Source organism: Variovorax sp. SRS16 (assembly GCF_901827165.1).
Taxonomy (GTDB): Bacteria; Pseudomonadota; Gammaproteobacteria; order Burkholderiales; family Burkholderiaceae_C; genus Variovorax.
Map to the genome: position 1 here is coordinate 280,774 of NZ_LR594669.1, position 55,805 is coordinate 336,578.

General features: G+C 67.2%; 52 protein-coding genes (2 of these 52 only partly in view). 27 read left to right on the forward strand and 25 right to left on the reverse strand.

Annotated elements, in window-relative coordinates; all coding sequences use genetic code 11:
- The 5 genes in view from E5P2_RS36285 to E5P2_RS36305 are tightly spaced (at most 52 nt apart) and all read left to right on the forward strand, a layout consistent with a single transcriptional unit that may run on beyond the window.
- Positions 1–195: the 3' portion of an acetate--CoA ligase family protein gene (locus E5P2_RS36285; protein WP_232081053.1), read on the forward strand. 2,040 nt of this gene lie to the left of the window's left edge; the window shows 195 of its 2,235 coding nt (coding positions 2,041–2,235); its start codon lies off the left edge, out of view; it ends in the stop codon at positions 193–195.
- Positions 192–1,016, forward strand: coding sequence for an enoyl-CoA hydratase/isomerase family protein (locus E5P2_RS36290; RefSeq protein ID WP_162571904.1), 825 nt, complete (start codon positions 192–194; stop codon positions 1,014–1,016). The genes E5P2_RS36285 and E5P2_RS36290 overlap by 4 nt, the downstream gene beginning before the upstream one ends.
- An 8-nt stretch (positions 1,017–1,024) precedes the next feature.
- On the forward strand, positions 1,025–1,864 hold the full coding sequence (locus E5P2_RS36295; RefSeq protein WP_162571905.1) for an ABC transporter ATP-binding protein: 840 nt from the start codon (positions 1,025–1,027) through the stop codon (positions 1,862–1,864).
- On the forward strand, positions 1,861–2,712 hold the full coding sequence (locus tag E5P2_RS36300; RefSeq protein ID WP_232081054.1) for an ABC transporter permease: 852 nt from the start codon (positions 1,861–1,863) through the stop codon (positions 2,710–2,712). Before E5P2_RS36295 ends, E5P2_RS36300 begins: the two co-directional genes overlap by 4 nt.
- Positions 2,713–2,764: 52 nt before the next feature.
- Positions 2,765–3,868 (forward strand): ABC transporter substrate-binding protein, encoded by a 1,104-nt coding sequence (locus E5P2_RS36305; protein ID WP_232081055.1) that lies wholly within the window; start codon positions 2,765–2,767, stop codon positions 3,866–3,868.
- Positions 3,869–4,274: 406 nt separating this feature from the next.
- Here the strand turns inward: E5P2_RS36305 and E5P2_RS36315 are convergent, their stop codons facing one another.
- From E5P2_RS36315 to E5P2_RS36330, 4 genes are all read right to left on the reverse strand, one after another.
- On the reverse strand, positions 4,275–5,273 hold the full coding sequence (locus E5P2_RS36315) for an ABC transporter substrate-binding protein (RefSeq protein WP_162571907.1): 999 nt from the start codon (positions 5,271–5,273) through the stop codon (positions 4,275–4,277).
- 117 nt (positions 5,274–5,390) lie between these two features.
- Complete coding sequence (locus tag E5P2_RS36320; protein WP_162571908.1) at positions 5,391–7,751, reverse strand: xanthine dehydrogenase family protein molybdopterin-binding subunit; 2,361 nt, start codon at positions 7,749–7,751, stop codon at positions 5,391–5,393.
- Complete coding sequence (locus E5P2_RS36325) at positions 7,748–8,242, reverse strand: (2Fe-2S)-binding protein (protein ID WP_162571909.1); 495 nt, start codon at positions 8,240–8,242, stop codon at positions 7,748–7,750. Before E5P2_RS36325 ends, E5P2_RS36320 begins: the two co-directional genes overlap by 4 nt.
- The gene (locus tag E5P2_RS36330) at positions 8,235–9,119 is read right to left on the reverse strand and encodes an FAD binding domain-containing protein (protein ID WP_162571910.1); all 885 of its coding nucleotides are present in this window, start codon (positions 9,117–9,119) and stop codon (positions 8,235–8,237) included. Before E5P2_RS36330 ends, E5P2_RS36325 begins: the two co-directional genes overlap by 8 nt.
- Positions 9,120–9,224: 105 nt before the next feature.
- Between E5P2_RS36330 and E5P2_RS36335 the strand changes: the two genes are divergently transcribed.
- Entirely contained in the window at positions 9,225–10,052 is an 828-nt protein-coding gene (locus E5P2_RS36335; RefSeq protein WP_162571911.1) for an IclR family transcriptional regulator, read from the forward strand.
- 30 nt (positions 10,053–10,082) lie between these two features.
- Here E5P2_RS36335 and gdhA read toward each other — a convergent pair whose 3' ends face one another.
- Positions 10,083–11,426 (reverse strand): NADP-specific glutamate dehydrogenase, encoded by a 1,344-nt coding sequence (gene gdhA / locus E5P2_RS36340; protein WP_162571912.1) that lies wholly within the window; start codon positions 11,424–11,426, stop codon positions 10,083–10,085.
- Between the two features lie 117 nt (positions 11,427–11,543).
- Between gdhA and E5P2_RS36345 the strand changes: the two genes are divergently transcribed.
- The 6 genes from E5P2_RS36345 (at position 11,544) to E5P2_RS36370 (ending at position 19,964) form a co-directional block, all read left to right on the forward strand.
- Positions 11,544–12,404, forward strand: a complete 861-nt coding sequence (locus E5P2_RS36345) for an IclR family transcriptional regulator (RefSeq protein WP_162571913.1) — start codon at positions 11,544–11,546, stop codon at positions 12,402–12,404.
- 182 nt (positions 12,405–12,586) lie between these two features.
- Positions 12,587–14,185: an ABC transporter substrate-binding protein gene (locus tag E5P2_RS36350; RefSeq protein ID WP_162571914.1), complete on the forward strand. Its 1,599-nt coding sequence runs from the start codon at positions 12,587–12,589 to the stop codon at positions 14,183–14,185.
- Positions 14,182–16,254, forward strand: coding sequence for a hydantoinase/oxoprolinase family protein (locus tag E5P2_RS36355; RefSeq protein WP_162571915.1), 2,073 nt, complete (start codon positions 14,182–14,184; stop codon positions 16,252–16,254). Before E5P2_RS36350 ends, E5P2_RS36355 begins: the two co-directional genes overlap by 4 nt.
- A 5-nt stretch (positions 16,255–16,259) precedes the next feature.
- Positions 16,260–17,906: a hydantoinase B/oxoprolinase family protein gene (locus E5P2_RS36360; RefSeq protein ID WP_162571916.1), complete on the forward strand. Its 1,647-nt coding sequence runs from the start codon at positions 16,260–16,262 to the stop codon at positions 17,904–17,906.
- Positions 17,899–19,233, forward strand: a complete 1,335-nt coding sequence (locus tag E5P2_RS36365) for an NAD(P)/FAD-dependent oxidoreductase (protein ID WP_162571917.1) — start codon at positions 17,899–17,901, stop codon at positions 19,231–19,233. The genes E5P2_RS36360 and E5P2_RS36365 overlap by 8 nt, the downstream gene beginning before the upstream one ends.
- Positions 19,234–19,340: 107 nt before the next feature.
- Positions 19,341–19,964, forward strand: a complete 624-nt coding sequence (locus tag E5P2_RS36370; protein ID WP_232081056.1) for a DedA family protein — start codon at positions 19,341–19,343, stop codon at positions 19,962–19,964.
- Positions 19,965–20,001: 37 nt separating this feature from the next.
- On the opposite strand, the gene E5P2_RS36375 is transcribed toward E5P2_RS36370, so the two are convergent.
- Both E5P2_RS36375 and E5P2_RS36380 read right to left on the reverse strand, forming a co-directional pair.
- Positions 20,002–20,664, reverse strand: a complete 663-nt coding sequence (locus tag E5P2_RS36375; RefSeq protein ID WP_232077689.1) for a redoxin domain-containing protein — start codon at positions 20,662–20,664, stop codon at positions 20,002–20,004.
- Between the two features lie 23 nt (positions 20,665–20,687).
- Positions 20,688–23,999, reverse strand: a complete 3,312-nt coding sequence (locus tag E5P2_RS36380; RefSeq protein ID WP_162571918.1) for an ATP-binding protein — start codon at positions 23,997–23,999, stop codon at positions 20,688–20,690.
- Positions 24,000–24,147: 148 nt separating this feature from the next.
- Here E5P2_RS36380 and E5P2_RS36385 point away from each other — a divergent pair, with 148 nt between their 5' ends.
- Positions 24,148–24,858, forward strand: a complete 711-nt coding sequence (locus E5P2_RS36385; protein WP_162571919.1) for a Crp/Fnr family transcriptional regulator — start codon at positions 24,148–24,150, stop codon at positions 24,856–24,858.
- A gap of 57 nt (positions 24,859–24,915) precedes the next feature.
- Positions 24,916–25,815, forward strand: coding sequence for a hypothetical protein (locus tag E5P2_RS36390; protein ID WP_232081057.1), 900 nt, complete (start codon positions 24,916–24,918; stop codon positions 25,813–25,815).
- 76 nt (positions 25,816–25,891) lie between these two features.
- Here E5P2_RS36390 and E5P2_RS36395 read toward each other — a convergent pair whose 3' ends face one another.
- The 8 genes from E5P2_RS36395 to E5P2_RS36430 are packed head-to-tail and all read right to left on the reverse strand — an operon-like array spanning position 25,892 to position 33,416.
- Positions 25,892–27,268, reverse strand: a complete 1,377-nt coding sequence (locus E5P2_RS36395; RefSeq protein WP_162571920.1) for an amidase — start codon at positions 27,266–27,268, stop codon at positions 25,892–25,894.
- A gap of 31 nt (positions 27,269–27,299) precedes the next feature.
- A complete protein-coding gene (locus E5P2_RS36400) occupies positions 27,300–28,052 on the reverse strand; it encodes an SDR family NAD(P)-dependent oxidoreductase (protein WP_162571921.1) in 753 nt (250 codons plus the stop codon).
- A gap of 14 nt (positions 28,053–28,066) precedes the next feature.
- Complete coding sequence (locus E5P2_RS36405) at positions 28,067–28,825, reverse strand: SDR family NAD(P)-dependent oxidoreductase (RefSeq protein WP_162571922.1); 759 nt, start codon at positions 28,823–28,825, stop codon at positions 28,067–28,069.
- The gene (locus E5P2_RS36410) at positions 28,822–29,652 is read right to left on the reverse strand and encodes a polysaccharide deacetylase family protein (RefSeq protein WP_162571923.1); all 831 of its coding nucleotides are present in this window, start codon (positions 29,650–29,652) and stop codon (positions 28,822–28,824) included. The genes E5P2_RS36405 and E5P2_RS36410 overlap by 4 nt, the downstream gene beginning before the upstream one ends.
- Positions 29,653–29,669: 17 nt before the next feature.
- Entirely contained in the window at positions 29,670–30,464 is a 795-nt protein-coding gene (locus E5P2_RS36415; RefSeq protein WP_162571924.1) for an ABC transporter permease, read from the reverse strand.
- Entirely contained in the window at positions 30,461–31,312 is an 852-nt protein-coding gene (locus E5P2_RS36420; RefSeq protein WP_162571925.1) for an ABC transporter permease, read from the reverse strand. The genes E5P2_RS36415 and E5P2_RS36420 overlap by 4 nt, the downstream gene beginning before the upstream one ends.
- Positions 31,309–32,388 (reverse strand): ABC transporter ATP-binding protein, encoded by a 1,080-nt coding sequence (locus E5P2_RS36425; protein WP_162571926.1) that lies wholly within the window; start codon positions 32,386–32,388, stop codon positions 31,309–31,311. Before E5P2_RS36425 ends, E5P2_RS36420 begins: the two co-directional genes overlap by 4 nt.
- A gap of 2 nt (positions 32,389–32,390) precedes the next feature.
- Positions 32,391–33,416, reverse strand: coding sequence for an ABC transporter substrate-binding protein (locus E5P2_RS36430; RefSeq protein ID WP_162571927.1), 1,026 nt, complete (start codon positions 33,414–33,416; stop codon positions 32,391–32,393).
- Positions 33,417–33,534: 118 nt separating this feature from the next.
- On the opposite strand from E5P2_RS36430, the gene E5P2_RS36435 reads away from it, so the two are divergent.
- Positions 33,535–34,128, forward strand: coding sequence for a MarR family winged helix-turn-helix transcriptional regulator (locus E5P2_RS36435; RefSeq protein ID WP_162571928.1), 594 nt, complete (start codon positions 33,535–33,537; stop codon positions 34,126–34,128).
- Between the two features lie 19 nt (positions 34,129–34,147).
- Here the strand turns inward: E5P2_RS36435 and E5P2_RS36440 are convergent, their stop codons facing one another.
- Together E5P2_RS36440 and E5P2_RS36445 are read right to left on the reverse strand one after the other, a co-directional pair.
- On the reverse strand, positions 34,148–34,585 hold the full coding sequence (locus tag E5P2_RS36440) for a hypothetical protein (RefSeq protein ID WP_162571929.1): 438 nt from the start codon (positions 34,583–34,585) through the stop codon (positions 34,148–34,150).
- 35 nt (positions 34,586–34,620) lie between these two features.
- Complete coding sequence (locus tag E5P2_RS36445) at positions 34,621–35,571, reverse strand: alpha/beta fold hydrolase (RefSeq protein ID WP_162571930.1); 951 nt, start codon at positions 35,569–35,571, stop codon at positions 34,621–34,623.
- 402 nt (positions 35,572–35,973) lie between these two features.
- Between E5P2_RS36445 and E5P2_RS36450 the strand changes: the two genes are divergently transcribed.
- On the forward strand, positions 35,974–37,335 hold the full coding sequence (locus E5P2_RS36450) for an acetyl-CoA carboxylase biotin carboxylase subunit (RefSeq protein ID WP_162571931.1): 1,362 nt from the start codon (positions 35,974–35,976) through the stop codon (positions 37,333–37,335).
- Between the two features lie 17 nt (positions 37,336–37,352).
- Entirely contained in the window at positions 37,353–37,574 is a 222-nt protein-coding gene (locus E5P2_RS36455; protein WP_162571932.1) for an acetyl-CoA carboxylase biotin carboxyl carrier protein subunit, read from the forward strand.
- Between the two features lie 116 nt (positions 37,575–37,690).
- Here E5P2_RS36455 and E5P2_RS36460 read toward each other — a convergent pair whose 3' ends face one another.
- A complete protein-coding gene (locus E5P2_RS36460; protein ID WP_162571933.1) occupies positions 37,691–38,416 on the reverse strand; it encodes a GntR family transcriptional regulator in 726 nt (241 codons plus the stop codon).
- A 65-nt stretch (positions 38,417–38,481) separates the two neighbouring features.
- Positions 38,482–39,522, reverse strand: a complete 1,041-nt coding sequence (locus E5P2_RS36465) for a hydroxyacid dehydrogenase (RefSeq protein WP_162571934.1) — start codon at positions 39,520–39,522, stop codon at positions 38,482–38,484.
- Positions 39,523–39,668: 146 nt separating this feature from the next.
- On the opposite strand from E5P2_RS36465, the gene E5P2_RS36470 reads away from it, so the two are divergent.
- From E5P2_RS36470 to E5P2_RS36485, 4 genes are all read left to right on the forward strand, one after another.
- Positions 39,669–39,959, forward strand: a complete 291-nt coding sequence (locus E5P2_RS36470) for a UxaA family hydrolase (RefSeq protein ID WP_162571935.1) — start codon at positions 39,669–39,671, stop codon at positions 39,957–39,959.
- Positions 39,956–41,116 carry a UxaA family hydrolase gene (locus tag E5P2_RS36475; RefSeq protein ID WP_162571936.1) on the forward strand — a complete coding sequence of 387 codons (1,161 nt, stop codon included), beginning with the start codon at positions 39,956–39,958 and terminating at the stop codon, positions 41,114–41,116. The genes E5P2_RS36470 and E5P2_RS36475 overlap by 4 nt, the downstream gene beginning before the upstream one ends.
- A gap of 35 nt (positions 41,117–41,151) precedes the next feature.
- Positions 41,152–42,129, forward strand: a complete 978-nt coding sequence (locus tag E5P2_RS36480) for a Bug family tripartite tricarboxylate transporter substrate binding protein (RefSeq protein ID WP_162571937.1) — start codon at positions 41,152–41,154, stop codon at positions 42,127–42,129.
- Between the two features lie 82 nt (positions 42,130–42,211).
- Positions 42,212–43,243 (forward strand): Ldh family oxidoreductase, encoded by a 1,032-nt coding sequence (locus E5P2_RS36485; protein ID WP_232081058.1) that lies wholly within the window; start codon positions 42,212–42,214, stop codon positions 43,241–43,243.
- Positions 43,244–43,302: 59 nt separating this feature from the next.
- Here E5P2_RS36485 and E5P2_RS36490 read toward each other — a convergent pair whose 3' ends face one another.
- From E5P2_RS36490 to E5P2_RS36510, 5 genes are all read right to left on the reverse strand, one after another.
- Complete coding sequence (locus E5P2_RS36490; protein WP_162571939.1) at positions 43,303–44,895, reverse strand: acyl-CoA carboxylase subunit beta; 1,593 nt, start codon at positions 44,893–44,895, stop codon at positions 43,303–43,305.
- Positions 44,896–44,910: 15 nt separating this feature from the next.
- Positions 44,911–46,143, reverse strand: a complete 1,233-nt coding sequence (locus tag E5P2_RS36495; protein ID WP_162571940.1) for a CaiB/BaiF CoA transferase family protein — start codon at positions 46,141–46,143, stop codon at positions 44,911–44,913.
- On the reverse strand, positions 46,143–47,126 hold the full coding sequence (locus tag E5P2_RS36500) for a Bug family tripartite tricarboxylate transporter substrate binding protein (RefSeq protein WP_162571941.1): 984 nt from the start codon (positions 47,124–47,126) through the stop codon (positions 46,143–46,145). The genes E5P2_RS36495 and E5P2_RS36500 overlap by 1 nt, the downstream gene beginning before the upstream one ends.
- 32 nt (positions 47,127–47,158) lie before the next feature.
- Positions 47,159–47,890 (reverse strand): GntR family transcriptional regulator, encoded by a 732-nt coding sequence (locus E5P2_RS36505; RefSeq protein WP_162571942.1) that lies wholly within the window; start codon positions 47,888–47,890, stop codon positions 47,159–47,161.
- Between the two features lie 177 nt (positions 47,891–48,067).
- Complete coding sequence (locus E5P2_RS36510) at positions 48,068–48,859, reverse strand: IclR family transcriptional regulator (protein WP_162571943.1); 792 nt, start codon at positions 48,857–48,859, stop codon at positions 48,068–48,070.
- A gap of 113 nt (positions 48,860–48,972) precedes the next feature.
- On the opposite strand from E5P2_RS36510, the gene E5P2_RS36515 reads away from it, so the two are divergent.
- On the forward strand, positions 48,973–50,370 hold the full coding sequence (locus E5P2_RS36515) for an FAD-dependent oxidoreductase (protein ID WP_162571944.1): 1,398 nt from the start codon (positions 48,973–48,975) through the stop codon (positions 50,368–50,370).
- A gap of 51 nt (positions 50,371–50,421) precedes the next feature.
- Complete coding sequence (locus E5P2_RS36520; RefSeq protein WP_162571946.1) at positions 50,422–51,399, forward strand: Bug family tripartite tricarboxylate transporter substrate binding protein; 978 nt, start codon at positions 50,422–50,424, stop codon at positions 51,397–51,399.
- Positions 51,400–51,408: 9 nt separating this feature from the next.
- Here E5P2_RS36520 and E5P2_RS36525 read toward each other — a convergent pair whose 3' ends face one another.
- On the reverse strand, positions 51,409–52,230 hold the full coding sequence (locus E5P2_RS36525) for an IclR family transcriptional regulator (protein ID WP_162571947.1): 822 nt from the start codon (positions 52,228–52,230) through the stop codon (positions 51,409–51,411).
- Between the two features lie 114 nt (positions 52,231–52,344).
- On the opposite strand from E5P2_RS36525, the gene E5P2_RS36530 reads away from it, so the two are divergent.
- From E5P2_RS36530 to E5P2_RS36545, 4 genes are all read left to right on the forward strand, one after another.
- On the forward strand, positions 52,345–53,487 hold the full coding sequence (locus E5P2_RS36530) for an acyl-CoA dehydrogenase family protein (protein WP_162571948.1): 1,143 nt from the start codon (positions 52,345–52,347) through the stop codon (positions 53,485–53,487).
- Between the two features lie 105 nt (positions 53,488–53,592).
- Positions 53,593–54,582, forward strand: a complete 990-nt coding sequence (locus tag E5P2_RS36535) for a Bug family tripartite tricarboxylate transporter substrate binding protein (protein WP_162571949.1) — start codon at positions 53,593–53,595, stop codon at positions 54,580–54,582.
- A gap of 4 nt (positions 54,583–54,586) precedes the next feature.
- Positions 54,587–55,513 (forward strand): alpha/beta fold hydrolase, encoded by a 927-nt coding sequence (locus E5P2_RS36540; protein ID WP_162571950.1) that lies wholly within the window; start codon positions 54,587–54,589, stop codon positions 55,511–55,513.
- Positions 55,510–55,805 carry the beginning of an amidohydrolase family protein gene (locus tag E5P2_RS36545; protein ID WP_162571951.1) on the forward strand. 595 nt of this gene lie beyond the right edge of the window, so only the first 296 of its 891 coding nucleotides appear in the window; it begins with the start codon at positions 55,510–55,512; its stop codon lies beyond the right edge, outside the window. Before E5P2_RS36540 ends, E5P2_RS36545 begins: the two co-directional genes overlap by 4 nt.

Sequence of the window (55,805 nt, forward strand, 5' to 3'; positions counted from 1 at the left end):
GACCGTGCGGCGTTCGAGGCACTGATCGTGCGCCTGTCGCAGATCGGTGCCGCCTATGCCGACTTCATCGAGGCGATCGACCTCAACCCCGTGACCGTGCTCGCAGCGGGCCAGGGCGTGCGCGTGCTGGACGCGCTCGTCGAGCTGCGGGCCGCGCCTTCCCATCCATCAACGAAAGCAGGAGACAAGCCATGAACTACCGATGCATCCGCGTGTCCATCGACCGCTGGATCGCCACCCTCACGCTCGCACGCCCGGAGAAGATGAACGCGCTGGACGACGACATCCTGCTGGAGATGCAGCACGCGCTCGATGCCTTGGAGGCCGATGAGTCGGTGCGCGCGCTGATCATCACCGGCGAAGGCCGCGCCTTCTGCGCCGGCTTCGACCTGAGCCCGCGCGAGGATCCTCTCACCAGCGTGCAGGACTGGCGCGCGCACGTGAAGCTGGGCAACGACACCTGGTACCGCATCTGGCGCTCGCGGCTGCCGGTGATCGCGGCGGTCAACGGCTATTGCCTGGGCGGCGGCTGCGACCTGTCGATGGTGTGCGACATCACGCTCGCGGCCGACAAGGCCGAGTTCGGCGAGCCCGAGATCCAGTTCCAGTCGGCGCCACCCTTTGCGATCATGCCGTGGGTAGTGGGCATGAAGAAGACCAAGGAACTTCTGCTCACCGGCGATCGCGTCGGCGCCGAAGAGGCGGTGCGCATCGGGCTGGCCAATCGCGTGGTGCCGGCGGACGACCTGATGAAGGAAGCGCAGCGGCTCGCGCTCAAGCTCGCGATGATTCCGCCGCCGGCCATGCAGCTGAACAAGCAGGGCCTGAACCGGGCCTATGACCTGCGCGGCTTCCAGTCCACCGTGGACCTCGGTGCGGAAATCTTCACGCTGGTGCTGATGTCGGAATCGCAGGAGTCGCGCGATTTCTTCGAGGTCGCGGGCAAGCAGGGATTGAAGGCGGCATTCAAGTGGCGCGATGCACGTTTCGCGCTCGGCGGCGAAGCGCTGGCCTGAGGCGCGCCATGACTGCGACCGCCAAGCTCAGCGTCATCGCGCCTTCCGTGCAGACCTCGCAGGCCGCGCGCGATTCCGGCGCCCTGATCGAGATCGCCGGCCTCAACAAGATCTACCGCACGCGCGAGGGCCACCACATCGAGGCGCTCAAGGACGTGAACTTCGACATCGCCGACGGCGAATTCGTCACCGTGGTCGGACCGAGCGGCTGCGGCAAGTCCACGCTGCTGAAGATCCTCGCCGGCACGCTTCGGCGCTCCTCGGGCTCGGTCAAGATCCGCCAGCGGCCGATCGACGGGCCGAGCCGCGATGTCGGCGTGGTGTTCCAGGCGCCGGTGCTGCTGCCCTGGCGCACCGTGCTCGAGAACGTGCTGGTGCCGATCGAGATCCAGGGCCTGTCGATGAAGGAGTACGAGCCGCGGGCGCGCGACTACCTCAAGCTGGTGGGCCTCGAAGGCTTCGAGAACAAGTACCCCAACGAACTCTCGGGCGGCATGCAGCAGCGCGTGGGCATCAGCCGCGGGCTGGTGCACGAGCCGGCCTTCCTGCTGATGGACGAGCCTTTCGGCGCGCTCGATGCGATGACGCGCGAGACCATGAACCTCGAACTGCTGCGCATCTGGTCGCAGAGCCGCAAGACGGTGATGCTGGTCACGCACAGCATTCCGGAGGCCGTGTTCCTCGCCGATCGCGTGGTCGTGATGTCGCCGCGCCCGGGACGCATCACCGAGATCCTCGAGATCGACCTGCCGCGGCCGCGCACGCTGGAGATGATCAATTCGGAGCGTTTCGGCGGCTACGTGTCCGCTATCCGCCGGCACTTCCATTCGCTGGGACTCGACGCATGAACACCGCAACCCTCGATACCGGCATGCCGCACGACGATCTCGTCGCCGAACGCCCTGCCCTCGCCTGGCTCGGACCTCGGCCCGAGCTGCCGCTGTCGGCGCTGCTCTTCGTGCTGGTGGTCGGCGGCTGGGAACTCGCGGTGCGCCTGCTGCAGGTGACGCCGCTGCTGCTGCCCGCGCCCTCGGCCGTCGCCGTCGCGCTATGGGAGGGCATCCGCAACAACACCTTCACCCACCACCTCGGCATCACTTTCTACGAGACGATCGCGGGCTTCGTGCTGGGTGGCGGCCTGGGCCTGCTGCTGGGCGCCGTGATCGCGCAGTTCCCGCTGGTCGAGCGCACGCTCTATCCCTACGTGGTCGCGTTCCAGACGATTCCGAAGGTCGCGATCGCGCCGCTGTTCGTGATCTGGTTCGGCTACGGCATGGCCTCGAAGATCGTGATCACCGCGACCATCGCCTTCTTTCCGGTGCTGGCCAACACGGTGGTCGGGCTGCGCTCGGTGCCGGCCGATCAGCTCGAGCTGCTGACGGCCTTCACCGCCTCGCGCTGGCAGGTGTTCCGGATGGCGCGCATTCCGCATGCGCTGCCCTTCGTCTTCGTCGGGCTCGACGTCTCGATCGTGCTGTCGGTGATCGGCGCCATCGTGGGCGAGTTCGTGGGCGCGCAGGCAGGCCTGGGCTACCTGATCCTGCAACGCACCTTCTCGATGGACACGGCCGGCATGTTCGCGATCCTGATCTTGCTGTCGGCGATGGGGCTGGGCCTGCACTGGATGGTGCGGTGGACCGAGCGCAAGGTGGTGTTCTGGGCCGAGTCCGAGCACGAGCGGATCTCGGGCGCTTGAATCGCTCTTCTTTTTTCTTTCGACTTTTCCTTCGATGAAAGGCAGGTTCCGAATGCAGAGACTGATGAAGATGGGATGCACGCTCGCGCTGTGCGCAGCCGCGTGGATCGTGCCGGCAGCCGCGTCGGCCCAGGCTGCCAGGCCGCTGAAGAAAGTCAGCATCGCGCTCGGCGGCGTGACCGTGATCAACGTCACCTATCCCTGGCTGATGATGCCGATCGCGCTCGACTACTGGAAGAGCGAGGGCTACGACGTCAACGTCATCGCCGCGCCGGGTTCGGTACAGGCGGTGCAGCAGCTCGCCACCGGCAACGTCGACTTCGCGCAGGTGAGTTCCAACGTCGCGATCCAGGCCAACGTCGCCAGCAACATCCCGGCGCGGGTGGTGATGGACAACAGCGTGATCGATTGGGCGGTGGCGGTGCAGGCCGATGGCCCGATGCGCACGGTGGCCGACTTCAAGGGCAAGAACATCGGCATCGTGAGCCTGGCCAGCGGCGGCCTGCCGCTGCTGCGCTCGCTGCTCAAGGCCAACGGGCTCGACCCGGACAAGGACGTGAACATCATTCCCACCGGTGCCGGCGCGCCGGCGCTGGAGGCGCTGCGCTCCAACCGCGTGCAGGGGCTGATGTTCTGGAACGCGGCGATCGCGGGCTTCGAGAACGCGGGCGCGAAGCTGCGGCTGTTCCGCAGCCCCGAGTGGCAGCGGCTGCCCGACTTCTCGCTCACCGTGCTGCAGCGCACCGCCGAGCGCGACCCGGCGATGGTGGAAGCCATCGTGCGCGGCGCGGCCAAGGCCAGCCTGTTCGCGGTCAGCAACCCCGAATGCGTGCGCAAGCTGCACTGGGCGCGCTTCCCCGACAGCAAGCCGACGGGCAGCGACGATGCCGCGCTGGCGCGCTGGGACGACAACCTGCTGCGCGCGCAGATCGAGTCGATGAAGGCAGCCTTCGAGATGAACGGCGGCAAGCTCTGGGGCCGCGCCACGCCCGAGGCCTTCGGGCGCATGCAGGACTTCATGCTCGACGCCAGGATGATCGAGCGCAAGGTCGCGCCCGCCACTTTCATCGTTGCAAACGAAGGCTTCTTCGAGCGCGTGAACAACTTCGATGCAGAAGCGGTGGTGAAACAGGCGAAGGCCTGCGCACCACGGTAGGCGGGCGAGCGAATCCTGCCTCAGCCCTCCTCGTAGCTCAGCTTCGGATACCAGTCCTTTCCCCGTCCGCCCGGGGTCATGTCGAGGATGGTCCAGATCGGCATCGCATCCACCGGGCCGCTCGCGTTTCGGGCCGAACATCCAGTTGTAGGTGACGAGCGTGTCGTGCCCTTCGAAAAGACCGGACAGCGAAACCGGCCCGCGTTCGCCCTCGAAGCGATAGTCCTGCGGTCATCGTCGCTCTCGCCGGGAAAGCGCCGGCGGCTGGCATTGGCAAGTGGGGTGGCGGGCTTCAGCGCCGGGTCATGCGTCATGTGGCGGCTCCTTGGGGTTCAACCGTTCCTTCCACCGCCATGGTGGCAAGTTTCCGGCCGAACACCAAGCACCGCCTGGTTTCAGGATGAAGCTACTTGCCGCCGAGCAGATCGTTCGTGAAGTAGGCAGCGCTCGGCTTGGGCGCCTCGATCTCGCCGGTCTCCTTGAGCATGGCCAACGCATCGACGATGACCTTGTCGTCGGTCCAGCCCACGGGATGGCCCTTGGACATCGGGATCGCCGCAGCCGTCGCCTTGACCTGCGCGGCGACCGCCGTAGCGCTCGGATGGCCGGGCCAGTTCTTCATCATCATCTCGGCGGCCTCGGGCGTGTTCTTCTTCATCTCGCTCACGCCTTCGCCGACGGCCTTGAGGAACTTGCGCAGGACTTCCGGCTTCTTCGCGATGATGGCGTCGCTGCTCACCAGCGCCATGCCCGGCACGTCGAGGCCGTGCTTGTCCATCTCCAGCACCACGAACTTGGTGCCTTCCTTCTCTTCGATGATGGGCAGGTCGTTCGTCTGGTAGACGCTCACGACGTCGACCTGGTGCTGGATGAACTGCGTCACGCGGGTCTGTGCATTCACTTGCACTCGCTTCACCTTGTCGCAATCGATGCGGTTCTTCTTGCAGAACGAGTCCAGATAGGTGGTGCCGGTTTCACCGATCGATGTCGCGATGGACTTGCCCTCGAGATCCTTGGGCACGCGCACCGGCTTCTCGGGCCAGGAGATGAGCGCGACCGGCGTCCTCGGGTGGTAGAGCGCGACGATCTTGATCGGCATGCCCTTGCTGATGGCGGTCAGCGCGAACACGCCCGGCAGCAGCACCAGATCCTCCTGTCCCTGCAGCAATCCGCCCAGCGCGGCCGGTGCGCCGGCGCCCTCGCCGAGGCGAACCTCCAGGCCTTCGCGGGCGAAGTAGGCCTTCTCCTTCGCGACGTACAAGGCTGCGTATTCGCCCTTGAGCTTCCAGCTGAAGCGCACATTGACCTGCTCCGCGGCCGAGGCCGTGGCGCTGACCGAACTCCACACGGCGATGCCGAGCAACGAATGAACAAGGACCTTGGCAAACCGTCGAACCGTCGTCATGGGAATGGCTCCGAATAGAGAAGATCACACACTGTGATCACAATAATTCGGACTGTCAAGCATTCGAATCTCAGCGACGCCTTTGCGCGTGAATCGGCACCAACTCGCGCCACGGATTCACGCAATTGGGTCCGAGGCACCAGAAAGACCATCGCTGAGCGACCTGTGGCGCGCCTCGCGCACGAGTCGTGCGATGTGGTTCGGCGACAGGGGCAACGCCACGACCTCGACGCCGAGGGACTGCAATGCGTCGGCCACCGCGTTCGCGATGGCGCCCCCCGCGCCCTCGATGCCGCCCTCGCCCACGCCCTTGGCGCCGAGCGGATTGAGCAGCGAAGGCCCGAGATCCATGTGGTAAGCCTCCACGCGCGGGAAGTCGGTGCTGGTCGGCAGCAGGTAGTCGGCAAAGCTGCCGCACACCATCTGTCCCTGCGCGTCGTAAACGAATTCCTCGAGCAAGGCGCCGCCCAATCCCTGGACCGAAGCACCGAGCACCTGGCCGTGCACGATCAGCGGGTTGATCACCGTGCCGCAATCGCCCACCGTGACCAGCCGCTCGACCTCGAGCACCCAGGTCATCGGGTCGATCGTCACGTGAACGATCTGCGAACCGTATTCGAAAGTCACGACCTTCTGCTCGAAGCTGCCGTCGGCTTCCAGCAGCTCACGTGCCATTTCGCTGCCTTGCGCGGCCTCTTCGCACAGCTGGCGGATCGTGAGCACGGGTTGCTGCGTGCGGTCGTTCATCACAGCGCCACGCTCGTAGCGCAGATCGTCCGCCGCACCCTCCTGCCGCCGCGCCGCTTCCTTCAGCAATTGCGACACGAAGGTCTCCCCCACGCGCTTGACCGCGCTGCCGCCCATGACCAGGCCGCGGCCATGGTAGGTGCCGAAGCCGTGCGCCAGGCCAGTGGTGGAGCCGTGGTGCACGCGCACCTGTTGCGCGGCCACGCCGAGTTCGTCGGCCAGGATCTGCGCGAAGCTGGTTTCGTGGCCCTGCCCGCTGCTGGAGGCGCCCGAGTACAGGTCGAATTCGTCCGCCGAACGCACGACGAGGCGCGCATATTCGGCCGGCCCCGCGCCGCTGCTGTCCACGAAGCAGGCCATGCCGATGCCGTGGAACTTGCCGTCCACCTGCCGGCCGCGCAGGCCGGCCAGCGCGGCGTAGTCGATCTTCTCCAGTGCCTGCCGGAACACCGCGGGATAGTCGCCGGTGTCGTACTCGGCGGCGCCTTCGTACGGCACCAGCTTGCCCATCGGATACGGCATCTGCTCGCGCCGGATCAGGTTGCGAAGGCGCATCGCCGCCGGATCGAGACCGAGATCCTGCGCCATCATGTCCATCAACCGTTCGCGAAAGAAGTTGGCCTCGTAGCGTCCCGGACCGCGGTAGGTGCCCGAGGGCGTCTTGTTCGTGACGAGCGCATGCACCTCGCAGTGGTAGTTCGCGATGTCGTAGGGGCCGGGCAGGAAGGACGCCGCCTTGGCCGAGACGATGCCGCCGGTGGTGCGCGCATAGGCGCCGATGTCGGTGCGCATGCGCGCGCGCAGGCCCAGGATCCGGCCTTCGCGCGTGGCCGCGATCTCCAGTTCGCAATCGATGTCGCGCGAATGGTTCATCGCGATCAGGTTCTCGCGCCGGTCCTCGATCCACTTCACGGGTCGGCCGACCCGACGCGCCGCCGCCGGGATCAGCAGATCCTCGGGATAGAACTCGCCGCGCGAACCGAAGCTGCCGCCGACGTCGATCTCGATCTGGTCGATCCGGTCTTCCGCCAGGCCCATCATCTGCGCCAGCAGGCGCCGGTTGTAGAACGGCACCTTGGCCGCGCCCCAGACGCTCAGGCGCCCGGTCGCGGCATCCCACTGCGCCAGCAGTCCGCGCGTCTCCAGCGGCACCGACGAATGCCGATGGCAATGGAAGCACTCCTTGCGCACGTAGTCGGCCTTTGCGAAGACGGCATCCGGATCGCCGCGGCTCACCTCGTAGTGGGCGGCGACGTTGCTGGCCCGGTGCGCATGCACGAAGACTTCGCCGTGCAGGGCACGGTCCATGTCGGCCACCACATCCAGCGGCTCGATGTCCGCGTAGACGAGGTCGGCACCGTCCTCGGCGACATAGCGGTCCTCCGCGATGACGACGGCCAAAGGCTCGCCGACATAGCGCACCGTGTCGACGGCGATCGGCAGCTGCAGGAAGTGCTCGAACCCCGGCACCGGCCCCACGCGCACCGGAATCTCCGAGCACCACGCGGCAATGTCGGCATGGGTGAGCACCGCGAGCACGCCCGGCATCTCGAGCGCGGCCGACGCATCGATGCCGACGAGGCGCCCATGCGCCACAGCGCTGCGCACGATCACCGCATGGCACATGCCGGGCAGCTGCATGTCGTCGACGAAACATCCTTCGCCGCGCAGGAAGCGCGCATCCTCGAAGCGCTCCAGCGCGCGACCGACCTCAGGCAGATCGCGGTTCATGATGCCGATCCGCCCGCGCTGCGTGGATGCGCGGCTGCGGCCTCGATCGCATCGACGATCGGGATGTAGCCGGTACAGCGGCACAGGTTGCCGGAGATGGCATCGACGATCTGTTCGCGCGCCGGACACGGTGTCTCGGCCAGCAGCGCGTGCGCCGTGACCAGCATGCCGGGCGTGCAGAAGCCGCATTGCAGCGCGTGGTGGCGCCTGAAGCATTGCTGCAGCACGGACAGTCCCCGCGGCGGCGACAGCCCCTCGACCGTCACCACGCGACGGCCGTTGATCTGCACCGCGAGCGTCAGGCAGGAGCGCACGGCCGCACCGTCCAGCAGCACCGTGCAGGCGCCGCACACGCCGTGCTCGCAGCCGAGGTGCGTGCCGGTCAGGCGCAGCGCGCCGCGCAGGAAGTCCGCCAGCGTCCAGCGCGGCTCGACGCTGGCCGACACGGGTGCATCGTTCACGAATGCGGTGATCGAGATCTTGTCAGGCATGGTAAGAGGCGTTGGCATCGGCCAGGGCCTGAAGGAGTGCGCGCGTGGTCAGCGCCTGCACCAGCTCGCTGCGGTAGTCGGCGCTGGCATGAAGATCGGAGCGGCATTCGATCGCGTCGCGCGCGTGCAGCGCGGCCCGATGCACGCGGTCGGGATCGGGTCGATGCCCCTGCAGTTCGGCGGCCGCTTCGGGCAGCACGACCGGACTGTCGGTCGCACCGAAGACGACGATGCGTGCCGATTCGCACAGGCCATCGGCATCGATGTCGAGCACGCACACGGCACCGACGATCGCGAAATCGCCCTTGCGCCGCGAGACTTCCTGAAAGCCCCAGCGCCGGGTGGGCGGCCACGCGGGAAAGACCACCTCGGTCAGGATTTCATCCGGTGCCAATGCGGTCGCGAACATGTTGATCAGGAAATCCCGCGCCGGCAGGCGCCGCACACCGGCCAGTCCCTGCATCACCATTTGCGCCTCGCAGGCGAGGCACAGCGCGGGCCACTCGGCCGACGGATCGGAATAGCAGAGGCTGCCGCCGATGGTGCCGCGGTTGCGCACCGCCACGTGGGCCACCAGGTGCATCGCGTGGTGGACCAGCGGCAGGCGCTCGCGGATCAGCGGGCTGGTCTCGAAGAAGCGATGCCGCGTCATCGCACCGGCCACGAGCGAGCCATCGGCTTCGACGCGCACGCCCGACAACGCCTCGATGCCATTGAGATCGATCAGCGCGCTGGGCGCGGCCAGCCTGAAGTTCAAGGCCGGCATCAGGCTCTGCCCGCCGGCGAGCGGCCTCGCACCCTCGCCATGCAGATCGAGCAGATGCAAGGCCTCATCGAGCGAGGTGGGCGCGAAATAGTCAAACACCGGCGGCTTCATGGCGCTCCAGAAGTGCAGCTTGGCGCTGCGCGGATTGTTCTTGCATGGTGAGAATTATTTATCGCATAATGAGAACAGTCAAACGACGCAACCACCTGATCCCCCATGGCCCCTCCCCGCAAGCCGTCAAGGCCTTCGCCCGCCCCCATCGATCGCCTCGCGAAGCGGCCGGCAAGCCGCCAGACCACGGGCGCCGAAAGTGCGCGCAAGGTCCTCGGCCTGCTGCTGCAATTCAACGCCAAGCGCCCCTGGCTCTCGATCGACGCGCTGGCCGAAGCCGTGGGCGCACCCGTCAGCACGACCTACCGCTATGCGGCGCTGCTCAAGGAGATGGGCTTTCTCAGCGATGACGGGCAAGGCCGGTACTGCATCGCACCGACGTTGCTGCGTGTGGCCGCGGCGGGACGCGAGGCCATCCGCTATCCGGAGCTTGCCAAGGCCGAGGTCGCAAGCCTGGCGGCACGAACGGGAGAGACGGTGCTGCTGATCCAGCCCGTAGGCGGCAACGGCGTGTGCATCGACAAGGTGGAATCGCCGCACGCGATGCGGATTGCCTACGAACTCGGCGCGGCCTTTCCGCTGCACCGCGGCGCGGCGCCGAAGGTGCTGCTCGCGTTCCAGTCCGACGCAGAGCGCGAGCGCTACCTGCAGCAGCTTCGCGCCGAAGCACGAGGCCAGGCTGTCGCGCAGCTGCGCAAGGAACTCGACCAGATCCGCGCAGACGATGTCGGATACAGCAGCGCGGAAATCACCTCCGGTCTCTGGGCGGTTGCCGTGCCGATCCGCCAGGCCGACAAGGTGGTGCTGGCGCTCTCCGTCGCCGGGCCGGCGTTCCGGATCGGCCCGAGGGCGCGCGCCAGCATCGAGCGGGACGTGCGCGCAACGGCCGCGCGGATCTCCGCGCTGCTGTCCGAACTGGGCGATTCGGCCTGAGCCCCGGGTCGCGAGGCCGTCTTCGTCGCGTCAGGTCACGCCTTGGGCCAACATGGCATCGGCCACCTTGACGAAGCCAGCGACGTTGGCCCCGTCGACATAGCTGACGCGCCCGTCCTCCCGGGTGCCGTTGTGCAGGCAGGCCGCGTGGATGCTTTGCATGATCTGGAGCAGGCGCTTGTCCACCTCCTCGCGCGGCCAGGACAGTCGTTCGGCGTTCTGGCTCATCTCCAATCCGGATGTCGCGACGCCGCCCGCGTTGCTCGCCTTGCCTGGCGCGAAGAGCACGCCGTGCTGCTCGAACACCCTCACTGCGTCGATCGTCGTCGGCATGTTGGCGCCCTCGGAAACGCAGATCACCCCATTCCCGACGAGCGTCTTCGCATCTTCCTCGTTCAATTCGTTCTGCGTGGCGCTCGGCATGGCGACGTCCACGGGAACGTGCCAGGGTGTCGCACCCGCGATGAAGCGTGTTCCGGTCTGCCTGGCGTAGTCGCTGACGCGGCCATACAGGTGGTTCTTGACCTCGCTCAGAATCGCCAGCTTCTCCGGCGTGAATCCTTCTTCGTCGAGCACGGTACCGCTGGAATCCGAGACCGTCACGACCTTGGCGCCGAGCGCCATCGCCTTTTCGATCGTGTACTGCGCCACGTTGCCCGCGCCGGAAACGGCGACGCGCATGCCGTCGAGGCTGCGGCCCGCATGGTTGAGCATCTCCTGCACGAAATAGACGTTCCCATAGCCGGTGGCCTCGGGACGGATCAGCGAGCCACCGAACGAAAGGCCCTTCCCGGTGAAGACGCAGTCCGCGCGGTTCGTGAGTTTCTTCATCATGCCCGCCATGAAGCCGACCTCGCGGGCGCCGACGCCGATGTCACCCGCGGGGACATCGGTGTAGGCGCCGAGATGCCGATACAGCTCGGTGATGAACGCCTGACAGAAACGCATCACCTCGCCCTGGCTGCGGCCTTTGGGATCGAAATCCGAGCCGCCCTTGCCGCCGCCCATCGGCAATGTGGTCAGCGCGTTCTTGAAGGTCTGTTCGAAAGCAAGGAACTTGAGGATCGACAAATTGACGGAGGGATGAAAGCGCAGGCCACCCTTGTACGGACCGATCGCCAGACTGTGCTGAATCCGGAATCCGCGATTGACCTGGACCTCGCCGCGATCGTCGACCCACGAGACACGGAACATGATCACGCGCTCGGGCTCCACCAGGCGTTCGAGCAGCCCGTATGAGCGGTATTTGGGGTGCTTTTCGATGAAGGGCCAGAGGCTCTGTATCACCTCCGTCACCGCCTGAAGGTATTCCGGTTGCCCCGGGTTGCGTTGGCCTACGTAGGCAAGAAAATCATCGGCGGTCGCGTGCGTCATCTGGCTCCTTGGAATGAGGCTTGAATTTATCGAGCCGCGTATTTTGAGGGATGCCGACTGCTGCGCAGGAACCATGCAAAATGCGCTGCTCTCAATGGAAGAAGCCGGGGACTCTCGATGAATGAAGGCGTGGTGGACGGCGGGTTGTTCGTTCAATCGTTCGCGAAAGGCCTGGATGTGCTGCTCGCATTCGATGCGGGTCGAACGAGCATGAACCTGCCCGAGCTCGCCTCGGCAGCCGGCATCAGCAAGAGCGCGGCACAGCGCTTCGCCTTCACGCTCGAGGCGCTGGGCTATGTGACCAAGGATGCGGAGTCCAAGCGCTATTCGCTGACACCCCGGGTGCTTGAATTGGGCTACCGCTACCTGCAGGTGGATCGCACCCTCGAGCGTGCGAATCCCTATCTGCTCGAGTTGAATCGGCAGTGCGGCGAGACCGTGAACATTTCCGAACCCGACGGCGTGGACATGATCTTCGTGGGCCGCTTCCCTGGCCGTCAAACCATGCCGGTCTACATGCCGGTCGGGCGCCGATTGCCGATGTTCTGCACGGCGGCAGGGCGCGCCTACCTGGCGGCATTGCCTACAGATGCGGCGCGCGAAATCCTGCAGCGCTCGGACCGTCGCCGTTACTCGCCGACCACCGTGACAGAGATCCCGGAATTGCTCGAGCTGTTGGCTCAATCGCGCGAACGCGGCTACAGCCTCGCCAACGGCGAGTACTACCAGGGCGACCTCGGCATCGGTGTACCGATCTTCGATCGGATGGGTCGACCGATCGCGAGCATCAATGTCTCGGGATCGAGCACGCGGTGGACGCTGGATCGACTGCAAGAGGAGATCGCGCCGATGCTGATGGAGACCATGCGCCTGATTTGCACGACGCCGCCTTCAGCCAAGGATGCCGAGCCGTTCCGTGTCGGCCTGCACCCTCAGGCAGTGCCCGGCCGGCGCAATGCGGCGCGCCGGAAAACCTGAAATCCGCGCGGCGTTTCCGAGGTCGACCGTTCTTTCAAGCCATGCTTGACAACGGACAAGCTCAAATCCATCATATCGATTATCACCACGAGCGTATCGCTATTCGATTTATCGAGTGACGGGTGATGGACAGCTTGCGCGAGGACTTGCTCGCGAAATCTTGAAACGGAATGGAGAACGGCATGCAGGAATCCCGGCGCGACTTCGTGGGCCAATCGGCTGGCTTGCTCTTTTCGCTGACGGCGCTCGCGCCGGCGTGGGCTCAGCCGGCCGCGCGGCAAGGTGGGACGGTCACGTTGGCGTCCCAGACCATGCGAACGCTCAACTCGGCGATCCAGTCGGGCAACGCGACCGGTGTTCCGGCGACGCAGATCTTCGCCGGGCTCGTGCAACTCGACAGTCGTTTCAAGCCGCAGCCCTACCTCGCCCGCAGTTGGGAAGTCTCTCCGGACGGGCTGGTGGTTCGCTTCAAGCTCGTCGAAGGCGCGACCTTCCATGACGGCCGGCCGATCAGGGCGCGCGATGTCGCGTTCTCGATCGAAACGGTCAAGGCATCGCACCCGTTGATGTCGGTGACCTATTCGGCCGTGCTCGAATCGGTGCGCGCGGTGGATGACCTGACGGTGGAGATCCGCCTGAAGCATCCGTTCCAAGGCTTGTTCGGCGTGCTGACGCCGGCGCTCACGCCGATCATCCCGGAGCACGTCTACGGTCCGGCCAACGGGCCGATCCAGACCAACCCGGCCAACGCGAAACCCGTCGGCTCCGGCCCGTTCCGGTTCGTCGAATGGAAGGCCGGCGAATACGTGATCCTGGAGCGCAACCCCCATTTCTTCCGGCCGAATCGGCCGTACCTGGAACGCGTGGTGCTGAAGATCGCCGAAGATTCGCTGTCGCGCAGACTCATGCTCGAACGGGGCGATATCGACTATCTCCCCTTCTCCTTCCTGCGGATTCCGGACATGGTGAGTCTGCAGTCCAACCCGAACATGGTGACGGTGCGCTCGGGCTATGAAGCACTCGGTCCTGTTGCCTACCTCGAGATGAACCTGCGCCAGGCGCCACTGAACGATCTGCGCGTGCGCCAGGCGATCGCCCACGCGATCGACAAGGACTTCATCGTCAAGACGCTGCATCACAAGCTGTCGAAGCGGCTGGACGGCCCGCTGCACAGCGGGAACGAGTACTTCGATGCGAAGGCCGTCACGGTCTATCCGACCGACCTGGCCAAGGCCAACGCCTTGCTCGATGCGGCCGGCCATTTGCGAAAGGCAGAGGGCACCCGTTTCGCGTTGACGCTGGACATCCCGACCTTCGACCCGGACAGCATGTCGCTGGTGGCCGAGTACCTGCGATCCCAGCTGCGGCGCGTGGGCATCGACATCACGCTGCGCATGTCCACCGATCTCGCCGACTGGTCCAACAAGGTCGGACAGTGGAACTATCAATTGACGATGAATTCGACGTGGAACTGGTCCGATCCGCTGGTGGGCGTGCATCGTTCCTTCCTCAGCTCGAACATCAAGAAGGTGGCGTGGAGCAACACGGGCGGCTATTCGAATCCGAAGGTGGACGACCTGCTCGATCGTGCGGCCGTGGAGCCGGACCCCGGCAGGCGCCGCGCCTTGTACGCGGATTTCCAGAAGACGGTCACCGCGGACTTGCCGCTGATCTGGACCAACGAAAGCATCTACGTCACGTTCCACCACAAGCGGGTGAAGAACGTTCCGAACGGCGTGTTCGGCGCGCTCGCGCCCTTCGACGAGATCGTGGTCGCATGATCGCGCTGTCTGCAGACGTCGGTGGCACGTTCACCGACCTCGTCATCGCGGACGGGCGCACCGGCGCGACCTATGCCGAGAAGGTGCTCAGCACACCGGGATCCAGCGACGCCATCTGCAACGGCATCGAGCGGCTGGCGCGCCGTGCCGGTGTGGCTGCGAGCGACATCGACAGCTTCGTCCACGGTTTCACGATCGCGACCAACGCCTGGCTCACCCGGTCGGGCGCGCGGGTGGCGCTCGCGGTCACTGCCGGCTTTCGCGATGTGCTCGAGATCGGCACGCAGCGCCGGCCGCAAACCTACTCGCTGACCCAGCAGCGGCTCGCGCCGCTGGTGCCGCGCTCCCGCGTGATCGAAGTCGACGAACGGACCGATTCGGCCGGCCAGGTGGTCCGTGCGCTGTCCGCGGCCGACGCGGCCCGCGCCGCCGATGCGATCGCTGCGGTCGAACCGGAAGCCGTGGCCGTGTGCCTTCTGTTCAGCCACCTCGACGACACGCATGAACGCCTGCTGCTGGAAGCGCTGCGCAAGCGCCTGCCCGACGTGCCGGTGTACCTGAGCAGCGTGATCAATCCGCAGATCGAGGAGTACCCGCGCGCCAACACCACCGTCACGGCCGCCTACGTGGGCCCGGCCGTCGATCAGTACATCGGAAAGCTGGAGCGCGCGCTGCCGAAGATCGGCGTGCGTGCGCCGATCCTGATGATGCGCAGCGACGGCGGCGTGTCGACGGTGCGCGCCGCGCGCGACAACCCCGCAAGCATGCTGCTCTCGGGACCGGCGGGCGGCGTGATCGCGGGACAGGGCATCAGCCGCGAGCTGGCCGTGCCCGAGCTCATCACCTTCGACATGGGCGGCACTTCGGCCGACTTCTCCCTGCTCAGCGACGGCCAGTCGCGCATGGCGAATGAGCGGCTGCTCAAGGGCGAAGTGCTGCGCATCGCGTCGCTCGACATCCAGACCATCTCGGCCGGTGGCGGCTCGATCGGCTGGGTCGATCTCGGTGGTGCCATCCGCGTCGGGCCCACATCGGCCGGCTCGGTGCCCGGCCCCGCGTGCTACGGCCTGGGCGGGGAGCACCCGACCTTGACCGACGCCGCGCTCATCACCGGGCTGCTGAATGCAGACGAGTATCTGAATGGCGAGATGCAGCTCGACCTGGCCGCCGCGCGCCGCGCCATCGATGCGCATGTGGCGCAACCGCTGGGCGTGCCGATCGAGGAAGCGGCCTTCGGCATGCTGACGATGGCCAATGTCCAGATGGCGCAGGCGATCCGCGGGCTGTCGGTGGAGCGCGGCTACGACGTACGCAACTTCGCTCTGCTGTCGTTCGGCGGCGCCGGTTCGATCTTCGCGCCCTTCCTCGCGCGCGACCTGGGCATGTCGGAGGTCTTGATTCCGCTGCGGCCGGGCGTTCTTTCCGCGGAGGGTCTGTTGCTGTCGGACATTCGTTACGCGCTGCAGAAATCCTTTCACGGGCCCCTGGAGGCCGTGGCCCCCGAGGCCCTGCGAGAAGCCTACAAGGCGCTGCGGCAACGCGCCGAAGAGGCGTTCGCGCGGGACGAGGTCGCACCCGCCGACCGCGACATGCGGCCGCTCGCCGATCTGCGCTTCCAGGGACAGATGCACGAGCTGACGGTCGAGATGCCCGCCGCCGTGCTCGAAGACTGGTGGTCCGCGGCCGATGTGTTCGAGCTGTTCCGCGCGCGGCACGAACGCGAGTTCGGCTTCGCCGATGCAGCCTCGCCGGCGGAGATCGTCAATGTGCGCATCGAGGCGGTCGGGCGTGTGCGCCGGCCGCAGGCGCAGCAGGATACGCGCCGCGATGACCATGATGACAGCCACCCCGGTGCGCCACCGCGCACGCGTGACATCTATCTGGGGCCGCAAACGGGATGGGTGCGCAGCCGCGTCATGGCGCGCTCGCAACTGCGCGAGGGCGACACCATCCCCGGCCCGCTGGTCGTCAACCAGCCCGACACGACCGTGTTCGTTCTGCCGCAGCAGAGCCTGCGCGTCGCACCGGGCGGCATTCTGCGAATCCGTGATCGCGAGGTAGCGCAATGAGTGGCTTGGCAAATCTTCTGGACCGCGATGTCTTCCAGTTCCAGCTCAGCGCGATCGCCGAGGAGATGTCGGCCGCGCTTCGGCGCTCGGCGTTCTCGCCCATCATCTGGGACATGCTCGACTATTCCTGCGCGGTCTTCACGGCCGGCGGCGAATTGCTGGCGCAGGCCGAGACGATTCCTGCCCAGCTGGGCGTGATGGGCCATGCGCTGCAGGGCGTGGCCCGCGAGATCCCGCTCGATACCTGGCGGGAAGGCGATGTCCTCATCTGCAACGATCCCTACCGGGGTTGCACGCATACGCCCGACGTCGTTCTCTTCAGCCCGGTGTTCGCCGACGGCCGGCTGGTCGCGATCGCCTCGACGATTGCCCATCATGTGGACATCGGCGGCAAGCTTCCCAGCACGACGGCGCCCGACAACCTGGAGGTGTTCGCCGAAGGCTTGCTGTTCCCGCCCATGAAGCTCGTGGAAGGCGGCGTTCGCAACGAGACCATCTTCAGGTTCATCGAAGGCAACGTGCGCAATCCGCGGGCTTGCATCGGCGACCTGTCGGCCCAGATCGCGGGCTGCCGCACCGGCGAGCGGCGCGTTGCCGAGCTGAGCGATCGGTATGGGCGCGAGCGATTCCTCGAGCTGGCCGGCGAATGCCTGGACTACGGCGAGCGCTATGTCCGCAATGCCCTGCGGGCGCTGCCCAACGTGGTACGCCGCGCCGAGCTGCTGATGGAGGACGACGTCAGCAGCCCGGAACCCCTGCGCATCGCCGTCGAAGTGACGATCGGCGAGACGGACATCACCATCGATTTCACCGGCACCGACCGGCAGCGGCGCAATGCCCTGAATTGCCCGCTGTCTTCCACCCACTCGATGGCGCTGTACGCCATTCGCGGCCTCACGGCAGCCGATGGCCCGCGCAACGAAGGCGGCAACCGAGCGGTGCGCATTCGCGTACCCGAGGGATCGTTCCTCAATCCGACGCGGCCGGCCGCGGTAGGCAATCGCCACTTCGCGCAGCAGGCGGTGGCCGACGTGGTCCTCAAGGCACTGGTCGACGTGGTGCCCGAGCGCTCGTCGGCCGGCTCGCAGATTTCCTTTCCCGGCCTGCGGGCCGGCGGCTTCGATCCGCGCGGCGGCCCCGCCGAGCCGGCGCGCTATTTCATCCTGCACGACATCATCGGCGGCGGCATGGGCGGCTTCGATGGCGGCGACGGGCTCGACGCGGTGGACACGCACGGCGGCAACTGCGGCGTCCTGTCGGCGGAGATCGTCGAGACGATCAGCCCTGTGCGCGTGCGGTGCAGCGAACTCGTTCAGGGGTCGGGCGGCCCGGGGCGGCAGCGCGGCGGACTCGCGATGCGCCGCGATTACGAGATGCTGGCCGATGACCTCATGGTCAGCGTTTTCTTCCAGCAAGGCAATGCAGCGACGGCGCCCTGGGGCGCATTCGGCGGCGAAGCCGGCCGGCCGGCTTCGGCGGTCCTGAACCCCGGCCGGCCCGATGCGCGCCCGCTGTCGACGAAGGCGATCGGCGTCGGGCTGCGTCGAGGTGATGTGGTGCGGCTGGAAAGCGCGGGCGGCGGGGGCTGGGGTCCGGCGAGCGAGCGCGACCCGGCCCTGACGGCCCGCGATGCCGGCGAGTCCTATGTCTGACAGTCATTCGATCGCGATACGCCAATCGGTCCAGACATCGGTGGAGCGGCCGGGCGACGGTCTGGACCGATCGCTGTGGGCACGGACCGCAGCGCCCGCGCCGGCGCTGCCGGTGCTGCGCGGCAGCCACCGTGCCGAGGTGGTGGTGGTCGGCGCGGGATACACGGGGCTCGCCACGGCGCTGGCGCTGATCGAGCGCGGCGTGCAGGTGGCCATCGTGGACGCTCGCGAACCCGGCTTCGGTGCTTCGGGCCGCAATGGCGGCCAGGTGATTCCGGTGTTCAAGCATGAACCCCAGGCCATCATGGCGCGCTTCGGCGAGGAAGCGGGACGCGACATGATCGACATGGTCATGCGCTCGGCCGACGATGTCTTCGCGCTGATCGACAAGTACGGCATTGCCTGCGACGCCGAGCGCACGGGCTGGATCCAGGGTGCCCGCAACGCCGCCGGCGGGCAGGTGCTGCATCGGCGCTGCCTGGCCTGGCGCAAGGTCGGCGCCGACGCGCAGCTGTTGGACGCCGACGAGATCGCGCAGCTGTCCGGCACCACGCATTTCCGATCGGGCTGGTTGCTCGGCAACGCCGGCAGCGTGAATCCGCTCAAGTACGCGCGTGGCCTGGCGAGCGCGGCCGTCGGCCGCGGCGCTTCGCTGTTCGTCGGTTCGCCGGTGGTCCGCCTCGAATCCGTGGACGGCGCATGGCGCGTCGCCACGCCGGAAGGCGAGCTTCATGCGCGCCGCGTCGTGCTCGCGACCAACGGGTACTCCACGCGCTTGTGGCCCGGTCTTCGCGAATCCATCGTGCCGCTGTATTCGATGCAGATCGCCACCGATCCGCTGCCCGCCGCGCTCGGCGCGAGCATCCTGCCGCGCCGGCAGACGATGACCGACGACCGGCACCTCGTTCACTACTTCCGGCGCGACGCGGCCGGGCGTTTCGTGATCGGCGCGCGCGGGCCGTTCCGGCCGGACCCGAGCGCCCACGACGCGCGCCGGCTGATCGCGATGGCCAGGCGTCTCTATCCGCAGCTCGATGAAGTCGCGTTTCCGTTTCGCTGGGCCGGCCGCGTCGCGATGACGCCCGATTTCATGCCACACCTGCACCGCCTGGCGCCGGGCCTGACGACCGCGCTCGGCTTCAATGGCCGGGGCGTTGCAATGACCGCCGCGATGGGCCGCGTGCTCGCACAGGCCTGCCTGGACGATGGCGACCGGCGGCTGCCCTACCCGGTGTCCGCGCTGCACCCGATTCCACTGCACCGCCTGCATCGCGCAGGGGTGCAAATGATGATGTCGTACTACCGTTTGCGCGACCGGCTCGCCTGAGCGCCGATCGCTCGCGAGCGGTGCGCCGGGTCTCCGCGCCATCGCTTCTCGGGCGCATCTGCAGCGCCTGATTCAAGAGGTCCGCCACGCGCCGATATCGATAGACAATGGCGGTGATGTTCGGAAGGGAATCCGGTATGTACCTGGCGCATCTGGTCTCCCACTACGGGTACGCCGCCGTGTTCGCCGGCAGCCTGCTCGAGGGCGAGTCCGTGCTGTTGCTGGCGGGTCTTGCGGCCCATCGCGGCTATCTCTCGTTGATCCCGGTCGTGGCGCTGGCGTTCTGCGGCGGCACGCTGGGCGATCAGATTCTTTTTCATCTGGGCCGCCGCTATGGCACCGTCATGCTGCGCCGGTCGCCGGCCATGGCGGCGCGCGTCCGGCTCGTCACGCCGCTGATTGAACGTCACCAGGCGGCCTTGATCATCGGCGTGCGATTCATGTATGGCCTGCGCCTCATCGGGCCCTTCGCGATCGGCATGACCGACGTGTCGGCCTTCCGATTTGCGCGGCTGAACATGCTCGGCGCCGCGCTCTGGGCGCCGCTGTTCACGGGCCTGGGCTATCTGTTCGGTCAGACGCTGCACTGGCTGATCGCCGATCTCGATCGCTACGAAGGCATGGCCCTGTTGGCGGGTGTTGCCATCGCCGCCGCAGTGGGCCTGGTTCGCTGGCTGTGCATGCGCCGTCGCCGGCGAGCAGATGGATGCCCAAGGGCAAGCTCGTCCTGAGCGGGATGGCGCAGCAGTCGCGTGCCGCCGGGCTTTGTCAGGCAACGCAGGCGCGTGCCGCGTCGAGGATCACCTCCTCGGACGGAAACTTGCCGATGCCGGCCAGGCCCTCGGCGCCGCACTCGATGTTCGCCCAGCGCACGATGCCCTCGCGATCGATCAGGAACAGGGCCTTCAGCTGCGGCCACTGCCGCTCGACCTCGCCCTGGTCGGTCGGCGTGTAGGCGTAGCCATCGCGTTCCTGCATCAGCTTGGCCACCTCGGCGATCGGCAACGGTTCAGGCAGGTCGCCGAATGGATTGATGCGGGTCTCGGCCATGGCCTGCAGCATGTCGGGCGTGGGTTCCGGTTTGGGCACCCGGTAGGCACGGTGCGTGGTCAGATCGGGGTCGGCGGCCAGGCGCAGCCGCGTCGGCCGGAACTTGAAGTACAGCCGCGCGTTCTCCGGCTCGGTGGCCACCACGGCGACGGTCTCGACACCCAGCGCCTTCAGTCTGCTCTCGAAGTTGCCGAGCTGGACGAGCTGCCGCCGGCAGAACGGACACCACAGGCCCAACAGCAGCGCCAGGAACAGCGGACTGCGTCCGCGGTATTGGTCGAGTGAAACGACCTCGGGTCCGGCCACCGCCGGCAGCGCGAAGTCAGGGGCCGCGTCTCCCGGCGCCATGGGCGGAAGCATCGCTGCAGTTGAGGTTGTCATGTCCGGACTCCTTCCAACAAAAATCAGCAGAGGAATGGAAGCACCATCAAGGCGTCGGGCTCGAGTCCGGCGCGCTCGCACACGGCCTGCGCCTTGGCGAGATAGGTCTCGGCCTGTGCCGGGCGGCCCGTGTCAAGGTACAGCGTTGCCAAACCATCGTAGCAAGGAAACAGCAGTTGTGGCTCGTCGATCTGCTCGGCCAGTTGCAAGGCTTCCTGGTACCACGCGAACGCCTGCGCATGATCGCCGTGGCATTGGTGGATCTGGCCGAGAACGATCAGCGGCACGGCGAGGTGATCCAGCAGGCCGAGGCGGCGGTCCAGGCTTGCCGCCGCCTGTGCCGCCGCGATGCCCTCGGCCTCGCAGCGATTGGTCAGCGCGCAGTAGGCCACCGCCAGGTTGGCGTAGAGCCGCGACTGGAAGCCGAGATCCCCGACCTTCCTGGCGGTTTCGAGGCCACGCAGGCAGGTCTCGATGCTGCGCTGCGGATCGAGCGATGCATAGAGCACCCCGAGATTGGTGTAGCCGCGGCAGGCGGCCTGCAGCAGGTGTTGGGCTTCGGCCTGGGCGACGCTGCTTTCGATCTGTGTCACCGCCTCGATGGGCCTGCCCAGACGCGCCAGCGCAACGCCCAGCGTGTTGCATGCCTCGGCGCGCACGACGGTGGCCTCGCGCGTGCGCTCCGGAAGGCTGTCGTCGGCGGCCGGCAACGCCACCAGCGCGCGCTGTGCGAACGCCACGGCGGTGGCGTTGTCGCCGGCACGGAACGCGAACCGGCCCATCTCCTGGAGCAGGTGCCCGCGCTCGATGGCATCGCCGTCGTCGCCCAGGCGTTCCAGTCCGGCGCTGAAGCAGGCGCTGGCACGATCGCGCTCTCCGGCCTGCCAATGCAGGCCGCCCATCTTGCGCAGCAAGCGTGCAGCGCGGACCGGATCGTTGTGCTGTTCCACGGTCTGATACACGGTGTCGTAATGCGCCAGCGCCTCGGCGTGCTGCCCCTTGAGGCCCAGCAGATCGGCGATGCGCTCGCGTGCGTCGAGTTCCGCGGCCTCGACGGCGGCCGCCGGCGCCGGCGTTTCCGCCGAGACTTCGGCCAGCGTGCGCAGCGCGCGTTCGTAGTGGCGCAGCGCGTCGTCGTTGGCATAGACCGCGCGTGCCCAGTCGCCGGCGTCCAGCAGGTAACGCGCGCCGCGCACCTTGTCCGGCGACAGGCTCCAATGATGGCCCAGCGCCTCCAGTTCGGCCAGACGGCCCGGGCTGCCGGCCTCGTCTCCGATCGGCGACTGCGCGCGTGCGCCGAGCGCGGCTTCCAGCGCGAGGGCGGTGCGCTGGTGCAATTCGGCGCGCCGCGTCAGCAACAGGTTCTGGTAGGTCACCTCGTGCAGCAGCGCGTGCGTGAAGCGCCAGCGCTGCGCACCGCCGGCACCCTCGCTGCGGATCAGGTCGGCCGCGGCCAGCCGGGCCAGTGCTGCCGCCGTGGCTTGGGGCGCATCGCCCGCGATGCGCTGCAGCAGGGTGCTGTCGAACTCGGCGCCGAGAACCGCGGCTTCCTGCAGCGTTCGGCGGTCGTCGCTGCCCAGCCGGTCGATGCGCGACAGCAGAAGGCCGTACAGCGTGGCGGGAACGTCCATCGCCTCGTACGGCGCCTCGCACACCCAGCGATCCTCCTGGCGCACCAGCAGGCCGTTGCCCGCGAGGCTGCGAACGATTTCCTCGACAAACAGCGGGTTGCCGCCGGCGCGCGTCGCGACGAAATCGCGCACCGGCGCCAGGGCGGCGTCCGCCGGCGTGCCGAGGAGGTGATCCACGAGCGCCTGTGCGTCTGCGTTGCCCAGCGGACCCAGCTCGACCACTGCCTGCTGGGCGCGGGTGGGGCGCAGTGCACGCGCATCGGGGCGCTGCAGGACCAGCAGCATCAGGGGCCGGTCGGCCAACTGGTCGGCCACCTCGCGCAGCAGATCGACCGACGCCGCGTCGGCCCAATGCAGATCGTCGACCACCACCATCAGCGGCCGCTGCGCCAACCGGCGCTCGATCAGCGAGCGCGCCGCCAGCGTGATCTGACGCTGCAACTGCTCGGGCTCGATATCGCGCGGCCGCGCATCATCCTGCAGGCCGAGCAGGTAGGGCAGTACCTGCGCGATCGCATCGGTTTCGTCGGCGTCGGCGCCGAGCGCCAGCAGCCCGTCGTGCAGCTTGCGCCGAGCCAGTTCGAGCGGATCCCCTGCGTCGACGCGATAGGCCTCGCGGAACAGCGCGCCGAAGGTGCCGTAGGTCGGCTCTCCGAGCGACGAACAACTGGTACGGCGCACCGCCGTCGCCGCCAGCCGGCCATCGCGTTCCAGCCGCGCGAACAGTTCGGCCAGCAGGCGCGACTTGCCGGCGCCGGCTTCGCCGACCACGCTGACGACCTGGGCGCGGCCGCTGTGCATTCGATCGAATGCAGCCAGCAGGCACGCCATCGCCTCGGCGCGCCCGACCAGCGGCGCGGCCAGGCCCAGTTCGGCCAAGCCGCGTGCCGAGAGCACGTCATCGCGCGCGCCGGCCAACTGGTGAGCCCGCAGCGGCTGCGCCTTGCCGCGCAATGCCAGGGTCTCGGCCGGCAGGAAGCTGAAGCGGTGCCGCGCCAAGGCCTGCGTCGTCTCCGACACCAACACGGCGCCGGGCGCGGCAGCCGACAGCAGCCGCGAGGCCGTGCTCACGGTGTCGCCCGTGACGGCGTAGGCAGCGCCGGCACCGCCGGCGACACCGCCCAGGCTGCCGGCCACGACCGGCCCGGTGTGGATCCCGATGTGAAGGGTCACCGGGCCACCCAGGCGGCCGGCCCATTGCAGACTGAGCCGCTGCATGGCCTGCAGCATCTCCTGCGCGGCCTGGATGGCGCGCACAGGATCGTCCTCGTGCGCACGCGGCGCGCCGAACACCGCCATCACCGCGTCGCCCACGAACTTCTCGACGAAGCCCTCGTAGCGGGCGACGGCCTGCGCCATGGTCTCGAACAGGGCGTTCTGGAAGGCGCGCAGGCGTTCCGGGTCGGTCCGTTCGGCCAGCGAGGTGAAGCCCGTCAGATCGGCGAACAGCACCGTGACCAGGCGCCGATCCGCCTGGTGATCGACGCTGTCGGCCGGCGGCGGCGGCGGCGGCGGCGGCGGCGCCACCGTGCTCGGCGCACGACCCGGCCCCAAGTCCGCGCCGCAGCGCGGACAGAACGCGAACTCAGCCTCGCACGCGAAGCCGCAGGCCCGGCAAGGCCCGGCCAGCCGACGCCCGCAGCGCTGGCAGAAGGAGGACGCGGGCGGCACTTCGCCGCCGCAGCCGACACAGGTGATGGTCATCGCGTGCCGCAATGCTGCGCCAATTCCGGTGGCGGCGCCACCGGATCGACATCGACCTCGGCCGGCGGTCCCTGGGATGCGATTGAACGCCCGGCAACCCCCAGTTGGTCCATCATTGCCCGACCAGGACCGGTTGGAGAGGACGCCCATGTCAACGCTCGCATTGTTCGACGCCGCCGTTGCCGCCTTGAGCTCGGCCGTGGCCACGCCCTCCGGCATCATCGCGCTCTGCTCTGCGGGCGTCGCCGGCATGCTGGTGATCGTGAGCTCCTTCGTGAAGACCATGATTCCGCTGCGCTGCCTCGCGGTCGGCGGCAACCTGGGCTTTCTGATCTATGGCGCGCTGCATCCGTCGCTGATCATGGTGGTGTTGCACGGCGCGCTGCTGCCCATCAACATCTTCCGCGCGGCCGAAATGGCGCGCCTGACGCGCCGCGTACAGGAAGCCGCGGCGTCGAATGACCTGTCCGGCGTCTGGCTGCGCCCTTACATGCGCCGGCGGCGGCTGAAGAAGGATGCCGTGCTTTTCCGCAAGGGCGATGCAGCCACGCATCTGTATTTCCTCGTCGACGGACGCATCGAGTTCGTGGAAATCGGGGAAACGATGGCGCCCGGCCGGCTGTTCGGCGAGATCGCGTTCTTTGCGCCCACCAAGTGCCGCAGCCTGACCGCCCGCTGCGTGACGAACTGCACCGTGCTGCAGATGGACGAGATGACTTTCAAGACGCTCTATTTCCAGAACCCGGCCTTCGGATTCGAGGTCGTGACCCTGGTGGCCGGACGGCTCTGGGCTGACCGACAACGACTGGAAGAGCGACTCGCGGCCGCCATGCAAGTCGCCGGCGCGGCGCAGGGGTGATTTATGTGTGAACAGGCCTAGCCAAGCGGCCGACGCAGCATGAAAATCCGCCTCATCATGAAACACGCGACACTTCGCCGATGGGTGCTGTGGGGCTGGTTCCTGGTCCTGGGCCTGCCGGTGATCGCCCAGGCACAGGCCCAACTGGGCAGTGCCGCTGCCTTGCAGGCCAAATACGACGCCGTGCAGACGCAGCTCGATCGCAACGCCTTCGGGCGGCCGCTGGTGCTCGAATCGACGGAAGCCTCCGGTCAGTTGAGCGGCGATATCTTCGCGGTATTGAGTCATCCCTTCGATCAGGTGAGCAGTTCGCTGAGCCAGCCCGGCGTCTGGTGCGATGTGCTGATGCTGCACCTCAACACCAAGTACTGTGCGGTGCGCGAGACAGGCGATGTCAGGACGCTCGCCGTCTCGATCGGCCGCAAGTTCGACCAGCCGCTTTCGGATGCGCAGCGCGTCGATTTCGTCTGGCAGACGCCGACCGTCGCCGCCGACTACCTGAGCGTGCGACTGAAAGCCGACAAGGGGCCGCTGTCGACCCGCGACTACCGCATCGAACTCGAGGCGACGCCGCTCGGCAACGGCAACACCTTCATTCATCTCGGCTATGCCTATGCCTACGGGGTCGCAGCGCGCATCGCGATGCAAGGCTATCTCGCCACCATCGGCGCCGACAAGGTGGGATTCACCGCAACGGGCAAGGATTCTGCGGGGCAGCCCGACTACGTGGGCGGCGTGCGCGGCGTGGTGGAGCGCAACACCATGCGCTACTACCTCGCCATCGATGCCTACATGGACGCCCCCAAACAACTCGCACAGCGACTCGCGACGTGGTTCGACAGCACGGAGCGCTATGCCCGGCAACTGCATGAATTGGACCGGGACGACTATCTCGCCATGAAGCGCAGCGAATACAAGCGCCTGGCAATGCCCTTGACCGAACAGTCGCAGAGGTAGCCATCGTGGAGCGGTGGATCATCGCGCCTCGCACCGGCTTCGGCGCTGGCGCGGCGGTTCTTCGAGGTGGCGAGGGTCAGCCGATCCGGGCTTCCAGCAATGCGGCGATGCCCAGCAGGTAGCGGTCGTCGTACCAGCGCCCCGCGAGCTGCAGCCCGATCGGAAGCCCGAGCGAACTCTTGCCGCACGGCATCGACAGCGCCGGATGTCCCGTGAGGTTCATCGGGTAGGTGTAGGGATACCACGCGCCGCGCACAGTGCCCGCCGGCACGCCGGCGATCTCGATCTCGCCGCTCACATCGACATCGATCGAGAGCGGCGGCGCAGACACCGTCGGCGACACCAGCACGTCATGGTGCTCGAACAGCGCCTGCAGTTCGGCAAAGCAGCGCGTCTTCGCGAAGCCGGCTTCGTGCAATGCGATGGCGCTGTGCTGGCGGCCCTTCAGCACGGCTTCGACCAGCGTCGGATCGATGCGCTGGCCGAAGCGCTCGAGGTTGTCGCCGATGCGCGCGGCCAGCAGCGACTGCAGCAGCACGAGGAAGTGCCGTTCGAGCGAGACGAAGTCGAGCCGGATCTCTTCGACGATCGCGCCCTCGCCTTCCATCGCGCGCACCGCGGCGCGGGTGGCAGCGAGCACTTCCGGGTCGACCGGGTTGCCGGCACTGGGCAGCCACGCGACCTTCAATCCGGCGAGCGACAACGGCACCGGCCGGCCCTGCGCTTCGGCGCCCAGCCCATAGGGATCGCGCCGGTCGAAGCCGCGGATCGCATCGAACAGCAGCGCCGTGTCGGCCACGTCGCGCGCCATCGGGCCGACGAAGGAATTGACGGAGAACAGGTCGGGCGCCTGCAGATGCGGCACCATGCCCAGCGTCGGCTTCAGCCCGACGATGCCGCAGCACGAGGACGGGATGCGGATCGATCCGCCGCCGTCGGTGCCGAGCGCCAGCGGACCCATGCCCGCCGCCACCGCCACCGCGGCACCGCTGCTCGACGCGCCCGGCGTGAAGCGCGGATCGATCGGATGCAGCGTGCGACCGAAGATCGGCGCCACTGCCACCGGCTTGTGGCCGAACTCGGGCGTGGTGGTCTTGCCGATCAGGATCGCGCCGGCCGCCTTGGCGCGCGCGACGGCGATGGCATCTTCCTTCGGCACGAAGTTCTCGTAGATCGCCGAGCCCATGGTGGTGCGCACGCCGGCCGTGGCCGTCAGGTCCTTGACCGAATAGGGCACGCCATGCAGCGGCGGCAGTTCGGCGCCGGCCATCACGGCCGCCTCGGCAACCCGCGCCGCGGCCAGCGCCTGGTCGGCGGTGACGGTGATGAAGGCATTGAGCTCGCGCCGCGCCTCGATGCGGTCGAGCGCGCCCTGCACGGCTTCCACCGGCGAGATCTCCCTGCGCCGGATCAGCGACGCGAGTTCGCGCGCGCTGTGGTTCATGACATCCATTCGATTCCTCCAGGTCCGGCCAGTCGTTCGTTCAGACCATCCAGCGACCGCCGTCGATCAGCAAGGTCTGCCCGGTGATGAAGCGCGCGTCGTCGCCCGCCAGAAAACTCACCGCCGCCGCGATGTCCTCGGGTGCGCCGATGAAGCCGGCCGGCGTGTCGGCGACGATGCGCGCGAGGACCTCGGGCTTGAGCTTGTCGTGGGCGCGCGTGCGAATCGCGCCCGGGCACACGGCATTGACGGTCACGCCGTGCGGCGCCAGTTCGCGCGCCAGTGCGCGCGTGAAGCCGATCACACCCATCTTGGCAGTGGCGTAGTCGGCCAGGCCGCTGTCGCCGACCAGCGCGGCATCCGAGCTCATGTTGACGATGCGGCCGAAGCTGCGCTCGCGCATGCCGGGCGCGACGCGGCGCGAAGCCCGCATCGTCGTCAGCAGCGAAACCTCGAGCACGAAGCGCCAGGTGGCCTCTTCCGAGGCAATGAAGGGACCGGAGCGTTCGCGCGCGCTCTGCCCGACGTTGTTGAACAGCAGGTCCACCGGCCCGAGCTCGGCTTCGACGCGGTCGAAGAAAGCGCAGACGATGGCCGCATCGGTGCAGTCACCGGCGACACAGAGACAGCGTGCCGCCGCATCGGGCACGGCGGCGAGCTGTTCGATCAGCGGCGCGCAGTCCAGGTCCAGCACTGCGACCCGCGCGCCTTCGTCCAGAAAGCGCAGGGCCGCCGCGGCGCCGATGCCCTGGCCGCCACCGGTGACCACGGCGATGCGATGGTCGAATTTCATCTGCATCCTCTCGATCAATGGAAGGTGCGGCCGCCGTCGACGGCCAGCGCGGTACCGGTGATGTAGCTCGAGCCCGGTCCGCTGAGATAGAGGATCGCTTCGGCCAGTTCCTCCGGCTGCGCGATGCGATGCAAGGCGTAGCGCTGGCGGATGAGTTCCAGATCGCGCTCGGGATCGGCGCTCTGTTCGTAGCTGGTGCGGAACAGCGGCGTGTCGACCGCGCCCGGGCACACCGCATTGACGCGGATGTTGTCGGGTGCGACCTCGATCGCCAGCGCCTTGCCGAACATGATGACGCCGGCCTTGCTCGCGCAGTAGGCCGTGCGATGCAGCAACGGGCTCAGGCCGGCACCCGAGGACACGTTGACGATGGTGCCGCCACCCGCGCCGCGCAGGTGCGGCAGCGCGGCGCGGCACAGCAGCATCGGGCCGGTCAGGTTGACCGCGAGCGTGCGCGCCCATTCGGCATCGGACAGCTGTTCCAGCGGCATGCGCGAATCGATGCCGGCGGAATTGACCAGCGCGTCGATGCCACCGAGCTGCTCGGCCGCCTGTGCGACGGCCGCGCCGACCGCCAAGGGATCGGCGACGTCGCAGACGGCTGCGAACGCGCCATCGCCGAGTTCGCCGCAGACCGCTTCGAGCGTGGCGCGGTCGCGATCGAGCAGGCAGACGCGCGCGCCGCGTGCCAATGCGAGGCGCGCCACGGCCAAGCCGATGCCGCTGGCGCCGCCGCTGACCAGAAAGCGCTGCCCTTGATGCGCGAGGCTCATGCCGCCCCTTTCGCGGCGGCCTTCAGCCGCGGCCGCATGTCGTCGGAGATACGGTCGCAGCGATCGATCCACACATTCCGGTGCGACAGCGCATGCTCGATCAGCCCTTCCAGCACCTTGATGCGCGACGGCTGGCCGATGATCTCGGGATGCATGCCGACCATCATCATCCGGTCCTCCGCATAGAGCACGTCGAACTCGCTCTTCCACGCTTCGAGCACCGCCGACGGCGCCTGCAGCGTGCGGCCCGGCAGCACGATCGAGTACTGGAAGAAGGGCGCATCGTCGAGCACCCAGCGGAACGGCAGCTCGACGATGTCGGTGCGCTGGCCGCCGATCTCCAGCAGGTACGGCGAATCGTCGTCGAAGAAGTTCGAGGAGTAGTCGAAGCCGTACTCCTTGATCAGGTCGAGCGTGATGGCGCTGAACTCCGCCGCGGGCGAGCGCCAGCCGCGCGGGCGGCTGCCGGTCAATGCGGTGAGGATCTCCATGCCCTTGCGCATCTCCTCGCGCTCTTCGTCGGGCGACAGGTTGACGATCCAGCGATGGCTGTAGCTGTGATGGGCGACCTCGTGCCCGCGCTCGACGACCTCGCGCACCAGCGCGGGCTGGCGCTCGGCGACTTCGCCGGGGATGAAGAAGGTCGCCTTGATGCCGTAGCGATCGAGCAGCGCCATCACGCGCGGCATGCCGACCTTCCAGCCGTACGCGCCCTGCGACATCAGGATCGGCCGTTGGGCATTGGCGGGATCGCGCCCGGTCCACATCGTCTCGGCATCGAGATCGAAGGTCAGCATCAGGGGAAAGCCTTTGCTGGTCACGGACATGGAAGACTCCTTCGAATTCAGACGTGTTTGTGAAAGCCGGTCCAGCGTTCCGCCAGAAGCAGCACGATGCCGGTGAAGACGATGAGAAGGGTCGAGACGGCCGCGACACTGGGATCCACGCCCTGCTCGACCGAGGTGAAGATCTTGACCGGCAGCGTGGTCTGGCTCGCGGACAAGAGAAAGATCGAGACCGGCACGTTGTCCAGCGAGGTGATGAAGGCGAACAGCCCGCCCGCCACCAGCCCCGACTTGACCAGCGGCAAGGTGACCAGCCGAAAGCTCGTGAAGCCGTCGGCGCCCAGCACCTGGGCTGCATCCTCGAGCGCATCGTCGACCGAGGCAAGGCTCGACAGGCAGGCACGCACCACGTAGGGCACGGCGATGACGACGTGCGCGAGCCAGAGCCCGATCGAGTTGCCGCGCATGCCGGTCAGCGTGTAGTACTGCAGCAGCGCCACGCCCAGCACGACGGAGGGCAGAATCAGCGGCGCCATCATCACGGACGTGAGCGCTGCTGCGGCCGGAACCATCTTGCGATGCAGCGCATAGGCCGCCGCCAGGCCCAGCACCAGCGCCGCTGCCGTCGCCGCGCAGGCGAGCCAGAGACTGGTCCAGGTCGCGCTGAGGTATTCCGAGTCGCGCAGCACCACGTCGAACCAGTGCAGCGTGAGTCCCTGCGGCGGAATCGTCAGGTACGCCGTCTTGCTGAAGGCCGCCAGCATGACGACCAGCACCGGCAGTTGAAGAAAGAAGATCACGCCGAAGGCCGCCGTCGCGAGGACGCGTCCCGGGCCGCGCTCGCTCGTTTTCATGCCGTGCCTCCCCAGCGCTTGAGCACACGGCTCGACAGGCCGATCACCAGCAGGGTCATCGCGGTCAGCGCGAAGGACATCGCCGCGCCGCTGGGCCAGTCGAGCGTCTGCAGGAAGTCGTCGTAGACCATGGTCGCCATCACCTTGTAGGTCGGGCCGCCGAGCATGCGCGGCGTGACCAGCGCACTGATGGTCAGCACGAAGACGAGGATCGAGCCGGCCAGGATGCCGGACGCGGTCATCGGCAGCGTCACCGACCAGAACACGCGCGCCCGGCTGGCCGCGAGCGTGTAGGCCGCGGCCTGGACATCCTTCGAGATCGCCTGGATCGCCGGCACCAGCATCAGCACCATGAAGGGCAGGAAGATGTGCGACATGCCGACCAGCAAGCCGAACAGGTTGAACATCATCTTGATCGGCCGCTCGATCAGGCCGACGTCGACCAGCAGGTTGTTGATGAGCCCGCGGTTGGCCAGCAGCGCGATCCAGCCGAAGGAGCGCACCACCAGGTTCAGCAGCATCGGAAAGATGACCAGCATCGTCAGCGTGAGCCGCATCCTCGGCCCCGCGTTCGCGATGTAATAGGCCAGCGGATAGCCGAGCACGAGGCAGATGGCGGTGACGCCGAAGCCCAGCACCAGCGTGCGCACCACCACCTCGCGGTAATAGCTGTCGGTGACGATGCTGGTGTAGTTGGACAGCGTCCACGTCGCGGAGATGCCGGTGCCCGGCAGGTAGTCGTGCAGGCTCAGCGGCAGCATCAAGAGCACCGGCGCGACGAAGACGAGCAGCAGCAGCACGAGCAAGGGAGACGCGAGCAGCAGGCCCGGAAGTCTGGCCCGGTTCATGCGGCCTCCGCGCGCTTCTCGTTCACGTACACGTGCATCGGATCGACCGCGAGGCGCACCGGCATGCCGACATCGAGCGCGGCATGGATGCCGCTGGATGGCGCCTCGGCGATCAGCTCGACGGTGCCGAGCGACACCACGTACTGCACGCGCGCGCCGACGAAGGAACGCAGCGCGACCCTTCCCTCGAGCGCCGCGGGCTCGCCGGTGCCGGCGAAGCGGATGTCCTCCTGGCGCACCACGACGTCCACCGCAGCGCCGTCGGCCATGCCATCGGACAAGGCGGTCGGCAGCCGGATGCCGTCCGCCAGTTCCACCATCGCGCCCGCGGCGCCGACCCGCTTGAGGGAACCCGACAGCCGGTTCGGCCGCCCGATGAAGCTGGCGACGAAGCCGGTGGCCGGACGGTGGTAGATCTCCTCGGGCTTGGCGAACTGCTGCACCACGCCATGCGCCAGCACGCAGACGCGGTCCGACATCGACATCGCTTCGCCCTGGTCGTGTGTGACGAAGAGCGTGGTGATGCCGACTTCCTTCTGCAGCCGCTTGAGCTCGATCTGCATCTCGTCGCGCAGCGAGGCATCGAGGTTGGACAGCGGCTCGTCGAACAGCAGGATGCTGGGCCGCGGCGCGATCGAGCGCGCGACCGCGACGCGCTGCTGCTGCCCGCCCGAGAGCTGGCGCGGCAGGCGTGCGCCATAGCCCACCAGCCGCACGCTCGCGAGCGCCTCTTCGACGCGCCGCTTCAGGTCGCTGCCGTCGACGCCCTGACGGCGCAGGCCGAAGGCCACGTTCTCGAACACGCTCATGTGCGGGAACAGCGCATACGACTGGAACACCAGCCCGATGCGACGCTTGTTGGTCGGCAGCGCCGTCACGTCCTGGCCGTCGATGAGGATGCGGCCGCTGGTGGGCTGGATCAGCCCTGCCACCATGCGCAGCACCGTCGTCTTGCCACAGCCCGAGGGCCCGAGCAGCGAGATGAATTCGCCGTCCTGCACCGAGAGCGAGACAGACGCGACGGCCAGCTGTTCGCCGTATCGTTTTTCAAGCCGGTCCAGCGTGAGAGATGGCATGTTCAGCGCGCCACTTCGCGCTGCCAGCGCTTGGACCATTCCGGCAGGCCCTTGGCAACCGCTTCCGGTTCGGGCAGGTAGAGCTTGTCGAAGGTCTCGCGGTAGGGAACGATCTTGGCCGCCTTGTCCGACACCGTCGCCTTGGTGTTGACCGGGCCGGCATAGCTCTTCTCGGCGAAGCAGGCCTGGCCGTCGCGCGACAACACCTCGTCGATGTACTTCAACGCCAGCTCCGGCGACTTCGCGCCCTTCGGGATCACCAGCGCCGGAAGAATGCCGACCGCGCCCTCCTTCGGATAGGCGACCGCGAGCGGCAGGCCCTTGTCCATGGCCGCGCCGGCGCGATCGGGATACCAGACGGCGATCGCGATTTCCTTGCGCTCGAACATCGACACCAGCTGATCGGCCTGGGTATAGAGCGTGACCGAGGCCTTGGCGAGCGGCTTGATCGCTTCGAAGCCCGGGTCCATGTTGGTGAGCGTGCCGCCCTTCATGCGGTTGAGCGCAATCAGCAGCTGCGCGCCCGAGGTGCCGCTGATGTCGCCGATCGCGAGCTTGCCGGCGTACTCGGGCTTGTACAGGTCGTTCCAGGACGTGGGCGGCGTCTTGATCTGCGTCGGGTCGTAGACGATCAGCGTGGCGCTGGTCTCGAAGGCCACGTACTGGTTGTCCTTGTCGAAGGCCTTGGGCGAGATGTCGGGCGCATTGCTCAGCTTGGACTTGTCGAGGGTCTCCAGCAGCTTTTCGTTCTTGAGCTGCGCGGCCAGCGAGTTGTCGATGTAGACCACGTCGAAGTCCGACTTGCCGCCCGTCGCGCGCACGGCCGCCGCGAACTGCGACGAATTGCCGAGCTTCAACGTGACCTTGGCGCCCGTCTTCTTCTCGAAGGGAGCGATGTGGCAGATCTTGGAGTTGTCGGCGAAGGAGCCGCCGAAGATGCCCACCACCAGATCCTCGGCCTGGGCTGCGCAGCAAAGAAAGGCGGTGACGAGCCCGAAGGCCAGCGTACGTGAAAACCCGTGGTTCATGGAAGCTCCTGGTGAAGACGCCGTCGAAGCGCAGGCCGCTTCGATGTGAACGCGCCGGCCCGGAATCGGGTCGGCGGGACAAACTTTATCTTTCGCAAAAGATAAGTGCAAGACATTTATGATCGCGCTGGGTTGTTACGCCGCGCCGCATCCGGGATCGGCGCCGCGACGGCCCGAGAAAGGTCTGCGGATGGAACACGAGAAGAACGATCTGGTGGGTCGCGGCATTGCGCTCTGGGCCAGCGAACGGCCGGACCTCGACAGCAGCGGCAAGGCCGTGGTGGGCCGCCTGATCCGCCTGGAAGAGGTCGTGCTTCGGTCGCTCAACGCCGTTTTGCAGCCCTTCGGATTGAAGTACCAGGAATACGCGGTGCTGGCGACACTGCGCGTGTCGGGACCGCCCTATCGCCTGACGCCGTCGCGTCTGCAGGCCACCTTGCTGTTCACCTCCGGCGGCCTGTCGAACCTGCTCAAGCGGCTGGAGCGCGATGGCCTCGTGCGGCGATCCACGGATCCGAGGGACGGACGCGGCGTCCTGGTCAGGCTGACCGCCAGGGGTCAGCGGCTGGCCGACGAGGCGATGCCCCGCCACGCCGCCGCCGAGCTTCACCTGCTGCGCATGTTCGAGCCGCAGGAACGCGCGGCCCTGGCCCGGCTGCTGAGCGTGATGATGGTCGGCAACGCGCCCGAACTCGGGCCCGCGCCGGGGTGAATCCGCGCGGCGCCCAGGCCTATCGCCGGCCGCTGCGCAGTGCCGTGATCAGCAATGCGGTGAGTGCCGCGCCCGCGGCGGCCGCACAGAGCGCGGCGCGCACCGGCTCGTCGGCGATGTAGCGGGCGCAGTCGGCCTTGGCGTCGTCCACGCGCTCCCTGAAGCTCCTGATCTTTCCGCCGGCCGCGTTCACCGCATTCCTCGCATAGGTCTTGCCGATCGCGGCGGCATCCTTGCCGATGTCCTTCGCATCGCTCGAGAGGCCTCTGACCGTGTCGAGCGCCTCGGCCGCCGTCGCCTGCGCGTCCTCGGCGTTGGCACCGAGCGAGCGCAACGTGTCCTGGCCGATCCGCTTGCTTTCCTGGGCATAGCCCTGCAGCGCCTCGAGGGTTTCGCGGCGGGTTCTTTGCGCTTCCTGCGCGAGCTGGGACGGTGTCTTCGGGTCGTCGTGCGGCATGGCGTTCTCCTTGGATGCAAACGGCGCGGCGGGCGCTACGGCACGTCGTTCAGGCCGGTCGCATCGAGGCGGCCGATCAGTTCCATGCGCTGCAGCGGTTGGAGGTTCGCGCCCGCGGCCGGCACCACGCGGGTCAGGAATTCGACGACCGCCTTGCCGAAAGCATCGTTCCGGTCGCCCGCGACCATGTGGCCGGCGGAGCCGACATTGACGAACTCGCTGTCCGGCGCCATCTCCAGGAATTCGCGCACGCCCTGGTCCGTCAACACGTCGGACTGGCCGCCGCGCACCAGCAGCGAGGGCACCTTGAGCGCACGCGCACAGGCCTCCAGCCGGGTCTGCCTGAGCTTCAGGTCGCGATGCCCCTGCCTGAACCGCGGATCCCAATGCCAGTGGTATTTGCCGTCGGCGCCGAGCCGCACGTTCTTGGCCAGGCCCTGAAGGTGCGTGGGGCGCTCGCGATGAGGCTGGTAGCTGGCGATGGCATCCGCCACCTGCTCCAGCGAGTCGAAGCCCTCGGGATTGCGCGACATGAAGGCGTTGATGTTCTGGACGCCCGCCGCCTCGATGCGCGGCGCGATGTCGACCAGCACCAGCGCCCTGGCATCGACGAAATGCTCGCCGGCCGCGACCAGGCTGGTGCCTCCGCCCATGGAAGCGCCGACCAGTACGGGGCGCTGGTTGCCCAGTTGGGCCAGCACGCATTGCAGGTCCTGCACCATCACGTCCTGGCCGTAGGCGCCGTCGGCCGCCCAGTCGGAGTCGCCATGGCCACGGGCGTCGAAGGCGACTGCGCGATAGCCGGCGGCGCCCAGGACTTCGCCCGTGCGCTTCCATGCGTGGCGAGTCTGGCCGCCGCCATGCTGGAGCACCACCAGCGGCCCCGAGGGATCGCCCCACGAATCGCCGGCGAGGCGAACGCCTTGCATGCCGGTCCAGTAGTGCATGGGCTGCGGCGTCCCGGGCAATCGTTCGCCGGCGCTCACAAGGCAACCTCCGCCCTGCGGGCTGCGGTGCGAGCGCCTTCGGGCGGCCGGGCGGCGCTCATGCGAGCCCCTTGCATGTTGGCTGCTGCTTCGAAGAATTCATGCCTCAAGGATAGCGGCTTTGCCCGTTTTGCCGTCCGCCGGCCCGAGGACACCGGCGCCTCATCTCATTTCGAACGCACGAGACGATGCAGCCGCAAGCGGTGCCGGTGCGCGAGCGCGGCCTTCCCCCGGAGAATGAGCATGCCAAAAATTGATATCATCTTTGTTTACAATAATGACTACATAAATGAAGTAACGAAGTTATCATTCGAGCCCGATGAGAATTCCCGGAGCCATCTGCCACGGCATCACGCGACAGGGCATCGGCCATCCACCCAAGCACCACGCACAGAGGAGCGCATGTTCAACAAGGTCGTCATCGCCAACCGCGGAGCCGTCGCGGCACGTGTGATTCGCGCATTGAAGAAGCTCGGCATCCGATCGGTCGCCGTCTATTCGGAAGCCGACGCGGGCCTGCCCTATCTGGCCGAAGCGGACGAGACCTTCTGCATCGGGCCGGCCGAGCCCAAGGCCAGCTACCTGAACCAGGATGCGCTGCTCGACGTGCTGAAGAAATCCGGTGCGGATGGCCTGCATCCCGGCTATGGCTTCCTGTCGGAGAACGCCGGCTTCGCACGGCGCGTCAATGCCAGCGACGCGCGCTTCATCGGTCCGAGCCCGGAATGGATCGAAGCCATGGGGCACAAGACCCGCGCGCGCGATCTGATGGCCCGGCACGGGCTGACGATGGCGCCGAGTTCCGGCCTGCTGAACGGCGACCCGGCCGCCGCGCTGAAAGCAGCCGAAGCCATCGGATTCCCGGTGCTCGTGAAACCCGCGGCGGGTGGCGGTGGCATCGGCATGGTGGCAGCCCATGACGCGGCCGAACTGGCACAGGCCATCGAGCGGGCCGGGTCACTCTCGGAGCGCAGCTTCGGCAATGCGGAGATCTACCTCGAGCGCCTGATGCTCCAGCCGCGCCACATCGAATTCCAGATCCTGGCGGACCGCCATGGCAATGTGCGGCATCTGTTCGAGCGCGACTGCTCGATCCAGCGGCGCCATCAGAAGGTCATCGAGGAATCGCCCGCACCGCTGCTTCCGCGCCCGGCAGCAACCCGTGCCGGCGACGACATCGTCGAGGTGCTGCGCAAGCTGCGCTACGACGTGATCGGCACGGTGGAAACGCTGTTCGGCGGAGGCGCCGATTTCCAGTTTCTAGAGATGAACACACGCCTGCAGGTCGAACACGCGGTCACCGAAGAAATCACGGGCATCGATCTGGTGGTTGCACAGGTTCGCCTGGCCGCAGGGGAAGGGCTCGATGAGGTGCTGCCACCTGTCGTCGCGACCAGCGGCCATGCGATCGAAGCCCGCATCTACGCCGAAGACCCGGTGCGCTTCTTCCCCTCGCCCGGCACGCTCAAGACCCTTCGGTTTCCGGCCGGCGAAGGCATCCGTGTCGAGACCGGCTTCGCCGAGGGCTGCAAGGTGACGCCTTACTACGACCCCATGATCGCCAAGCTGATCGTGCATGCCGACGACCGCGCCTCGGCCATCGAGCGCCTGATCGGCGCGCTCGACGCCACGACCATCGAAGGGGTCAAGCACAACATTCCGTTCGTGCGCAAGGTCGTCGACAGCGAGGAATTCCGTGCCGGCCATGTCCATACCGGACTCGGCACCGACATCCTGGCCCGCGCGGCCCAGAAATCTGCTTAACTCCAAGGAAACAACACATGGCACGCACCGAAGTCGTATCGGAAATCACCGGCAAGGTCTGGAAGATCCAGATGCCCGAAGGATCTCAAGTCGCAGTCGATGACTCGATCCTGATCGTGGAATCCATGAAGATGGAAATCCCCGTCGTCAGCACTGCCGCAGGCCGGGTCGTCGAAATTCGAGTCGAGGAAGGTGACTCCGTCGAGGATGGGCAGGTCGTCGCGGTGATCGAGGGCTGAGTTGCCGGCGCCGACATGAACGCCGTTGCCACCCTCTCCTTGACGTCGCTTCACCCAGCGGCGCACCGCGTCCAGGCGTCGGCCGCACTCGGCACTGCGCGCACTTCGAGCCCCCTTTAGATCACCTTCACGTCGACCACCAGAGTGAGCTCCGAGAACAATGCGCCGTAGATACGTTGCAGCGACAAGGGCCGATCGCGCACTGTGTAACCTCGCAGTTCGAGCATGAATCCCTTGGCGCCCGCCCGGCTGCCGATGAATCGGCCAACGTCGGCGTCGAGCGGCTCGAACGCCATGCGCTGCTCGATGCGCATGGTTGGCAGGGAAAGGCGCTGCGAAATCAGCTCGCGCAGATTGGTGTCGTCGCGCGGCTCGTCATCGCGAAAGAGGGCATCGAAGTCCTTGCGGCGAAGAAAGAGCTTGCTGAGCAGCGCGAAGCGGCCGTCCACATCGACCCAGCGCTCGATGCAGACGATGGCGCACGCGGCACCGAAGAACTGCGCCACGCCGTCGGCGGCCGTGCCAACGTGCCAGTCGATCAGATGCCAGTACAGCGGAAGATTGCGATCCTTGGCGTCGCGAAAACGCAGATAGCGGGTGTCGATCGACGCGCCGAGGCCGCGCACGAAGCTGCCGCGCCCATGCTCTCGCGTGATCGCACCGCGCTGTGCAAGCACCTGCATCGCGCGCTGGACCGTGCCAAGACTGATGTCGTATTTCGAAGCGAGCGCCCTCTCCGAGGGAAGGCGGTCGCCGCTCTTGAGCCTTCCGGCAGCGATGTCCGAAATGATGATGTCTACGATGGCGCGGGCTTTGGAGATGACGGGGGGGGAATCTGCCATGTCGGAATCGAAGGGTGGCCCCGACTATAAGACCCTCGCCACCACGCCGGCCTGGCTCTTGTCGGTCAGCGAATCGGTTCGAGCCTGGTTCGGGCTTCGTCCCAGACGTTCGGGTTCACCAGGTGCGCAGGCCGCCTTGCAGAAAGCGCATCGAGCACTTGCCGCACAGCCGAATGCGCGAGCTGATACAGCGCGTCGCCCGAGAGTCCTGCGATGTGCGGCGACAGCAGAAGATTCGGCAAGGCGAAAAGCGGTGTTGTCGAAGACAGCGGCTCGTCTTCATAGACGTCGAGTGCTGCGCCTGCGATCCACCCCTCCTGGAGCGCGCGCGCGAGAGCCGCCTGCTGCACGACCTTGCCGCGCGAGGTATTGACGAGAAACGCACGCGCTTGCATCTGGCGCAGTTCGGCTTCGCCGATCATTCCGCGCGACTGCGCAGTGAGCTCGCAATGAAGCGACACGACGTCGGATCGGCGGAGCAACTCGTGGAGATCGGGCAGCAGCGTGACGCCAAGATGTTCAGCAAGCTGCGGCGAGACATGCGGATCATAGGCAATGACGTTCATGTCGAACGCCGCCCTGCACTTGCGTGCCATTTCCGATCCGATGAGTCCCAACCCGACGATGCCCAGCGTTCGGCCGTGCAGATCCATGATGTCGAGCTGCGTTCGCCGTGGCCAGGCTTGCGGTTCGCGCACGGCGCGCGCGCATTCGAACAGCCGTCGCGCCAGCGCGAGCATCGCGCCCATCGCATGTTCGGAGACAGGGAGAGTTCCGAGCCCGGGATTGTTGACCACCGCCACGCCATGGCGCGTGCACGCATCGATGTCGATCGAGTCAGTCCCCCGGCCGGAGGACGCGACCACGACGAGACGAGACGCCTGGGCCAGCACGAGGTCATTGACCGGAAACGGGTATCGGACGATTGCACCCTGAGCATTCATGAGCGCCTCGGCGATTTCAGACGGACTCGGGTTGTCGAGCGCCACGACATCGACGTGTTCGCGCAGCAGGTCAAGCGCCGTGGAATGGTAGATCTCGCCGATCAGGGCGACAGTCTTGCGTCGGGTATCGATGTCTTTCCTGCGCTGCGTGGATGGGTCCATGGTGAATGCTCTTTGGTTGTGCCGATATCGGGCGGTCTCGATTTCGTGATGCAGGGGCTGTACATCCGCTGCCATCCGTACCTATACTATCTCAACTGCTATGTAGCAGTGAAGCGCTTCGAAGTGAACACATGGAAGGAGACATCATGGCCAGAGCCATCATCTTGAATCCCGACGACAACGTCGCGACGCTCGTCGACCCGGGCAGCGAAGGCGATGAGGTCGCATTGAGTGGAGAAGGCAAAGGAACCGTTCGGCTTCTGGTGCCTGTCGACTACGGACACAAGGTCGCCACGCGCGATATCGGCAAAGGCGATCCGATTCTCAAGTACGGCATCGTCATCGGGCGCGCGACGCAATCCATCCGGACGGGTCAGCACGTGCACCTGCACAACGTCGAGGCGCTGCGCGGCCGCGGCGACAAGGAGGCAGCATGAGTCGCAACACGTTCTGGGGCTACGCACGGCCCGACGGCTCGGTGGGGATTCGCAACCTGATCGCGGTGATCTCGGTCATGGACAACTGCAATCCGGTAACGCGTGCCGTTGCGCAGGCGGTGCAGGGCACCGTCTACCTTCCGGGTTCCTTTATCCGCGGGCAGCTCGGCAAGGATCGCGAGATCACGCTGCACGTCACGGCGGGACTTTGCCGCAATCCGAACATCGCAGGCGTCGTCGTGATCGGCCTCGAGCCGCGCACCACGACGGAGCTGGTAGAACTCCTCAAGCCCTCGGGCAAGCCCGTCGTCTCGGTCGACATGCAGCTCGCCGGCGGGACGATCCATTCGATCGCCGCGGGCACGCAGGCGGCGCTGCATCTGGCGCGCGAGGCATCGAAGCAGCGGCGCCAGGAGTTTCCGCTGTCGCGTCTTCACATCGGACTCGAATGCGGCGGCTCGGACACGACCTCGGGCCTGGCGTCGAATCCCGCGATCGGCGTGGTGGCCGACGCGATCATCATGGCGGGCGGCACCGCGACGATCACGGAAACGTCCGAGTTCTTCGGTGCCGAGGCCTTGTTTGCCGAGCGCGCCGCAACGCCCGAGGTCAGGCAGAAGATCCTCGACACCATCCAGGGCCACGAGAAGGACATCATGGCGCTGGGCATCGACCTGCGCGGATCGAACCCATCGCCCGACAACATACGTGGCGGCCTGACCACAATCGAAGAGAAGGCGCTCGGCGCCATCGCGAAATCGGGCAAATCCCAGGTCATGGACGTGCTGAATTACGGCCAGATGCCGACGCAGACCGGCCTGCATTTCATGGCAGGTCCGGCGCCGGCGGTCGAATCGATCACCGGGCTCGCATCGGGAGGATGCCAGTTGTGCCTGTTTTCGACCGGCGTCGGCAATCCGATCGGTCACCAGGTGACGACCGTCATCAAGGTCAGCGGCAATCGCAACACGCTCGCGGCCATGCCGGACAACATCGACTTCGATGTATCAGGCGTGCTGGAGCGCAATGAATCGATCAAGGACATCGGCACCCGCTTGCTCGACTACGCGATCTCGGTCGCGAATGGCGAGATGACGACTTCGGAACTGCTCGATACGCGTGAGTCAGCCATCAGCCGCTTCGGCATATCGATGTAGCCGGACTTTTGCAATCCACACCAGGAAGTCGGTTCATGATCAATCGTCGCCACTCCATCGCCGCGCTGGGCGCGTTCTCCACGATCCTTACTCGCGCGGCGTTCGCGCAGGACGTCTTTCCTTCCCGGCCCATCAGGCTCGTGGTGCCCTATCCGCCGGGCCAGGGCGCCGACATCTTCGGACGCATCGTCGCCGAGAGCCTCTCGCGGAATTGGACCCACGGCGTGGTCGTCGACAACAAGGGCGGCGGCGGCGGTGTGCCCGGTGTGATGTCGGTCAAGCTTGCCCCGCCCGACGGCTACACGCTGCTGGTCGGCGGCAGCCAGGCCATGACCGTGAATCCGAACATCTATTCCAAGATGCCCTATGAGCCCTTGAAGGATTTCACGGCGATCACAGGTCTTTACGTGGCACCGCTGATTCTGGTGGTCAATCCGGACAGCGGCATCTCGAGCCTGGGCGAGCTGGTCGCAGCCGCCAGGAAGTCGCCCGGCCAATTGAGCTACGCGTCCGCGGGCACCGGCACTTCGCAGCACATGACGGCCGAGCTCTTCTGCCATGTCGCCAACATCAACATGGTGCACGTGCCCTATCGCGGAAGCGGACCGGCGATGACGGATCTGCTCGGTGGCCAGATCAAGATCATGCTCGACGGCCTGGCTTCGTCGCTGCCACACGTCGTCTCGGGCAAGATTCGTCCGCTGGCCGTCACGACACCGCAGCGCGTGCCGCAGTTGCCCGACGTGCCGACCATTGCCGAACTGGGCTATCCGGGTTTCTCGGGTATCGGCTGGGCAGGTCTCTTCATGCCGGCCGGTGCGCCGGCAAGTCTGGTCGAGAAGATCAGCGCCGATGTGCAGGCCGTGCTCAAGGCGCCCGAGATGCAGAAGCGCATCGTCGATCGCGGCGCCATCGCCGACCCGAGTTCACCGCGCGCAACCACCGATTTCGTGCGCAATGACACGGCCAAGTGGGCCGAGGTGGCGCGCATCGCCAACATCCGGATGGATTGAGCGGGCGCGACGGCTTTGCGGGTCGATCCCGATATCGGAGGACGCGATGAACCCTGGATGCTCTAGCGAAGGCTATTTCGCCATGGCCGCGCTCGAGGAATTCGTCGCCTCGATCCTGCAGCGCAAGGACATGCCTTCCGACGATGCGCGCTGCGTCGCCGCTTCGCTGGTTCGAAGCGAAGCGCGTGGATGGAAGACGCACGGGCTCTCACGCGTCAAGTCGTACGTCGACATGCTCGACGAAGGACTTTTCAACCCTGTGCCCGCCATGCACCACACGGTGCTGCGCGGCGGTGTGGTCTTCGATGCCGACGGCGCCATGGGCGCGGTAGCGGCGCGGGATATCCTGCGTGCGGCCCGCCATGCGCTGCGCGACAGCGCGAGTGTGCTGGTCGTTGCGCGCGACGTCGGCCACCTCGGTGCGCTCGGCGTCCACGTCCTTGCGGCAGCGGAGTCAGGCCTGTTCTGCATGGCCGGGCAACAGACGCCCAGGCTGCTTGCGCTCGAGGGTTTCGAGCGCCGCGCCATCGGCAACAACCCGTTGGCATTCGGCTGCCCGCTGCCCGACGCACCGCCGCTCGTTTTCGATATGGCATGCAGCAAGGCCGCGCGGGGACACATCCTGCTCGCCGCACGCGAAGGCCGGTCGATCCCGCCGGGATGGGCTGTCGATGACGAGGGCGCCTCCACCACCGACGCGAGTCGGGCGCTGCACGGCGCCTTGCTGCCGGCCGGCGACGCGAAGGGCCTGGGCCTCGCGATGATGGTCCAGGTGCTCGCTGCATCGCTGTCGGCCACCGACGCGTCGAACGCACGCGCCGCGCCGTCGTTGCGCGAGGGCGGCGGCACCAGCCGGGTCGGCGCGTTCTTCTGGTTCGTCGACCCGGATGCCTTCGGGAGCCGTGCTGCATTCGACGAGAGCATGTCGGACTGGACCGGCTACTTCATCGGGTCGAGTACGCGCGGCGCCGCGCGGCTGCCTGGGCAGCGCGGCGCCACGCTCGAAGAACAAGCGCGCAAACACGGCATCGCGCTGTCGGCACCCGTGCAGGACGACCTGACGGCGCTGGCGCAACGATTCGAGCTTCCTTTCGTGGCGCCGCGGAGAGCGTAAGACACCGGCCATCAAGACCCGTCGACCGGCCGCGTCATCACGCCATGTGCTCGGACGAATCAGGGACGCACACCGCCCCTCAGCTTGGGTCCGAGGCTCGTCTTCAGCCGCAACTGCGCGGCATCGATGAACCGGCACAGGTAGCCGCGGGTGTCCCGCGGATCGATGACGTCCTCCACACCGAAAGCCTCGGCGGTGCGCATCGGCGAGGACAGCGCGCGCAATTCGTGCTCGAGTTCGCGCTCCCTCATCTTCGGGTCGGCCGCCTCGGCGATCTCACGCCGGAATGCCGCCGCCACGCCGCCTTCGATCGGCAAGGAGCCCCACTCCGCGGATGGCCACGCGAGCTTGAGCCCGATGCCGTTCTTGTCGGTGGTGGCCATGCCCGCCATGCCATAGCACTTGCGGATGACGACGGTCACCATCGGCACGGTCGCCTGCAGGCTGACATAGACGCTGCGCATGCCTTCCCTCAGCGTGCCGGCCATCTCCGCGTCCTTGCCGACCATGAAGCCGGGGACATCGACGAGGAAGATGAGCGGAATGTGGAAGGTGTCGCAAAGCTCGATGAAATGGGTCTGCTTGCGTGCAGCTTTCATGTCCATGGCGCCGCCATAGACCATCGGATTGTTCGCGATGATGCCGACCACCTTGCCGTTGAGGCGCGCGAGCGAGGTGATGACCGCCTTGCCGAACGACGGCTGGATCTCGAACACGGAACCCGTGTCGACGATCAGTCCGATCAGCTTGCGCATGTTGTAGGGCTTGCGCCGATCCCTCGGCACGATGGACGCGAGCTCTTCCTCTCGCCGGCCGATCGGATCCGTGCCGGCGAGCACCGGCGGCAACTCCCATACGTTGGACGGCATGTAGGAGAGATAGCGCCGGATCATCTCGAAGCACTGCGCTTCGTCGGTGGCGACGTTGTCGACCAGTCCGGCCTGATCGACGGCCGTCTTGGGCCCACCCAGTTCTTCCTTGGTGATCTTCTGGCCGAGCGATCGTTCGACGACCGGCGGGCCGGCCGCAAAGATGTGGCTCGTGTTCTGCACCATGACCGACCAGTGCGACAGGATCGCGCGCCCGGCAGGGCCGCCTGCTGCGGTACCCAGAACGGCACTGACGACCGGCACGGTCCCCATCAATGCGACGGAGGTTTCGAACCCGTACACGCCGGGGAACACCGTATGGCCGCGCTTCTTCTGCGAGGTGACGCTGCCGCCGGCGCCGTCGATCAGGTTGACCAGCGGAATCCGGTATTGAAGCGCCAGTTCTTCGACGAAGCCGCCCTGCCCGCCCTTCTTCCGGTCACCGCTCCAGCTGGAGCCGCCGCGGATCGTGAAGTCCTCGCCGCCGACCGCGACCGAGCGACCATCGATCGCCGCCAGGCCCATCACATAGGGCGCGGGCGTCACGCCGGTGAGAACGCCGTGCTCGTAATGGCCCTGGCCGGTCAGCTTGCCGACTTCCTGGAACGAATCCGCATCCGTCAGATTGCCGATCCGCTCCCGGACCGTCAGGCGCCCGGCTGCGTGGTGACGCTCGACCGCGGCAGCGCCGCCCATCTGCGTGGCATAGGCCGCGCGCTGCGCGAGTTCCTGGAGTTCCTGACTCCAATCCAGGGTGCCGGTGATTTCGTTCTGATGAGACATGTGAATTCCAAAAAGCTACGCCGCCATCACCGCGCAGTCGCGGATCAGGTTGTCGATTTCGTCGTCGTGAAGGTCCAGCCACTGCGCGAGCACTTGCCTGGTGTCCTCGCCGACGCGATGACCCGCGTGCCGGATATTCCCGGGCGTGTCGCTCAGCTTCGGTACGACGTTGGCAACGGTGACATTGGCCCGAAGTTCGCTCGATGGCACCGAGGCGAGCATCTCGCGCGCGCGAAAGTGCGGGTCCGCGAAGACATCGGCGATGGTGAAGATGCGGGTTGCCGGCACGTCGGCCTCCACCAGCGCGGCTTCGACCTCCTCCAGCGCGTGGGCGCCGACCCAGGTCTGTATGTGCCGGTCCACTTCGGCAGCATCGAGGACACGGGCCTTGGCCGCCTTGTACATGCCCTCGGCTGCGAGTTCCGGTCGACCCATCGCATTGCACAGCCGCTTGAAGACCGAGTCAGCCATGGCGGTGATATGGATGTGCCGTCCCTCCTTCGAGGTGTAGAGATTGTTCGGCACCGAGCCGGGCAGCTCGGATCCCGTTCGCTGCGCGATGACGCCGAGCCGGTTGTAGGCCGGCACATGCGGCTCCATGAAGCTGAATGCGCACTCGTACAAGGCGGCGTCGACGACCTGACCCTTGCCCGACCTCCCGCGCGCATCCAGCGCGACCATGGCACCGAATGCCGCGTAGAGGCCGGTGACATAGTCGCCCAGCGATGTGTTCATGCGCGCCGGCGGTCGGTCGGGGTCGCCGGTCAGATTGCGCAGACCACTCATGGCTTCGCCGATGACGCCATAGCCCGGACGGGCGCTGTAGGGGCCGGTCTGGCCGAAGCCGCTGATCCGGACCATCACGATGCCCGGATTGACGGCACGGAGATCCTCGTAGCCAAGGGCCCATTTTTCCAGGGTGCCAGGCCTGAAGTTCTCGATCACGACGTCGCACTTCTCGGCCAGCCGTCGAACGATGTCCTGGCCGTGTGCCGTGCGCATGTCGACGGCGATCAAGGACTTGTTGCGAAAGATGCTGGCGGCGTACAGCGACGCCGAGCCTTCGACGCTGCCCATCGTCCGGACCGGATCGCCCTCGGGCATCTCGACCTTGATGACTTCAGCTCCGAAATCAGCGAAGAGGCGTCCGCAGAAAGGACCCGCGACGGTGGAGCCGAGCTCCAGGACCCGATAGCTGCTCAGGGGGCCGCGGCCGCCGCTCTTGGCTCGCTCTGAGGAACTCGTCATCACTCGGCCTTGATTCCGGCCTGCTGGGCCACTTTTTTCCACTTCGCCACTTCGTCATGCACCAGCTGCGCCATCTGATCGGGCGTTCCACCCGAAAGCTGCAGCCCACCGTTGGTGGCCAGGCTCGTTCGCACGCTCGCGTCCTTGAGCACCTCGTTCAGTTCCTTGTTGAGCTTGTCCACAACGTCCTTCGGCAGCTGTGCGGGACCCATGAGGCCGAAGAAGATCGATGCATCGAAGTTCGGCAGGCCGGCCTCGGCGAAGGTGGGCACGTCGGGGAGCACGGGCGATCGGGTCTTTCCCGTCACGGCCAGCGCGCGCACCCGGTTGGTCTTCACCGACTGCGACGCCAGCAGGACGGTGTCCATGAGCACCTGAACCTCGCCAGCCATCAGTGCCGCAGCGGCCGGGGAGTTGCCGCGATAGGGCACATGGGTCATCTTGATGCCGACTGCATGGCTGAAGAGTTCGGCAGACAAGTGCGTCGATCCGCCGTTGCCCGAGGAGCCGAAGTTCAACTGACCCGGTCGCGTCTTTGCGTACGCCACGAACTCGCTCAACGAGCGTGGCGGAAGCGACTCGTTGATCAGCAGTACCGTGGGCAGCGAGCCGATGAGCCCGACGGACGTGAGATCTTTCTCGACGTCGAATTTGAGGTTTTGATAGACGGCAGGGCCGATCGCCAGCGCACCGGAGACGGTCATCAGCGTGTAGCCATCGGGAGCGGCCCGGGCGACCGCGGCGGTGGCGATGGTCGATGCTGCGCCGGTGAGGTTCTGGACAACGATGGGCTGGCCGAGGCGCTCCGAAAGCTTCTGCGCAATGACCCTCGCCACGATATCGGTGGCACTCCCGGCGGCGAAACCGACATACATGGTGATCGGCTTGGATGGATAGGCGCCTTGTGCGTGCGCAAGACAGAAGGCGGATGCCATCAGCAAGGCGCCGAACGCCTTGACCACCGAATAGATTCTCGAACTCATCGTTGTCCCTTTGCAAGTTGAGCCGTGCAGACTCAGATGACGACCTTGTGGTACTGGCGAATGCACTCGGCCGCATCGCGCAGGCTCAGTTTCCGCAGCCGTTCGGCCTCGGCGGCATCGCCGCGCTGCATGGCCTGCAACACCGCGCGGTGTTGCTCCAGACCGCGCTCGGCGCGCCCGGAAAGCATGATCGATCGGCGAATGATCATCTGGGTGCGCTCGAGAATGCTGTCGAGCATGTCCTGCGCAACCTCGCTCTTCGCAGCGTCGAACACGCGGGCCCGGAACATCTCGTACCCGGCCATGAACGCATCGAAGTCGCCCGCTCGCAGATACCCGATCATCGGGTCACCGAAGAGCACGCAGAGTTCATCCCAGTGGCCCTTCGGGCTGCGCTCGGTCGCCAGCCGCACGCACAGTCCTTCGAGGGCTTCGCGCGCCTCGTAGATCGACATCACCTGCGCGAGATCCAGGCGCATCACGACGGCGCCCTTGTTGGGAATCCGCTCCACCAGGCCGCGCTCTTCGAGGGTGGACAGCGCTTCGCGAATGCGCGGCCTGGGGACGCCGAACTCGATCGACAGATCCACCTCTTTCAACTTGCTGCCGGGCGGGAGGTCGTGGTTGGCGATGCGGCGTCGCAGTTCCTGTGCCACGTCGACGCGCACGACGGCCGGTTTGACAGCCTGTTTGACGGTCGGCCTGACCAGCTTGATGCCTGACTTGGACGAACCGGCGGAACCCTGGGTGCGCGAACTGGACATGTGAATCTCCGTTGGAGCGCGATGATATCTTCACGTCATCATTTTTGGAATCAATTTTGTAAACATTTTTGAGATACTTGGAGCGATGACAAAGGAAGGCGTTGTGCCAGGCGGCCGTCGACCGCGTCGAAACCGCTGATGTCCGCAGGGCAAGGCGCTTGCGCCGCCCGGATCGATTCACCCGAGCGCCGTCCAGCGCGCCCCGATGCCATCAGCCTGCTGCCGCAGCAAGGGCACCAGCCGTTTCGCGCGCGCCGCGGGCAGCCGGTTGGCCATCGCATTGATGCTGAGCGCCGCGAGCGGGCGCCCCTCCGGCGACAGCACCGGCACCGCCAGCACGTGCGTGCCGGGGATGACGCCGGCGTCGGTGAATGCATGGCCCTGCTCGCGTGCGCGGCGGATGCGTTCGCGCAGCACGGTGACCGTCGTGCGATGGCGCGCGAGCCGGGGCGCGATCCGGGCGATCAGTTCCTCGCGCTCGCCGCGCGGCAGGAACGCGAGCAGCACCACGCCGCCCACGCCGACGCCGAGCGGCAGTCGCGCGCCGATCGAGACGCCGATGACCTGGATCGGATAGCTGCCCGTCAGCCGCTCGATGCAGATCGAATCGGTCCCGCTGCGCAGGGTCAGCACGGTCGAATCGCCGGTCTCCCTGCAGACCTTCTCCAGGAAAGGGGCTGCCGCGGTGCGGATCGGCAGCGGCGACGAACGCGCGATGCCCAGCAGCGAAGCCTCTCTGCCGATCACGTAGCGCGGCGGCGATGGCGTGCGCTCCGCCAGGCCTTCCTCGACCAGCACCTGCAGCATGCGGTGCGCCGTCGCGCGGGTGAGGCCGCACTGCAGCGCGACTTCGCTCGCGCGCGCGCCGCGGTCCTGGCCGGCGGCCAATGCGCGCAGCACGGCGACCGCGCGGCGCACGCTTTGCGCGCCTTCCGTGTTGCCGGCAGCGGCATCCGAGGCCGAAGACATGCCCATATTGTGAGACAAAGCTGTGTTCCGGCGCCTTCGCCGGCGCACCGGCTTTCTACGATTCGAGGCATCCGCTGCATACGGCCGGCGGAGGCGCAACCAGGAGACAGTGCATGAGAATTCGAGAAGGCCACGACGTTGTCGTGGTGGGCGGCGGCACGGCGGGCGCAATCGCCGGCATCGCGGCGGCACGCACCGGCGCCCGCACGCTGCTGGTGGAACAGTACGGCAGCCTGGGCGGCGTGCTGACGCTGGGCATGTCGCTCAAGGGCGTCAACGACGGCGAGGGCGTCAAGGCGCTCGGCGGCATCGGCGAGGAGCTGATCGAGCGGGCGCGCGCGCTCGGCGGCACGACCGTGGTCTCGCAGCATCCGCGTCACGGTTCGATCATGGGCCAGGATCCCGAAGCCATGAAGCTCACGCTCATCGAGATGGTGAAGGAGTCGGGCCTTCACCTCCTGCTGCACAGCTTCCTGGCGGACGCGCTGGTGGACCGCGGATCGATCCAGGCCGTCCGCGTCGCCAACAAGGCCGGCCTCGAGATCATTCCCGCGCACTGCTTCGTCGACTGCACCGGCGACGGCGACTTGGCCGCGGCCGCGGGGGCCGACGTCGTCCATGGCCGCGAGGCCGACGGCCGGCTGCAGCCGGTGTCCGCGATCTTCAGGGTCGGCGGCATCGATCTCGACCAGACCTGGGCCTATCTCGAGGCGCATCCGGAAGACGGCGAAGCGCCGCCCGGCTATGTCGGCGACGCCTACAGCGTCGCGGCCTTCCGCAGCAAGCCGGGCGTCGGCATGGCGGGCTTCAAGTCGCTGATCCGCAAGGCACGCGCGGCCGGCGACTACCACATCCCGCGCGACGACATGGGCTTCAATCCGCTGGTCGGACGGCGCGAGGCGACCATCAACATCACGCGCGTGCACGGCATCGACGGCACGGACCCGGACGACCTGACGCGCGCGGAAATCGAGACCCAGCTGCAGATCCTCGAGGCGCTGCGCTTCCTGCGCAAGTACGTGCCGGGCTTCGAGGCCTGCTACGTCGTCTCCAGCCCGTTCCAGGTCGGCATCCGCGAGACGCGCCGCATCCGGGGCAGCTACGTGCTGACGCCCGACGACGTGCGCGCCGGCCGCGACTTCGACGACCAGGTCGCGCGCGGCGCCTACCCGCTCGACATCCACGACGTGGGCCAGGCCGCGGCGTCGGCCGGCGGCCAGGTCGAGGGCGGCGGCACCGACCTGTCGATGGTCCGCCGTTCCTACGGCATCCCCGCGCGCTGCCTGATCGCGCGCGGCGTGAACAACCTCGTGGTCGCGGGTCGCGCGCTGTCGGCCACGCACGAGGCCGCAGGCTCCGCGCGCGGTCAGCCGGTGTGCATGGCGACGGGCCACGCCGCCGGCGTGATCGCGGCGCTGTCGGCACGGCACAAGCTGCCGCCTTCGGCGCTGGACAGCGCAGCGATCCAGTCGGTGCTGCGGCAACAGAAGGCCGTGCTTCGACGCGACTGAAACCCGGCCGCGCGAGGACGCGGACTTCCATTGCAACAAAGAGACATCACCATGATCAAGAAATCACTGCTCCTTGTCCTTTCCCTCCTGTTCGCGCTGGCGGCATCGGCCGCCGGACCGGACGCCAGCGACTATCCCAGCAAGCCGATCCGGCTGGTCATCCCTTACCCGCCGGGTGGCTCGGCCGATCTGGTCGGCCGCATGGTGGCCGACAAGCTCGGCAAGAGCCTCGGCCAGACGGTGGTGGTCGACAACAAGGGCGGCGGCTCGGGCTCGATCGGCAGCGACTTCGTGAGCCGCGCGCCGGCCGACGGCTACACCCTGCTGGTGGCGATCTCCGACACGCATGCGATCAATCCCGCAGTGATGGCGAACCTGCCCTACGACCCGCAGAAGGACTTCGCGCCGATCTCGCTGCTGGCCACGCAGCCGATGGTGCTGGCCGTGGGCCGGCACATGCCGGCGCGCACGCTGGCCGACTTCGTCGCCGAGGCGAAGAAGCGTCCCGGCGCGCTGACCTATGCGTCGAACGGCAAGGGCGGCCTGCAGCATCTGGCGATGGAACTGTTCAGCCGGCAGGCCGGCATCAAGGCGCTGCATGTGCCGTACAAGGGTGCCGGGCCGGCGCTGGCCGACGTGATCGGCGGGCAGGTGGACGCGCTCTTCATCAGCCTGCAGGGCGCCGGCGGCAATCTTGGCACCGGCAACCTGCGCGCACTCGCGGTTGCGGCGCCGAAGCGGCTGTCGATGGCGGCGGACGTTCCGACCTTCGCGGAGTCCGGCTACCCCGACACCGTGGTCACGCAGTGGTACGGCCTGATGGCGCCTGCCGGCACGCCGCCGGCCATCGTCCAGAAACTCAACAGCGAGGTCCGCAAGGCGCTCGACACGCCGGACATCTCGGACAAGCTCAAGGCCGTGGGCACCGAACCTGCCGGCGATACGCCGCAGGAGTTCGCCGCCTTCCTCGCGGCGCAAATCAAGCTCTGGGCCGGGGTTGCCAAGTCGGTGGGCGCGCGGCTCGAATAGCGCGCGCCGCTATCTCTTGCGGCGTGCGCCGCCCGGCTCGTCGACCGGGATCAGCGGCGCGATCCGCTGCGCCAGGGCCTGGAGTTCGGGCACCAGCACGCTGACGAGCCGCTCCCGCGTCATGTGGGAGCGCGCGCCGCCGCAGGTCAGCGCCATGACGCGCTTGCCGTCGGCCGAAATCACCGGCACGCCGATGGCATTGATGTCGCGGTGCGACTTGCCCAGATTGAACACGAAGCCGCTGCGCCGGTAGTTGCGGATCGCCTCGGCGATGTCGCGCGACTTCGCTTCCCATTCGTCGGGCGCGCTCGCCCGCAGCTTGGCCATCAATGCCTCGCGTGCCTCGTCGCCGATGGCCGCCAGATAGGCCCAGCCCAGCGACGAATTGGCAAGGTCGAGCGACGAGCCGACATGCAGGTTCACGCTGAGGATGCCGCGCGCCTCGCTGCGCTGGACGATGACCATGCCGTCGCGGTAGCGCTCGCCGAGCGAGACGGAGACCTCGAAGCTGTCGGCCAGTTCCTTCATCAGCGGTTGCGCGAACTCCGCGATGCCGGTGTGCGTGATCGCCGCGTGCCCGAGCAGCAGCACGCCTGCGCCGATGCGCAGGCGGTCCGGCGTGCGCCCCGGCACCAGGTAGCCCAGCGTGGTCAGCGTGTAGCACAGGCGCCAGACGGTCGACTGCGCGAGACCGGTCTCGCGCGCGATCTCCGTGGTGCCGAGTTCCTGGCGATCGGCCGTGAAGCACTTGAGGATCTCGAGCCCGCGCGCGAGCGCGGTCACGAACATCGGATGCTTCGTGTCTTCTTCCTGCATGTCGGTCTTGTCCATCGCGAACGAGTTTAAGGGGCGCCCCTTGACGCACGTGCCGGGCGGATTCACAATAAATCCATTCTACGGATTTGTTATCCGTATAACGAATAGATAGCAAAGCCCTAACTCTGGATGGAACTGAACTGCACACCCGATCTCGCCGAGATGCGGCCCGCCGTCCGTCGCTTCGTCACCCAGCGCCTGGAACCGCTCGCGCGGCAGATCGATGCCACCGGCGAAATACCGGCGGCCGCGCTCGCCGAGCTTCGCTCGCAGGGTTATCTCGGCATGCGCCTGCCGGCCGAGGCCGGCGGCGGCGGTTTCGATCTCTCGACCTATTGCCTGGTGATGGAAGAGGTGGCGCGTTCGCACCGCGTCTTCACGCTGATGCTCGATGCATCCAGCGGCCTGACGCCGATCGGCATCGCGCGCCACGGCACGGCAGCGCAGCGGACGAAGTACCTGCCCCGGCTGGCGGATGGCAGCTGGCTCGCGTCCTTCGGCCTCACCGAGCCCGAGGCCGGGTCGGATGCGTCCGCGTTGCACACGCGGGCCGAGAAGCGCGGGGGCGGCTGGTCGATCACGGGGCTCAAGCACTACATCAGTGGCGCGCACAAGGCGCAGGTGATCCTGGTGTTCGCAGTCACCGATGCGGCCCGGCGCGCGCGCGGCGGCATCACGGCTTTCCTGGTCGATGCGAACACGCCGGGCATGACGATCGATCGTGTCGACAAGACCATCGGCTCGGATCCGATCCAGCTGTCGGAGCTGCGCTTCGACGACTGCTTCGTGCCTGACGACGCGGTGCTCGGCGAGGTGGGCCACGGCTTTGCGATCGCGATGGGCTCGCTCGCGAGCGGACGCATGGGCGTGTCGGCAGCCTGCATCGGCACTGCCGACCGGCTGATCGAACTCGCGGTGGACCATGCCAAAACGCGGCAGACTTTCGGCAGCGCGCTGTCCGAGCGCCAGGCCATCCAGTGGATGCTGGCCGATTCCGCCACCGAGCTCGCGCTGGCACGCGCGCTGGCCTACGAGGCCCTGCGCCGCATCGACGCCGGCGAAGACACCGGCACGGCGACCAGCATGGTCAAGCTGCATTGCTCCGAGATGGTGGGCCGGGTGGCCGACCGCGTGGTGCAGATCTTCGGCGGCGGCGGGCTGATCCGCGGTGTGCCGGTGGAGCGCTTCTACCGCGACGTGCGGCACTACCGCATCGGCGAAGGTTCGTCGGAGATCCAGCGGATGCTGATCGCGCGCGAGCTCCTGGCATAGCGCCGGCGGCCGACCCCTGATCTCTATGCACCGTCGACCCGAAGGGAAACGGTATCGGCGGAATGTTCCGCCACTGGCTGGCCACACGTGCCACGGAGAGACGCCATGCAGCCCTCGTTCCTGAAGTTCCCCGCGCGCCTGGCGCGCCATCTGCTGATCGGCATCGCGATGGTCGCGACCTGCATCGCGCATGCCGAAGATCCCTGGCCGAACCGGCCCGTGACGGTGATCAACCCCTGGGCCGCGGGCGGTCCGTCGGACACCATCATCCGGCCCATCACGGACCAGCTCGCCAAGCGCCTGGGTCAGGCTTTCATCGTCGACAACCGCAGCGGCGCGAACGGCACCATCGGTGCCGCCGCCGTGGCGCGCGCACGGCCCGACGGCTACACGCTGCTGTTCTCGCACGTGGGTCCGATCGCGATCAGTCCCGCGCTGCCGCAGAAGCTGCCCTACGACCCCATCCAGGACTTCGAGCCGATCACTCAGCTGGTCTCGAGCGGGACGGTGCTCGTGGTCCGCTCCGACTTCCCGGCCAAGACGCTGGCGCAGCTCATGGCGTATGCCAAGGCCAACCCGGGCAAGGTCGCGTACGGCTCCGTCGGCGTCGGCAGCACGACGCACCTGGCCGGCGTCATGCTCTCGCAGCTGGGACACGTCGAGATGACGCATGTGCCCTACCGCGGCTCGGCGCAGATCAACACCGACCTGCTCGCCGGCCAGATCCAGATGGCGTTCGTGAACATCGCGGGCGTCGTGCCGCTGATCAAGGACGGCCAGCTGCGTGCGCTCGCGGTGAGCACGCTCAAGCGCACAGCCGTGCTGCCCGATGTGCCGGCGGTGGCCGAGACGATGCCGGGCTTCGAGGTCAACTCGTGGTACGGCCTGATGGCGCCGGCCCACACGCCGCCCGCGATCATCCACAAGCTGCAATCCGAGACCGCGCAGATCCTGAAGATGCCCGAGGTCGCGGCCCGCATGCGCGAGAACGGCCTCGACATCGAAGGCACCACGCCCGAAGCGTACGGCCAGAAGATCAAGGAAGACATCGCGCGCTGGGCCGCCACCGTGAAGGCGGCGGGCATCAAGGAATGAGCGCATGACGACGATGGCCCTCGCCACGCCTGAACTGCTTTCCCCCGGTCCGCCGCATACGGTGCAAGCACCGGCGACCGTGCGGCGCGGCTTCGCCGATGTCGCGGAAGGCCAGGTGCACTTCCGCGAGGCCGGCCGGCGCAGCCGCGCGCGCCGGCCGCTGGTGATGCTCCATGCATCGCCCGGCTCGGCCCGGATGCTGGAGCCCCTCGTCGCGCAGCTGGGGCGGCACCGGCACGTGATCGCCACCGACACGCTGGGCAACGGCGATTCCTCCGCGCCGCGCCTGCCCGCGGAGGGCGGCATGCCGTCGATCGCCTACTTCGCCGATGCCCATGTGCGCGCGCTCGACGCGCTGGGCATCGCGGCCTTCGATCTCTATGGCAGCCACACCGGCGCCAACATCGCCTGCGAGATCGCCATCGCGCATCCGCAGCGCGTCGGCCGGCTCGTGCTCGACGGCGTGTCGCTCTACAGCGCCGAGGAGCGCGAGGACATGCTCAAGCACTACGCGCCCGGCGTGAAGATCGACCAGGCCGGAAGCCAGCTGCACTGGATCTGGAATTTCGTGCGCGACGTCTACCTCTTCTGGCCCTGGTACCGGCGCGATGCGGCCCATGCGCGCTCGGTCGGCCTGCCGCCGGCGGACGAACTGCACGACAAGGTGGTCGAGGTGCTGAAGGCCACGCGGACCTACCACTACGCCTACCGGTCGGCGATCGGCTACGACAAGGCGCCGCGGCTGCCGCTGGTCCGCGTGCCGACGCTGCTGGCATGCGGCGCCGGCGACATGCTGCTGGCGTATTTCGAACGCGTGCAGGCCCTGATGCCCGACGCCCGGCCGCTGATCACCCGCGGCACCGCGACGCCCGATGCGCTGGCCGAGACGGCGCGGCATTTCGAAGCCTTCCTGAACCAAACCTCCCCATGACAAAGCACGACATCCAGGCCATCGACGCGGTGGTCAACATCTGGACGCCCGAGACGCACGCCATCCGACCCAATCGCGACGCCTTCTTCGGCGGCAAGATGAAGGTCAAGGACGACACGCTCGCCGGCATCACGCACGAGGAGATGCTGCGCCGCATGGACGCGGCCGGCATCGAGCGCGCCTTCCTGATCGCGTCCAAGGTCGGGCCGCTGCTGCACAAGTCGAGCTACCACATCCCCTACGAGATGGTGGCCGAAGCCGTCGAGCGCCATCCCGACCGTTTCCACGGACT

Excerpts from the sequence above, each read along its gene's own strand:
- E5P2_RS36290 (WP_162571904.1), top strand. The coding sequence starts at position 192 with ATGAACTACCGATGCATCCGCGTGTCCATCGACCGCTGGATCGCCACC.
- E5P2_RS36295 (WP_162571905.1), top strand. The coding sequence starts at position 1,025 with ATGACTGCGACCGCCAAGCTCAGCGTCATCGCGCCTTCCGTGCAGACC.
- E5P2_RS36300 (WP_232081054.1), top strand. The coding sequence starts at position 1,861 with ATGAACACCGCAACCCTCGATACCGGCATGCCGCACGACGATCTCGTC.
- E5P2_RS36305 (WP_232081055.1), top strand. The coding sequence starts at position 2,765 with ATGCAGAGACTGATGAAGATGGGATGCACGCTCGCGCTGTGCGCAGCC.
- E5P2_RS36315 (WP_162571907.1), bottom strand. The coding sequence starts at position 5,273 with ATGACGACGGTTCGACGGTTTGCCAAGGTCCTTGTTCATTCGTTGCTC.
- E5P2_RS36320 (WP_162571908.1), bottom strand. The coding sequence starts at position 7,751 with ATGAACCGCGATCTGCCTGAGGTCGGTCGCGCGCTGGAGCGCTTCGAG.
- E5P2_RS36325 (WP_162571909.1), bottom strand. The coding sequence starts at position 8,242 with ATGCCTGACAAGATCTCGATCACCGCATTCGTGAACGATGCACCCGTG.
- E5P2_RS36330 (WP_162571910.1), bottom strand. The coding sequence starts at position 9,119 with ATGAAGCCGCCGGTGTTTGACTATTTCGCGCCCACCTCGCTCGATGAG.
- E5P2_RS36335 (WP_162571911.1), top strand. The coding sequence starts at position 9,225 with ATGGCCCCTCCCCGCAAGCCGTCAAGGCCTTCGCCCGCCCCCATCGAT.
- gdhA (WP_162571912.1), bottom strand. The coding sequence starts at position 11,426 with ATGACGCACGCGACCGCCGATGATTTTCTTGCCTACGTAGGCCAACGC.
- E5P2_RS36345 (WP_162571913.1), top strand. The coding sequence starts at position 11,544 with ATGAATGAAGGCGTGGTGGACGGCGGGTTGTTCGTTCAATCGTTCGCG.
- E5P2_RS36350 (WP_162571914.1), top strand. The coding sequence starts at position 12,587 with ATGCAGGAATCCCGGCGCGACTTCGTGGGCCAATCGGCTGGCTTGCTC.
- E5P2_RS36355 (WP_162571915.1), top strand. The coding sequence starts at position 14,182 with ATGATCGCGCTGTCTGCAGACGTCGGTGGCACGTTCACCGACCTCGTC.
- E5P2_RS36365 (WP_162571917.1), top strand. The coding sequence starts at position 17,899 with ATGTCTGACAGTCATTCGATCGCGATACGCCAATCGGTCCAGACATCG.
- E5P2_RS36370 (WP_232081056.1), top strand. The coding sequence starts at position 19,341 with ATGGCGGTGATGTTCGGAAGGGAATCCGGTATGTACCTGGCGCATCTG.
- E5P2_RS36375 (WP_232077689.1), bottom strand. The coding sequence starts at position 20,664 with ATGACAACCTCAACTGCAGCGATGCTTCCGCCCATGGCGCCGGGAGAC.
- E5P2_RS36380 (WP_162571918.1), bottom strand. The coding sequence starts at position 23,999 with ATGACCATCACCTGTGTCGGCTGCGGCGGCGAAGTGCCGCCCGCGTCC.
- E5P2_RS36385 (WP_162571919.1), top strand. The coding sequence starts at position 24,148 with ATGTCAACGCTCGCATTGTTCGACGCCGCCGTTGCCGCCTTGAGCTCG.
- E5P2_RS36390 (WP_232081057.1), top strand. The coding sequence starts at position 24,916 with ATGAAACACGCGACACTTCGCCGATGGGTGCTGTGGGGCTGGTTCCTG.
- E5P2_RS36395 (WP_162571920.1), bottom strand. The coding sequence starts at position 27,268 with ATGGATGTCATGAACCACAGCGCGCGCGAACTCGCGTCGCTGATCCGG.
- E5P2_RS36400 (WP_162571921.1), bottom strand. The coding sequence starts at position 28,052 with ATGAAATTCGACCATCGCATCGCCGTGGTCACCGGTGGCGGCCAGGGC.
- E5P2_RS36405 (WP_162571922.1), bottom strand. The coding sequence starts at position 28,825 with ATGAGCCTCGCGCATCAAGGGCAGCGCTTTCTGGTCAGCGGCGGCGCC.
- E5P2_RS36410 (WP_162571923.1), bottom strand. The coding sequence starts at position 29,652 with ATGTCCGTGACCAGCAAAGGCTTTCCCCTGATGCTGACCTTCGATCTC.
- E5P2_RS36415 (WP_162571924.1), bottom strand. The coding sequence starts at position 30,464 with ATGAAAACGAGCGAGCGCGGCCCGGGACGCGTCCTCGCGACGGCGGCC.
- E5P2_RS36420 (WP_162571925.1), bottom strand. The coding sequence starts at position 31,312 with ATGAACCGGGCCAGACTTCCGGGCCTGCTGCTCGCGTCTCCCTTGCTC.
- E5P2_RS36425 (WP_162571926.1), bottom strand. The coding sequence starts at position 32,388 with ATGCCATCTCTCACGCTGGACCGGCTTGAAAAACGATACGGCGAACAG.
- E5P2_RS36430 (WP_162571927.1), bottom strand. The coding sequence starts at position 33,416 with ATGAACCACGGGTTTTCACGTACGCTGGCCTTCGGGCTCGTCACCGCC.
- E5P2_RS36435 (WP_162571928.1), top strand. The coding sequence starts at position 33,535 with ATGATCGCGCTGGGTTGTTACGCCGCGCCGCATCCGGGATCGGCGCCG.
- E5P2_RS36440 (WP_162571929.1), bottom strand. The coding sequence starts at position 34,585 with ATGCCGCACGACGACCCGAAGACACCGTCCCAGCTCGCGCAGGAAGCG.
- E5P2_RS36450 (WP_162571931.1), top strand. The coding sequence starts at position 35,974 with ATGTTCAACAAGGTCGTCATCGCCAACCGCGGAGCCGTCGCGGCACGT.
- E5P2_RS36455 (WP_162571932.1), top strand. The coding sequence starts at position 37,353 with ATGGCACGCACCGAAGTCGTATCGGAAATCACCGGCAAGGTCTGGAAG.
- E5P2_RS36460 (WP_162571933.1), bottom strand. The coding sequence starts at position 38,416 with ATGGCAGATTCCCCCCCCGTCATCTCCAAAGCCCGCGCCATCGTAGAC.
- E5P2_RS36465 (WP_162571934.1), bottom strand. The coding sequence starts at position 39,522 with ATGGACCCATCCACGCAGCGCAGGAAAGACATCGATACCCGACGCAAG.
- E5P2_RS36470 (WP_162571935.1), top strand. The coding sequence starts at position 39,669 with ATGGCCAGAGCCATCATCTTGAATCCCGACGACAACGTCGCGACGCTC.
- E5P2_RS36475 (WP_162571936.1), top strand. The coding sequence starts at position 39,956 with ATGAGTCGCAACACGTTCTGGGGCTACGCACGGCCCGACGGCTCGGTG.
- E5P2_RS36480 (WP_162571937.1), top strand. The coding sequence starts at position 41,152 with ATGATCAATCGTCGCCACTCCATCGCCGCGCTGGGCGCGTTCTCCACG.
- E5P2_RS36485 (WP_232081058.1), top strand. The coding sequence starts at position 42,212 with ATGGCCGCGCTCGAGGAATTCGTCGCCTCGATCCTGCAGCGCAAGGAC.
- E5P2_RS36490 (WP_162571939.1), bottom strand. The coding sequence starts at position 44,895 with ATGTCTCATCAGAACGAAATCACCGGCACCCTGGATTGGAGTCAGGAA.
- E5P2_RS36495 (WP_162571940.1), bottom strand. The coding sequence starts at position 46,143 with ATGACGAGTTCCTCAGAGCGAGCCAAGAGCGGCGGCCGCGGCCCCCTG.
- E5P2_RS36500 (WP_162571941.1), bottom strand. The coding sequence starts at position 47,126 with ATGAGTTCGAGAATCTATTCGGTGGTCAAGGCGTTCGGCGCCTTGCTG.
- E5P2_RS36505 (WP_162571942.1), bottom strand. The coding sequence starts at position 47,890 with ATGTCCAGTTCGCGCACCCAGGGTTCCGCCGGTTCGTCCAAGTCAGGC.
- E5P2_RS36510 (WP_162571943.1), bottom strand. The coding sequence starts at position 48,859 with ATGTCTTCGGCCTCGGATGCCGCTGCCGGCAACACGGAAGGCGCGCAA.
- E5P2_RS36515 (WP_162571944.1), top strand. The coding sequence starts at position 48,973 with ATGAGAATTCGAGAAGGCCACGACGTTGTCGTGGTGGGCGGCGGCACG.
- E5P2_RS36520 (WP_162571946.1), top strand. The coding sequence starts at position 50,422 with ATGATCAAGAAATCACTGCTCCTTGTCCTTTCCCTCCTGTTCGCGCTG.
- E5P2_RS36525 (WP_162571947.1), bottom strand. The coding sequence starts at position 52,230 with ATGGACAAGACCGACATGCAGGAAGAAGACACGAAGCATCCGATGTTC.
- E5P2_RS36530 (WP_162571948.1), top strand. The coding sequence starts at position 52,345 with ATGGAACTGAACTGCACACCCGATCTCGCCGAGATGCGGCCCGCCGTC.
- E5P2_RS36535 (WP_162571949.1), top strand. The coding sequence starts at position 53,593 with ATGCAGCCCTCGTTCCTGAAGTTCCCCGCGCGCCTGGCGCGCCATCTG.
- E5P2_RS36540 (WP_162571950.1), top strand. The coding sequence starts at position 54,587 with ATGACGACGATGGCCCTCGCCACGCCTGAACTGCTTTCCCCCGGTCCG.